This window comes from Ventrimonas faecis, from assembly GCF_040096075.1.
Lineage (GTDB): Bacteria > Bacillota > Clostridia > Lachnospirales > Lachnospiraceae > Brotaphodocola > Brotaphodocola faecis.
The window spans coordinates 1-57671 of record NZ_JBBMFJ010000020.1; the positions used below are offsets into that span (position 1 = coordinate 1).

Annotated in this window: 49 protein-coding genes and 4 tRNA genes (1 of these 53 running past the window's edge); 8 read left to right on the top strand and 45 right to left on the bottom strand. The window is 52.0% G+C overall.

Annotated features, from left to right (window positions below; all coding sequences use genetic code 11):
• Window positions 1–51: 51 nt before the first annotated feature.
• On the bottom strand, window positions 52–2643 hold the full coding sequence (gene clpB, locus WMO41_RS10045; protein WP_349229630.1) for an ATP-dependent chaperone ClpB: 2592 nt from the start codon (window positions 2641–2643) through the stop codon (window positions 52–54).
• Window positions 2644–2903: 260 nt separating this feature from the next.
• Between clpB and bioB the strand changes: the two genes are divergently transcribed.
• Together bioB and WMO41_RS10055 are read left to right on the top strand one after the other, a co-directional pair.
• On the top strand, window positions 2904–3878 hold the full coding sequence (bioB, locus tag WMO41_RS10050; RefSeq protein WP_349229631.1) for a biotin synthase BioB: 975 nt from the start codon (window positions 2904–2906) through the stop codon (window positions 3876–3878).
• Window positions 3879–3895: 17 nt separating this feature from the next.
• On the top strand, window positions 3896–4453 hold the full coding sequence (locus WMO41_RS10055; RefSeq protein ID WP_349229632.1) for a biotin transporter BioY: 558 nt from the start codon (window positions 3896–3898) through the stop codon (window positions 4451–4453).
• Window positions 4454–4529: 76 nt separating this feature from the next.
• Here WMO41_RS10055 and bsh read toward each other — a convergent pair whose 3' ends face one another.
• Window positions 4530–5567 (bottom strand): choloylglycine hydrolase, encoded by a 1038-nt coding sequence (gene bsh, locus WMO41_RS10060; RefSeq protein WP_349229633.1) that lies wholly within the window; start codon window positions 5565–5567, stop codon window positions 4530–4532.
• 255 nt (window positions 5568–5822) lie between these two features.
• Between bsh and hcp the strand changes: the two genes are divergently transcribed.
• The gene (gene hcp / locus WMO41_RS10065) at window positions 5823–7457 is read left to right on the top strand and encodes a hydroxylamine reductase (protein WP_349229634.1); all 1635 of its coding nucleotides are present in this window, start codon (window positions 5823–5825) and stop codon (window positions 7455–7457) included.
• Between the two features lie 12 nt (window positions 7458–7469).
• Here hcp and WMO41_RS10070 read toward each other — a convergent pair whose 3' ends face one another.
• From WMO41_RS10070 to murC, 26 genes are all read right to left on the bottom strand, one after another.
• Entirely contained in the window at window positions 7470–8408 is a 939-nt protein-coding gene (locus tag WMO41_RS10070) for a mechanosensitive ion channel family protein (protein WP_349229635.1), read from the bottom strand.
• Window positions 8409–8414: 6 nt separating this feature from the next.
• Window positions 8415–9908 carry an ATP-binding protein gene (locus WMO41_RS10075; RefSeq protein ID WP_349229684.1) on the bottom strand — a complete coding sequence of 498 codons (1494 nt, stop codon included), beginning with the start codon at window positions 9906–9908 and terminating at the stop codon, window positions 8415–8417.
• Window positions 9909–9937: 29 nt separating this feature from the next.
• Window positions 9938–11341, bottom strand: a complete 1404-nt coding sequence (locus WMO41_RS10080) for a VWA-like domain-containing protein (RefSeq protein ID WP_349229685.1) — start codon at window positions 11339–11341, stop codon at window positions 9938–9940.
• A 19-nt stretch (window positions 11342–11360) separates the two neighbouring features.
• Entirely contained in the window at window positions 11361–12491 is a 1131-nt protein-coding gene (locus WMO41_RS10085; protein ID WP_349229636.1) for a leucine-rich repeat protein, read from the bottom strand.
• A 163-nt stretch (window positions 12492–12654) separates the two neighbouring features.
• Window positions 12655–12727, bottom strand: a tRNA-Gly gene (locus WMO41_RS10090).
• 125 nt (window positions 12728–12852) lie between these two features.
• A tRNA-Phe gene (locus WMO41_RS10095) sits at window positions 12853–12925 on the bottom strand.
• Window positions 12926–12961: 36 nt separating this feature from the next.
• Window positions 12962–13047, bottom strand: a tRNA-Leu gene (locus WMO41_RS10100).
• Between the two features lie 17 nt (window positions 13048–13064).
• Window positions 13065–13146: transfer RNA gene (locus WMO41_RS10105), tRNA-Tyr, on the bottom strand.
• Window positions 13147–13290: 144 nt separating this feature from the next.
• The gene (locus WMO41_RS10110) at window positions 13291–15363 is read right to left on the bottom strand and encodes a glycoside hydrolase family 13 protein (protein WP_349229637.1); all 2073 of its coding nucleotides are present in this window, start codon (window positions 15361–15363) and stop codon (window positions 13291–13293) included.
• 313 nt (window positions 15364–15676) lie between these two features.
• Window positions 15677–17485 (bottom strand): ATP-dependent zinc metalloprotease FtsH, encoded by a 1809-nt coding sequence (gene ftsH / locus WMO41_RS10115; protein ID WP_349229638.1) that lies wholly within the window; start codon window positions 17483–17485, stop codon window positions 15677–15679.
• Window positions 17486–17497: 12 nt separating this feature from the next.
• Window positions 17498–18028: a hypoxanthine phosphoribosyltransferase gene (gene hpt, locus WMO41_RS10120; protein WP_118534080.1), complete on the bottom strand. Its 531-nt coding sequence runs from the start codon at window positions 18026–18028 to the stop codon at window positions 17498–17500.
• Window positions 18018–19475, bottom strand: a complete 1458-nt coding sequence (tilS, locus tag WMO41_RS10125; protein WP_349229639.1) for a tRNA lysidine(34) synthetase TilS — start codon at window positions 19473–19475, stop codon at window positions 18018–18020. Before tilS ends, hpt begins: the two co-directional genes overlap by 11 nt.
• A 175-nt stretch (window positions 19476–19650) precedes the next feature.
• Window positions 19651–21057, bottom strand: a complete 1407-nt coding sequence (locus WMO41_RS10130) for a SpoIIE family protein phosphatase (protein ID WP_349229640.1) — start codon at window positions 21055–21057, stop codon at window positions 19651–19653.
• Between the two features lie 75 nt (window positions 21058–21132).
• Window positions 21133–21459, bottom strand: a complete 327-nt coding sequence (locus WMO41_RS10135; RefSeq protein WP_349229641.1) for a septum formation initiator family protein — start codon at window positions 21457–21459, stop codon at window positions 21133–21135.
• 48 nt (window positions 21460–21507) lie between these two features.
• Window positions 21508–21837, bottom strand: coding sequence for a spore cortex biosynthesis protein YabQ (gene yabQ / locus WMO41_RS10140; RefSeq protein WP_349229642.1), 330 nt, complete (start codon window positions 21835–21837; stop codon window positions 21508–21510).
• Window positions 21837–22121, bottom strand: coding sequence for a sporulation protein YabP (gene yabP, locus WMO41_RS10145; protein ID WP_177291652.1), 285 nt, complete (start codon window positions 22119–22121; stop codon window positions 21837–21839). The genes yabQ and yabP overlap by 1 nt, the downstream gene beginning before the upstream one ends.
• 77 nt (window positions 22122–22198) lie before the next feature.
• Window positions 22199–22438 (bottom strand): RNA-binding S4 domain-containing protein, encoded by a 240-nt coding sequence (locus tag WMO41_RS10150; RefSeq protein WP_118534075.1) that lies wholly within the window; start codon window positions 22436–22438, stop codon window positions 22199–22201.
• A 3-nt stretch (window positions 22439–22441) separates the two neighbouring features.
• Window positions 22442–22717 carry an HU family DNA-binding protein gene (locus WMO41_RS10155; protein ID WP_118534074.1) on the bottom strand — a complete coding sequence of 92 codons (276 nt, stop codon included), beginning with the start codon at window positions 22715–22717 and terminating at the stop codon, window positions 22442–22444.
• Window positions 22718–22800: 83 nt separating this feature from the next.
• Entirely contained in the window at window positions 22801–24693 is a 1893-nt protein-coding gene (locus tag WMO41_RS10160) for an alpha-amylase (RefSeq protein ID WP_349229643.1), read from the bottom strand.
• A 51-nt stretch (window positions 24694–24744) separates the two neighbouring features.
• Entirely contained in the window at window positions 24745–25500 is a 756-nt protein-coding gene (locus WMO41_RS10165; protein WP_349229644.1) for an exodeoxyribonuclease III, read from the bottom strand.
• Window positions 25493–26416, bottom strand: a complete 924-nt coding sequence (locus WMO41_RS10170) for a nucleotidyltransferase family protein (protein ID WP_349229645.1) — start codon at window positions 26414–26416, stop codon at window positions 25493–25495. Before WMO41_RS10170 ends, WMO41_RS10165 begins: the two co-directional genes overlap by 8 nt.
• A 172-nt stretch (window positions 26417–26588) precedes the next feature.
• The gene (lepB, locus tag WMO41_RS10175; RefSeq protein ID WP_349229686.1) at window positions 26589–27104 is read right to left on the bottom strand and encodes a signal peptidase I; all 516 of its coding nucleotides are present in this window, start codon (window positions 27102–27104) and stop codon (window positions 26589–26591) included.
• Between the two features lie 369 nt (window positions 27105–27473).
• Window positions 27474–28646: a ribose-phosphate pyrophosphokinase gene (locus WMO41_RS10180; RefSeq protein WP_349229646.1), complete on the bottom strand. Its 1173-nt coding sequence runs from the start codon at window positions 28644–28646 to the stop codon at window positions 27474–27476.
• Window positions 28647–28790: 144 nt separating this feature from the next.
• Window positions 28791–29783: an ATP-binding protein gene (locus tag WMO41_RS10185; RefSeq protein ID WP_349229647.1), complete on the bottom strand. Its 993-nt coding sequence runs from the start codon at window positions 29781–29783 to the stop codon at window positions 28791–28793.
• Between the two features lie 65 nt (window positions 29784–29848).
• Window positions 29849–30907, bottom strand: coding sequence for a DnaD domain protein (locus WMO41_RS10190; RefSeq protein ID WP_349229648.1), 1059 nt, complete (start codon window positions 30905–30907; stop codon window positions 29849–29851).
• 266 nt (window positions 30908–31173) lie between these two features.
• Window positions 31174–32553 carry a UDP-N-acetylmuramate--L-alanine ligase gene (gene murC, locus WMO41_RS10195; RefSeq protein ID WP_349229649.1) on the bottom strand — a complete coding sequence of 460 codons (1380 nt, stop codon included), beginning with the start codon at window positions 32551–32553 and terminating at the stop codon, window positions 31174–31176.
• Window positions 32554–32736: 183 nt separating this feature from the next.
• Here murC and WMO41_RS10200 point away from each other — a divergent pair, with 183 nt between their 5' ends.
• Window positions 32737–35610, top strand: a complete 2874-nt coding sequence (locus WMO41_RS10200; protein WP_349229650.1) for a transglycosylase domain-containing protein — start codon at window positions 32737–32739, stop codon at window positions 35608–35610.
• On the top strand, window positions 35611–36129 hold the full coding sequence (locus tag WMO41_RS10205) for a hypothetical protein (RefSeq protein ID WP_349229651.1): 519 nt from the start codon (window positions 35611–35613) through the stop codon (window positions 36127–36129).
• A gap of 30 nt (window positions 36130–36159) precedes the next feature.
• Here WMO41_RS10205 and WMO41_RS10210 read toward each other — a convergent pair whose 3' ends face one another.
• The 6 genes from WMO41_RS10210 to WMO41_RS10235 form a co-directional block, all read right to left on the bottom strand.
• A complete protein-coding gene (locus WMO41_RS10210; RefSeq protein WP_177292020.1) occupies window positions 36160–36657 on the bottom strand; it encodes a QueT transporter family protein in 498 nt (165 codons plus the stop codon).
• A gap of 204 nt (window positions 36658–36861) precedes the next feature.
• Window positions 36862–37734 (bottom strand): YitT family protein, encoded by an 873-nt coding sequence (locus WMO41_RS10215; RefSeq protein ID WP_349229652.1) that lies wholly within the window; start codon window positions 37732–37734, stop codon window positions 36862–36864.
• Between the two features lie 147 nt (window positions 37735–37881).
• The gene (locus tag WMO41_RS10220; RefSeq protein WP_349229653.1) at window positions 37882–39057 is read right to left on the bottom strand and encodes a M20 family metallopeptidase; all 1176 of its coding nucleotides are present in this window, start codon (window positions 39055–39057) and stop codon (window positions 37882–37884) included.
• 23 nt (window positions 39058–39080) lie between these two features.
• A complete protein-coding gene (locus WMO41_RS10225) occupies window positions 39081–40478 on the bottom strand; it encodes a YfcC family protein (protein WP_349229654.1) in 1398 nt (465 codons plus the stop codon).
• A 123-nt stretch (window positions 40479–40601) separates the two neighbouring features.
• Window positions 40602–41582 (bottom strand): LysR family transcriptional regulator, encoded by a 981-nt coding sequence (locus WMO41_RS10230; RefSeq protein ID WP_349229655.1) that lies wholly within the window; start codon window positions 41580–41582, stop codon window positions 40602–40604.
• Entirely contained in the window at window positions 41579–42031 is a 453-nt protein-coding gene (locus WMO41_RS10235) for a hypothetical protein (protein WP_349229656.1), read from the bottom strand. The genes WMO41_RS10230 and WMO41_RS10235 overlap by 4 nt, the downstream gene beginning before the upstream one ends.
• Window positions 42032–42473: 442 nt before the next feature.
• On the opposite strand from WMO41_RS10235, the gene WMO41_RS10240 reads away from it, so the two are divergent.
• On the top strand, window positions 42474–42995 hold the full coding sequence (locus WMO41_RS10240) for a DNA-deoxyinosine glycosylase (protein ID WP_349229657.1): 522 nt from the start codon (window positions 42474–42476) through the stop codon (window positions 42993–42995).
• A 40-nt stretch (window positions 42996–43035) separates the two neighbouring features.
• Here WMO41_RS10240 and WMO41_RS10245 read toward each other — a convergent pair whose 3' ends face one another.
• The 9 genes from WMO41_RS10245 to WMO41_RS10285 all read right to left on the bottom strand — a co-directional run bounded on the left by WMO41_RS10245 (window position 43036) and on the right by WMO41_RS10285 (window position 53932).
• The gene (locus WMO41_RS10245) at window positions 43036–43563 is read right to left on the bottom strand and encodes a shikimate kinase (RefSeq protein WP_349229658.1); all 528 of its coding nucleotides are present in this window, start codon (window positions 43561–43563) and stop codon (window positions 43036–43038) included.
• A complete protein-coding gene (locus tag WMO41_RS10250) occupies window positions 43560–44246 on the bottom strand; it encodes a flavin reductase family protein (RefSeq protein WP_349229659.1) in 687 nt (228 codons plus the stop codon). Before WMO41_RS10250 ends, WMO41_RS10245 begins: the two co-directional genes overlap by 4 nt.
• A 10-nt stretch (window positions 44247–44256) precedes the next feature.
• Window positions 44257–45924: a putative manganese-dependent inorganic diphosphatase gene (locus WMO41_RS10255; protein WP_349229660.1), complete on the bottom strand. Its 1668-nt coding sequence runs from the start codon at window positions 45922–45924 to the stop codon at window positions 44257–44259.
• Window positions 45925–46265: 341 nt separating this feature from the next.
• A complete protein-coding gene (locus WMO41_RS10260; RefSeq protein ID WP_349229661.1) occupies window positions 46266–47219 on the bottom strand; it encodes an ROK family glucokinase in 954 nt (317 codons plus the stop codon).
• Window positions 47220–47299: 80 nt separating this feature from the next.
• On the bottom strand, window positions 47300–49288 hold the full coding sequence (gene tkt / locus WMO41_RS10265; RefSeq protein ID WP_349229662.1) for a transketolase: 1989 nt from the start codon (window positions 49286–49288) through the stop codon (window positions 47300–47302).
• A 45-nt stretch (window positions 49289–49333) separates the two neighbouring features.
• Entirely contained in the window at window positions 49334–50602 is a 1269-nt protein-coding gene (locus WMO41_RS10270; RefSeq protein WP_349229663.1) for a DUF5711 family protein, read from the bottom strand.
• A gap of 62 nt (window positions 50603–50664) precedes the next feature.
• Window positions 50665–52008 (bottom strand): LysM peptidoglycan-binding domain-containing protein, encoded by a 1344-nt coding sequence (locus tag WMO41_RS10275; RefSeq protein WP_494338447.1) that lies wholly within the window; start codon window positions 52006–52008, stop codon window positions 50665–50667.
• A gap of 160 nt (window positions 52009–52168) precedes the next feature.
• Window positions 52169–52768, bottom strand: coding sequence for a spore protease YyaC (yyaC, locus tag WMO41_RS10280; RefSeq protein WP_349229665.1), 600 nt, complete (start codon window positions 52766–52768; stop codon window positions 52169–52171).
• A 66-nt stretch (window positions 52769–52834) separates the two neighbouring features.
• On the bottom strand, window positions 52835–53932 hold the full coding sequence (locus WMO41_RS10285; protein WP_349229666.1) for a hypothetical protein: 1098 nt from the start codon (window positions 53930–53932) through the stop codon (window positions 52835–52837).
• Window positions 53933–54276: 344 nt separating this feature from the next.
• Here WMO41_RS10285 and WMO41_RS10290 point away from each other — a divergent pair, with 344 nt between their 5' ends.
• Entirely contained in the window at window positions 54277–54543 is a 267-nt protein-coding gene (locus WMO41_RS10290) for a hypothetical protein (RefSeq protein ID WP_349229667.1), read from the top strand.
• Between the two features lie 123 nt (window positions 54544–54666).
• Here the strand turns inward: WMO41_RS10290 and WMO41_RS10295 are convergent, their stop codons facing one another.
• The gene (locus WMO41_RS10295) at window positions 54667–55572 is read right to left on the bottom strand and encodes a hypothetical protein (RefSeq protein WP_349229668.1); all 906 of its coding nucleotides are present in this window, start codon (window positions 55570–55572) and stop codon (window positions 54667–54669) included.
• 269 nt (window positions 55573–55841) lie between these two features.
• Entirely contained in the window at window positions 55842–56534 is a 693-nt protein-coding gene (locus tag WMO41_RS10300; RefSeq protein WP_349229669.1) for a 5'-methylthioadenosine/adenosylhomocysteine nucleosidase, read from the bottom strand.
• Between the two features lie 290 nt (window positions 56535–56824).
• Between WMO41_RS10300 and murG the strand changes: the two genes are divergently transcribed.
• A protein-coding gene (murG, locus tag WMO41_RS10305; RefSeq protein ID WP_177292583.1) for an undecaprenyldiphospho-muramoylpentapeptide beta-N-acetylglucosaminyltransferase crosses the window boundary here: on the top strand, window positions 56825–57671 show its 5' portion. It continues 236 nt past the right edge of the window; only the first 847 of its 1083 coding nucleotides appear in the window; the start codon lies at window positions 56825–56827; its stop codon lies beyond the right edge, outside the window.

The window sequence follows — 57671 nt, forward strand, 5'->3', positions numbered from 1 at the left end:
CGGGCGGCGCCAGCTGGCGCCGCCCGGCATTTTCTGTGCTGCAATAAATTTTTATTTTACATATGCGATCAGCTTCTCGCCTTTCTCATCGGTATCAATGACGATGGTCTGGCCCTCGCTGATATTACCTTCCAGGATGATCCTTGCTGCCAGAGTCTCCACGTTCTTCTGAAGATATCTTCTCAGCGGACGTGCGCCATAAGCCGGGTCATAACCGTGGTCGGTGACGAAGGTCTTGGCGTTGTCAGTCAGTTCTACCTTCAGCTCGCGGTCCTCCAGACGGCGGTTCACATCGGCTACCATCAGGTCCACAATGTGGCTGATGTTATCCTTTGTTAACGGTTTGAAGAGGATGGTTTCGTCCAGACGGTTCAAGAACTCCGGACGGAAGTGGGCACGCAGATCCTGCATAACCATAGCCTCAGCCTCCGGCTTAATATTGCCGTTCTCATCAATACCATCCAACAGATACTGGGATCCGATGTTGGAGGTCATGATCAGGATGGTGTTCTTGAAATCTACCGTCTTGCCGGTGGAATCGGTGATACGTCCATCATCCAGAACCTGAAGCAGGACGTTGAATACATCCGGATGTGCCTTCTCTACCTCGTCAAAGAGGACAACGGAGTACGGTTTCCGGCGGACTGCCTCAGTCAGCTGACCGCCCTCATCGTAACCGACATATCCCGGAGGTGCTCCGATCAGGCGGGCTACAGAGTGCTTCTCCATATACTCACTCATATCGATACGAACCATGTTGTTTTCATCGTCGAACAGAGCCTCGGCAAGAGCCTTTGCAAGCTCGGTCTTACCAACACCAGTCGGTCCAAGGAACAGGAACGAACCAATCGGCTTGGTCGGATCCTTGATGCCGGCTTTGGAACGAAGGATAGCTTCCGTTACCTTCTCCACACCTTCATCCTGGCCTACCACCCGTTTGTGCAGTACCGTATCCAGATGGAGGATCTTGCTGCGCTCGCTCTCATTTAACTTGCTTACCGGAATGCCGGTCCAGCGGGAAATGATTCTTGCGATCTCATCTTCAGTAACACTCTCATGCACCAGACTCAGATCCTGGCTCTTAACTTTCTCTTCCTCAGCTTCCAGCTGTTTCTGCAGCTGCGGCAGCTTGCCGTACTGCAGCTCTGCGGCCTTATTCAGGTCATACTGCTGCTGGGCAGTGGCGATGTCGCGGTTTACCTGCTCAATCTCCTCACGCAGAGCAGACAGATGAGAAACGGAATTCTTCTCATTCTCCCACTGTGCCTTCTTGCTGGCAAACTCGTCATGGAGTTCAGCCAGGTTCTTCTGCAGGTCAGCCAGACGCTCCTGGCTTAAATGGTCGGTCTCTTTCTTTAAGGCAGTCTCCTCAATTTCCAGCTGCATGATCCTTCTGGACAGTTCATCCAGCTCTGTCGGCATGGAATCCAGTTCCGTCTTAATGAGGGCACAGGCCTCATCCACCAGGTCAATGGCCTTATCCGGCAGGAACCGGTCAGTAATGTAACGGTCAGAAAGCACGGCTGCTGCTACCAGGGCAGAGTCGGTGATCTTGACACCGTGGAATACTTCATAGCGTTCCTTGATGCCACGCAGAATGGAGATGGTATCTTCCACAGTCGGCTGGTCTACCAGAACCGGCTGGAAACGACGTTCCAGAGCAGCATCCTTCTCAATGTATTTGCGGTACTCATCCAATGTGGTGGCACCGATACAGTGCAGCTCACCTCTGGCCAGCATCGGCTTTAACAGGTTGCCCGCATCCATGGAGCCCTCGGTCTTACCGGCACCCACAATGGTATGCAGCTCATCGATGAACAGAATGATCTGTCCTTCGCTCTTTTTGACTTCTTCCAGAACAGCTTTCAACCGCTCCTCAAACTCACCACGGTACTTGGCACCTGCAACCAGCGCACCCATATCCAGGGCGAACAGCTTGCGGTTCTTTAAGCCTTCCGGCACATCGCCGCGGACAATACGCTGAGCCAGTCCCTCAACAACAGCGGTCTTACCAACACCAGGCTCACCGATGAGGACCGGGTTGTTCTTGGTCTTTCTGGACAGAATCTGAATGACGTTACGAATCTCGCTGTCACGGCCGATGACCGGATCCAGCTTCTGATCCTTTGCGCGCTCTACCAGATCATATCCATATTTTTCCAGAGTATCATAGGTAGCTTCCGGATTGTCGCTGACCACTCTCTGGTTGCCGCGCACGGTAGACAGTGCCTGCAGGAAGGTATCCCGGGTAATGCCGTATTGACGGAACAGTTCTTTCATAGTGCGGTCCGCATATTTTAACATGGACAGGAAAATATGCTCAACGGAAACATATTCATCGCCCATGGCTTTGGACTCATCCTCAGCATTGATGAGGACTTTGTTTAAGTCATTGCTGATGTATACCTGGCTGGAGCCGCTCACCTTCGGCAGTCCGGCCAGCTTCTGCTGGGCTTCATTCGTGATCAGCTCTTTGCTGATGCCCATCTTGGTTAACAGTTTTAAAATCAGGCTGTCGTCCAGAGTCAGCAGGCTGTAAAACAGGTGCTCCTGCTCAATCTGCTGGTTGCCATATTCATAGGCAAGCTTCTCACAGTTCTGAACGGCCTCCATGGATTTCTGCGTAAATTTGTTTATATTCATAAGTCACGCCTCCATTCATTCAGTGCAACGTTATCTTTTATCACGTCTGTTATATTACTTCTATAACATTGACTGTACTATATCACATGTTGTTAGCACTGTCAAGAGGTGAGTGCTAATTTTTGTGGAGATTTTGTGAATTATTTGCGTGTTCCAATTGTTAACCAGCTTTTATTTATTAGTTGACAATCAATTCTCATCGTGCTATTTTAGGAAAAGATTTTATTTCAATTCAAGCCACCAGAAAGAGAGGATTTCTTATGAACATCACAACGCCTGACGCTTCCACAGATCCACAGCTTTCCCGGGAAGATGCCCTCGCGGTCTTAAACACTCCGGATGAATCCTTAGAGGAGCTTGTCTCCTTTGCCGAGACCTACCGGAGAAAGTACAAAGGGAACCATGTGAGTATTCACATTCTTACCAACGCCCGCAGCGGCAACTGCTCCCAGGACTGTGCCTACTGCGCCCAGTCCTGCCGCTCCAAAGCGGACATCAACAAATACAAATGGGTAGAGGATGAGAAATTATACGAAGACAATGACTTTGTAAAGGAGCATCATCTCTCCCGCCACTGCATCGGACTCAGCGGAATGAAGTTCACCGATGAAGAAATCGAAATTCTGGCTGAAAAGATCCGCAAAATGAAAGCAGATGGAACTCATCTCTGCTGCTCCATCGGTTTTCTGACCGAGCATCAGGCGAAGGTTTTAAAAGATGCTGGTCTGGACCGTATCAACCATAACTTAAACAGCAGCCGAAATTACTACCCGAATATCTGCTCTACCCACACCTTCGACCAACGTGTCGCAAACATCCGCATGCTGCAGGGACTGGGCTATGAGATCTGCAGCGGCGGCATCATCGGCATGGGCGAATCAAAGGAAGATGTGGTCGATATGCTTCTGGAGCTCCGGGAAATCCAGCCGGAAGCGCTTCCCATCAATTTCCTGCTTCCGATTCCAGGAACCCCGCTGGAGCATGCCGATATGTCAGTTCTTTCCACCGCCTACTGCATGAAGGTGCTCTGCCTTGCCCGGCTACTGGTTCCGAAAGCAGACATCCGCTGTGCCGCTGGCCGGGAAGTTTATTTTAAAGGGGAAGAAAAGATGCTGCTCCGCGTAGTCGACTCCATTTTTGCTTCCGGTTATCTGACCGCAGGCGGCCAGGGCATCAAAGATACCATTCAGACGATTGAAGATGCCGGATTTACCTATGAAATTGAATCCGCTTAATGAAGGGAGATAACACCATGAATTACGAAAATACCAGAGTTTCCAGAAGCATCCAGACTTACGCCATGGTCTCCACCGCGCTCATGACCGCGGTGACCTGTATCCTGGCTCCATTGTCCGTTCCCATCGGTCCGGTCCCGATTTCCTTTACCAACCTTGCCATTTATCTGTCCCTCTATCTGCTGGACTGGAAACGCGGCACGCTCAGCTATTTCCTCTATCTGCTGATCGGCTTCGCAGGCCTTCCGGTCTTCTCCGGCTTTACCGGCGGAGTTGCCAAACTGGCCGGCCCCACCGGCGGTTATATTGTAGGCTTTATCCCAATGGCAATCATTGCCGGTATCGTGATTGACCACTGCCAGAAACGCTGGATCCAGCTTCTTGGCATGATCGTGGGAACCGCCATCTGCTACGCCCTCGGAACTGCCTGGTTCTGTATGCAGGCCGGGTACACGGTATCTGCCGCGCTTGCCGTATGCGTGTTCCCGTTTATTCCTGCTGACCTGATCAAAATGCTGATTGCCATGACCATTGGTCCGGAAATCCGTAAACGGGTGGGATCTGCAATCCAGTAATTCGCGCAAGCCATAACGTGCAGCCATTCCGCTAAAACAGACAGGGCGGGCAGATTGCCCGCCAGGCAAACCCGAACTACCGGTTCTGCCAGCGAATCTGCTCGCCCTGTACCAGCGGGTAACGGAAAAGCTCTGCTCCATCCAGGTTTTCAGCATGCATATCCACTGCTGTGATCTGATGATTTTCATAGGTAGTATAATAGTAGATTCCCTTATCCGCGTTACAGCAGGAAGTATAGATGGTAATCTCGTATTTTTCTCCGCCCACATCGCAGCAGCCTCTCTGCTGCTCTACGGAGTGCAGAATGTGAAAGAACTGGCTCACACTCTCTGCTTCGGAATCTCCCGAAAGGGAATTTCCCCGCACAAAGGCCGCACGGACAAACCGTGACGCAGAGGAAAGATCTCCCGGAAGGCCCATGGCTCCCATGCCGCGGCTGTAAGACGCAAGCTCCAGGCCTGGCGCGAAGGTGTTTTCCGGCTGTTTCGGGGACAGGCTGCGGTAATCATTTAACCGGAACATCTGCTGCGGGAAGGGCGGATTATTGGTGAGGACGCCCGCCGGGTTGTCGTATACGTGAAGCCCGTCTGCCACTGCCTCCACCACAATGGTCTCCTCCCGGTCCGCGATCATCCAGTGAAGCTGGGAAACCGGATACCTTTCATTGAATGGGGTGTTGGTGATGTTGATCCGCGCCAGCAGCGCCCGTACTTCTTTTACAGACGCGCACTGCCCCAGCAGCCAGAGCGGGAGTTCAAACTGCGCTACGTTGTCAATTTCTGATCCTTTCACCATTCCTGCTTCGCGCTCATGTTCCTCTGCCGTTTCTTCTTTCTTTCCCAAAACAGGTTCTCCATACACCGCATTTCCCACAAAATTCAGCCCGGCCATGCCAAGTCCTTTTTCATTGATGGCATCATAATAAAGAGGATAATCATCTGCCACATGGGCCATGCCAATCATGGCGTAATGCTGCTTCCTCTCCCCCAGAAACCGAAACGAAAACGGATAGTTCCGGGGCGTGATGGTGACCTCCTCCCCGTACGGAAATTCATAATCCAGATTTCGTCCGAAATAAAAGTCTTTTGTCTTATACACTGCTGCTGTACACATCGTAATTCCTCCTGACTCTGCTCATGCTTCTGCCCTTCACGGGCATTGTGACCTTCAGGTACACATTTCCCATCACATACCGGCTTCGTAACTGTTCAGTACCCTCACAGTTACCCGGCTTCTATAATTTGCCAGCATTTTAGAGCTATTATAATGCAATTTTGTTGTTTAAACAACATTCATTTCCATCTTTCTGTCGTATACTGCTGCCATACCGTTATTGATAGTTTTAGCCCAGTAAGGAGGATTTTATTTATGAGTCAGAATATGTTTTGTTATCAGTGTCAGGAAGCGGCAGGCTGTACCGGATGTACAAACTCCGGCGTCTGTGGAAAAACACCGGATGTGGCTGCCATGCAGGATCTGCTGGTTTATGTGTCCCGCGGCATTTCCGCTGTCACCACCCATCTGCGCAGCCTGGGCCAGGAGATCAGCGCGGAGATCAACCATCTCATCACCGTAAACCTGTTCACCACCATCACCAACGCCAACTTTGATAAGGAAATGATCGTGGCACGCATCCGCGAGACTCTGGATACCAAAGAACAGCTCTTAAAGCAGTGTCCGGACGTTTCCGCCCTTCCGGCTGCCGCGCTCTGGAACGGCCCGCAAAGCAAGTTTCCGGTAAAAGCTGCCCTCGTAGGGGTTCTCTCTACCGAAAATGAAGACATCCGCAGCCTGCGGGAGATGATCACCTACGGTTTAAAGGGGCTGTCCGCCTACAGCAAACACGCCAATGTCCTGATGCAGGATAACGCAGAGCTGGATGCCTTTTTGCAGCGCGCCCTGGCCGCTACCCTGGATGACTCTCTCACTGTTGAAGATTATGTAAACTTAACTCTGGAGACCGGAAAATATGGCGTGGAGGGCATGGCTCTCTTAGATGCCGCTAACACCGGCGCTTACGGCCACCCGGAGATGACTCGCGTCAACATCGGTGTCGGCACCCGCCCGGGCATCCTGGTTTCCGGCCACGACCTGCGGGATCTGGAAATGCTGTTAAAACAGACCCAGGGCACCGGAGTGGATGTCTACACCCACTCCGAGATGCTTCCGGCCCACTACTACCCGGCCTTTAAGAAGTATCCGAACTTTGTCGGCAACTATGGAAACGCATGGTGGAAACAGAAGGAAGAATTTGAGAGCTTCAACGGACCGATTCTCATGACTACTAACTGCATTGTTCCGCCGAGGGACAGCTACAAAGACCGCCTCTACACCACCGGCGCAGCCGGATATCCGGGCTGTAAGCACATCGCCGGTGAGATTGGCGAAGAGAAAGATTTTTCCGAGATCATTGAACAGGCCAAGCACTGCGCGGCTCCGACGGAGATCGAACAGGGTGAGATCCTGGGCGGCTTTGCCCACAACCAGGTGCTGGCTCTGGCCGACTCCATCGTGAATGCGGTAAAATCCGGCGCCATTAAAAAGTTTGTGGTCATGGCTGGCTGTGACGGCCGCGCAAAATCCAGAAACTACTACACTGACTTTGCAAAGGCTCTGCCGAAAGATGCTGTCATCCTCACCGCAGGCTGCGCAAAGTACAAGTACAACAAGCTGGACCTGGGCGATATCGGCGGCATCCCGAGAGTCCTGGATGCCGGACAGTGCAACGACTCCTACTCCCTGGCCGTCATTGCGCTGAAATTAAAGGAGGTCTTCGGCCTGGATGACATCAACGACCTGCCGATCGTCTACAACATCGCGTGGTACGAGCAGAAGGCCGTCATTGTCCTGCTGGCTCTCTTGTACCTCGGCGTGAAAAATATCCACCTGGGACCGACCCTTCCGGCCTTCTTATCCCCAAATGTAGCGAAGGTACTGGTGGAAAACTTCGGAATTGCGGGAATCGGAACGGTAGAGGATGACTTAAAGCTGTTCTTTGAATAATTTTTCATCTTTTTACTGATTTTTGATATTCACATCAATCTGATTGAACGGAATCTCGATGCCATTTGCGTCAAAGGCCTCCTTGATTCCCTCCAGGACATCCCATCGCACCTGCCAGTAGTTCTCCGTCTTCGTCCAGCCGCGGCCGCCGATCATGACAGCACTGTCGGCCAGTTCGTCCACGTAAACGGTGATGCCACCCTCTGCCAGTACCAGCGGATGCTTCTCGTAAACCTGACGGAGCAGTTCCTTGGCCTTTTTGATGTCAGAACTATAACCGATGCCAACCACCAGATCCACGCGGCGCTTCTCCTGCGCAGTCACATTTACCACCGTACTGTTGGAAATCTGACCATTTGGAATGGTGATTTTCTTGTTATCAACGGTAATAATCGTGGTATATGCCAGGCCGATGCTCTGCACCGTGCCTTCATATCCGCCGCTCACGATATAATCATGAACACCGAACGGACGCAGCAGCATAAGTAAAATGCCGCCCGCCACATTCGCCAGGCTGCCCTGCAAAGACAGGCCGACGGCCAAGCCGGCAGAACCCAGCAGCGCAATGATGGATGCGGACGGAATGCCGATCTTATCTGCCGCAATAAAGATGGCCAGCGCATAAATGCAGGCATCTGCCACGGAAATCAGAAACCGGCTGATGCTCGGATCCATATTCATGTGTGTAAAGGTTTTATGTAAGAATTTCCGCACCGCATGCACAATCCGGTTTCCAATTACCAGGATCAGAATCGCGATAACCAGACGGTAGCCGAAGCTCATAAGCCCCGGCAACCAGCTCTTTAAGGTTTCCAGAATCACGTTTGGTTTTAAATTCTGCAGGTCCTCATGGACCTCCTCTGCCACCGCCTTGGTTTCTTCCAGAACCGTGGACAGATCGGTATCGGTTTCCGATGCCGTCAAAAGCATCAGCTTTGTTAAAAACATCATATTTTATTACCTCTTCAGTAGTTTTTCAATTTCCTGTTCCTCCTGGGAGAACAGCAGGTCGCGGTTGTACTGGTAATACCGCTCACACTCGTAATCCTGCAGGAAATGCACGCTGTAAGCGCCGGTATTTAACTCCGTGACAAACAGCACCAGCTCCTGGCTTCCCGCAAAGGCTGCCTCCATAAAGTCAAAGGCATGCTCCAGTGCTTTCCCTGCCTCATCAAACAGTTCCTCATAACGGTCACTGTCCGCGCCAAAGCGCTCCCTCAGAAATGCAAAACCTTCATCCCAGTCTGTGATGCCGCTCTTTCTAAGCTCCATCAGGTCCTCTTCCAGTTTGGCACTTACCGTACGGTAAGTGCGAAGCTGCGCCCGGGATAAGAGACTGTTTTCCAGAAGGCGGGACCACTCAGCATAGAAGTTCTCCGCAAGGGCAGACAGGGCATCCGCAAGGGCGCTGCCGGAAGCAGCCTGCAGCTTCTTCATCTGCTCCATCCGCAGGCTCATCATTTCTTCCATGCGGATGACATTCCGGAATTTTTCATTCAGACCAGACAACAGCAGGCTTACCACACTGATGCGCTCATCGAAGGATGCCCGCTGCAGCTTATCCACTGCTGCCTCGGAAATATGGCCCTCCAGCACCTGCTCCACCTGATAATCATCCCGGTATTTGTAATACAGTTCCAGATAGTTAGCAAAGTCCTTCGCGATCTTCGGAAACTGGATGTACTCGCCCACCAGTTCCCGGTCCATCTTCCGCTCCTGCTTTTCGTAAATCCAGATAAGCTCAGAGAGATCTTCCCAGCCACGGGGCGTCACAAACCGCTTACCATCCACAGTTGTTTCAATCTGGCAGAAATTCTGCGGACGGACATTTAAATAAGAAAGAATGGACGGATGCACGCCCACGGTCTTCGCGTACTCCTTCCAGACCGGAAGATCCGGCTCCACATCAATCCGGCGGATTCGGTCCATAGTCACGATATCAAATTCCCGCACAGACTTGTTATACTCCGGCGGGTTTCCCGCTGCCACAATGATCCAGCCCTCCGGAATCTTGTGATTGCCAAAGGCCTTGCCCTGCAAAAACTGCAGCATGGTCGGAGCCAGCGTCTCTGACACGCAGTTGATCTCATCGATGAACAGAATGCCCTCCGGCATGCCGCTCTTTTCGATCCGGTCATAGACCGATGCCACGATCTCACTCATGGTATATTCCGTCACGGCATACTCCTTGCCGCCATATATTTTATGTTCAATAAAAGGCAGTCCCACCGCGCTCTGTCTTGTGTGATGAGTGATGGTATAAGCCACCAGGCCGATCTGGCACTCCTGCGCCACCTGCTCCATGATCTGGGTCTTGCCGATTCCGGGCGGTCCGATCAGAAGCATGGGGCGCTGGCGGATGGACGGGATCTCGTAAGCCCCAAACTCATCCTTCGCCAGATATGCGGCTACCGTATCCTTGATTTCCTGTTTTGCACGCTTGATGTTCATACGATTCTTTGTTTCTTCCTTTCCAGTTTTCACTGTCTCTCTATCTCTGCATGTTCTGCCGGGTTCTCCAGCGACTGCTGAAGGGACTGTGCGCCATCCGGCTTTGTGCCAGCTTCTTCCTGCAGCTGCTCTGGCTCAATGATAAGTTTCATTGCCCAGGCCGGAACCGAAATATCCGTATACTGATCCTTCAGAAACACAAAGGCCGTGTCATACACCGGCCGCTTCACCGGGTAAATGCCTTCGCCGTCAGTAAAATACAACAGCCCCTTCAGCCGGTGAAAGGCGCCCTGCCGGATCAGTCCGTTCACATACTCAAATGCCGGACGGAAATCCGTGCCGCCCTGACCGATGATAGTGAAATCCCGCATATAGGCTTCCATCTCTTCCCGGTTCGTAATCAGGCGGTCCTGCTGCACCTGCTCATCGCACTGGATGATGTGGATGTTGGTCTTCTTAAAATAGCTGTCCGACTGGCAGAGCACATCGTAGGTTTCTTCCAGAAACCGCCGCACCAGATCTCCGGAACAGGACATGGAAGTATCAATCACCACCGCAAAATCCTCAATCCGGCTCACTTCTTTGGATTCCAGCGGCTCCACTAACGGCATATTGCCATAAAGAGACAGGCCGTAGGTATAAAAAATATAGTCGAAGGAATCCGGGTCCACCTGCATCTCCTCCCGCAGTACCGAAAACCGCTGCAGAAATCTGCGGTAATCGTAGCGTTCCCGATTCTCCACCTGAACCTGTTCCAGCATACTCCTGTTTTCCTCGTCCTGCTGGTTTCCCATGGTCTCCATCTCGGTCTGCACCTTTTCCCGGTTGTTGCTCCACTGGGTCTGCCGCACCATAGGCGTTTTCGGGGAATCCTCCGGCAGTTCCCAGTAACTGTGGTCATCCACCAGAAACTCTGCCGCCAGGCGTTCCAGCCGCCGCAGTTCCAGATTTTCCTCTTTTAACACGCGGTACACACCCTCAGCGTTTAACACCGTCAGCTTTCCGCGCAGCCGTCCATACCAATCCCGGCGAAACGGTGTCGGCGCCACACGGATACATTTTACATACATATCATCCAGAATGGATTCCACCGCAATGTCGCAGGCCAGATTCCACAGATCCGTCTCCCGCTTTCCGCGAGTATCCATGTGACAGAACAGACAGTGCAGCACCATATGCAGATACGCCCGGTTCACATGCACCCGCCCCCGCTGATACAGGTCGCAGACATAGTCCGGATGATAATAGATCACAAACCCGTCTGTCCCCACACCGCGGCAGTTCGGATCTGCCTCAAAGCCAAGGGAGCTTAAGGAAAGATCCAGATAGCGCATGTTCAGATACAGCTCATTTCTGGAATTCCGGAAGATCCGGGTGCAGAGTTCTACCATATTTAATTCTTCCAGCTGTCTGTGTCTGGTTGGATCGATCATCTCTGTCTGCATTCTCCTTTTATAATTCGAAGCGGCGTTTGCGTTTCGGCCGCTGTGACTCCCCTGGTATTTCCGGATTGCCAGATGCGAACCGGCTTCTGTCCGTACCCTGAACAGCATCCGCAGGCAGTACTGCCTCAGCAGTCTGTGTCCCGCCGATGTTCTGAAGCGCACCTGCAGTCCGAAGGCGGTACCGCCGCTCCATGAGCCAGCTTACCATTTCGGTATCCCCCGCCTCCTGGGCAAGCCCTGTCAGCTCGCCAAGCTGGTCTGCAAGATTCGTGCTGGTCTGCTCCAGCACCTCATCCACCAGCCACGGCAGCTTTCCCGGCTCCAGATTGCTCACCCGGTTTCGCTGCATCCGGTCTGCCTGGATCAACAGCTTTCCGGCTGTTTTCCAGTGTTCCCTCACATACTCCAGGTAATGCTCCCGGTACTTCTCCGACAGTTCCCGCGGATACAGAAGGCGCCCCAGCGCCAGCTCCGTCACCAGTTCTTCCTTCTCCTGCACCTGAACATGTGGGAAAAGTTCATCGTACTCGCGGTACTGAAACACACGTCCCGCAAAACAGTAACGGTATCGGTGTCCGCAGCCGTGAGTCTCAATGCTGACAATGCGCGCCGGAGTATTCTCCACGGAATCCTCATAGTATTCCGGAAAAATCAGACGCGCTTCCATTTCGCCTGCCGCCTGTCCGGAAACCGGCGCTTCTTTTTTCTCTGCCACATGCTCCAAAACCACTGCTGCTTCTTCTGGCGCTGCAGCCGGCATCGGATGAAGCTGCACCCGCAAGGTCTGGCGAAGCTCCGCCAGCATCTCCTTTAAGCAGGAGCGCTCCCCCGGAAACTCTGTAATATCCAGATACTCCGCGGCCGGAACCCCCGCAAACAAACCGGCACCAAGATCTAACACCCGGCTGTAGCAGTAAATCCGTTTCAACTGCTCACACTCATAAAACCCATATGCGCCGATTTTTCTCACATAGGGCGGAAGGTGAATCTCCTCCACCGCACTGTGCGCCAGCACATAGGATCCAAGCTCCGTCACCGGACAGTCCTCAAACTGTTCCGGCACATAAATGACCGCCTCCGGGTCCTCTATCTGATCAATGCGAATCTCATCTTTGATCCTTGTATAAATAAACTTCATGGCTATGCCTCTGTTATATGATTTCCTTAATTATATTAAAAAACTTTCACCCAAAAGTAAAGCCTTGTTTCTTTTTTACATTACTCTTATAATGGAGACATCAGGAAGCTTGAACGCACGAAAAAAGGATATCCATTTCGGATATCCTTTTTCTTGTTTTGAGAGCGCGAGACGGGACTCGAACCCGCGACCCCGACCTTGGCAAGGTCGTACTCCACCAACTGAGCCACTCGCGCATATTTAATTGCTGTCCTTTGGACATTTCATATCTTACCACAAGTCTTTCCAAATTGCAAGCACTTTTTAAAGTTTTTTGAAATTCATGAAAAACCGATGAATAAGAACAATTGTCATATCCAAGTGCCTTGGACCGGAATCGAACCAGTGACACGAGGATTTTCAGTCCTCTGCTCTACCAACTGAGCTACCAAGGCCTGTCTCATCGTAACTGTAAATACCTGAAATCTAAATGCCGCAGGCCGGAATCGAACCGGCACGGGAGATTAGTCCCGCAGGATTTTAAGTCCTGTGCGTCTGCCAGTTCCGCCACTGCGGCATATCCTTTTCAGGAAGTGGATGGAGGTGGATTCGAACCACCGAAAGCACAGCTAACAGATTTACAGTCTGCCCCCTTTGGCCACTCGGGAACCCATCCATACTAGCTTCAACAAGCAAAAATTATATTATCATACGGACTGCCAAAAAGCAAGCAGTTTTTTCCGTGTTTCGAATTTTTATTTTGGAAAGACAAAAGACCTTCGCATGGCATTGCACCCGCGAAGGTCTTTTTTTACATAATTTACACCAGCGCCCCACTCGATAACAGCACACCACTGTGCGCCGGTACATCCAGCGTCAGACAGCCATGGTCCGCATGATAATCAATGCGGCCTGCGTTGTATCCTTTCTCATCAGACAGCATCATCCGGGTAATCACATCCTCATCTGTGATGCCAAGCTCCCACACCGGGACACTGACGCTTCGTCCCTCGCCGCGGTTGTTGATGATGACCGCGCACTTGTTCTCTCCGCTCATGCGGCCGTAGACGATCAGCTGGCGGTCGGCCTGCAGCTGCTTTAAGGAGCCGCGGCGCAGGGCCGGAAGCTTCTTGTGCAGGTCAATGAGGTAGCGGTGATATTCGATCAGTTCAAAGTCCTCGGACCCCCACGGATAAGTCCGGCGGTTGTCCGGATCCGTCCAGCCGCAGACACCGGCTTCATCTCCGTAATACAGAGTCGGCGCGCCCGGCCAGGTCATCTGCACCATAATGGCTTCCCGGAACGTTCCGTAATTGATGCCAAACTCAGCCATCTTTGCCCCGGCACTGGCCAAACGTCCCACAATCTGGTTGGTACGGGTCAGGAAACGGCTATGGTCATGGTTAGAAAGCTGGTTCATGGCCACCAGAACCGACTGGGTCTGCATGCGGCTCATATGGTAATACATGGAGCGGAAGAAGCTCACGCCATCGCCGTAAAGGGCTCCGTTGTATTCGTCACTGTGCTTCTCCATTCCGGTCAGAAACCAGGTTAACGGCTCCATGAATGCGTCGTAGTTCATGACCGTATCCCACTGGTCTCCCGCCAGCCAGCTGCTGGGATCTCCGTAATGCTCCGCCAGAATGATAGCTTCCGGATTGGCTTCCTTTACGTGTTTCCGGAACTCCTGCCAGAATTTGTGGTTATACTCGCTGCTGTGGCCCAAGTCTGCCGCCACATCCAGACGCCAGCCATCTACCCCGTAGGGAGCAGATACCCACTTGCTGGCAATCTTCATAATGTATTCAAAGAGCTTTGGCGAATCCTCGTAATTTAATTTCGGCAGTGTATCGTGGCCCCACCAGCCATCATAGGTGCCGTTATCCGGCCATGCATCCTCATTGTAGAACTTAAAGAAGCTGCGGTACGGGCTGTCCTTGCTCTCGTATGCTCCCGGCTCATAGCTGCCCTGATGGCTGTAGATTTTCTCACGATCCAGCCATTTATTAAAGGAACCGCAGTGATTGAACACACCGTCAATGATCACGCGCATACCGCGCTTATGAACTTCCTCCATAAAACGGGCGAAAAACGCGTCGCTGGCCGCCAGATTCTCCGGGTCGGCACTGCGCACCTGATATTTCGTTGCATGCTCATTGTTGACCGCGTTCGCGGCCACCGGCTCACCGCCGTCTTTGACGATGACGCCATAATGCGGATCAATATGGTCATAGTCCTGGCTGTCGTACTTGTGGTTGGACGGAGACACGAACAGCGGGTTGAAATAGATGACCTCCACGCCCAGATACTGCAGATAATCCAGCTTGTCCCATACGCCCTGCAGATCACCGCCGTAAAAACAGCCTACATCCATAGTAGACGGGTTGGTGCTCCAGTCGGTAACCTGATGCACCAGACGGCCAATGTAGACATACTCGCACTCGGTCACATCGTTGCTCTTGTCTCCGTTGCAGAAACGATCCACATAAATCTGATACATGACCGCGCCCTTCGCCCACTCCGGCGTGTGAAAGCCCGGCGTAATGCGGAACGCGTAGCAGCTCTGAATATCCATGGTGGCACCCAGACGGTTAAAGTAGCAGATCTCGCTGCCCTTCACCACCTGAAAATAGTAACGCTGCGGCTGGCTGTCTGCCTCCATGCTGTATTCGTAATAGTCAAACAGACTGTCGGAAGATACCTTCCGCATCTCTGCCTGTACATTTTTGTCTTCCTCGATATAAAAAACCCGGTCGACATCGTCTTTCGCGGTACGAAAGCGGAGGGCGACCGTTTCGCCTGCGTCCGGTTCCTCCGGGCGGCGGTAATCCTGCGTCTCATCCGTAAACAATGCCTGACGGTTCATTCCATTTTCCTGATGCTCTCCAAACATAACTAACCCCTGCTCCTTCCTGCCCAGATCCGTTTTCTCACAATCTCTCACGAACCTGATGGAATCATATAAATCTATTTTAAATGATTCTCATGTCGATTACAACATATTATTTTTATACAGCGAAAGAGCCAGCGGGGTAGCTGGCTCTTTCAGGAGAAGGTATTTCGTTTCTTATGGGGTGTAGCAAAAACTATATAATGTATTGGGGGGTTTACGTCTATTATAATAGCACGGCCCAACCAATAAGTGTTAACAAACATGAACAAATTTCAAAACTATTTTTGTGCAGTTTGTATAGTTTCTGCTCCTGTTATTTCTGGAACAGTGCCTCAAACTCTTCCTGACCGATTTTTTCTTTCTCGATCAGCAGGGCGGTGCAGCTTTCCAGCACATCCCGGTGCTCCAGGATGATGTTCTTTGCTTTCTCATAGCACTCGTCAATGATGCGTTTTACCTCGGCATCAATGGATGCGGTCACTTCGTCGCTGTACGCGCGCACATGGCCGAAATCACGGCCGATGAAGACCTCGTCATCGTCACTGCCGTAGTCGATCATGCCAACCTTCTCAGACATGCCGTACTGGGTCACCATGGCGCGGGCTACCTTGCTGGCGTGCTTGATATCCTGGGAAGCGCCGGTGGTCACATCACCGAAGATGATCTCCTCCGCAATGCGGCCGCCAAGAGATACCATGATATCCTGCAGCATCTTGCCCTTGGTGTTGAACATCTCGTCCTCACCCGGAAGCGGCATGGTGTAGCCTGCTGCCCCGACACCGGTCGGGATGATAGATACGGTATGAACCGGTCCCACATCCGGAAGCACATGGAACAGAATCGCATGACCGGACTCGTGGTAAGCGGTGATCTTCTTTTCTTTTTCAGAGATGACACGGCTCTTCTTCTCTGCGCCGATGCCAACCTTAACAAATGCGCGGTCAATATCCGACTGGCGGATGTAACTGCGGTTCTCCTTGGCTGCAAGAATGGCCGCCTCGTTCATGAGGTTTTCCAGATCCGCTCCGGTAAAGCCGGAGGTGGTCTTTGCCACGCGGGCCAGATCTACGTCCTCGCCCAGCGGTTTCTCTTTGGAATGCACCTGAAGAATCTCCACGCGGCCTTTTACATCCGGACGTCCTACCGCTACCTTACGGTCAAAACGGCCCGGACGCAGGATAGCCGGATCCAGGATATCCACACGGTTGGTTGCTGCCATAACAATGATGCCCTCATTTACACCGAAGCCATCCATCTCAACCAGAAGCTGGTTTAAGGTCTGCTCACGCTCATCGTGGCCGCCGCCCATACCGGTGCCTCGTCTGCGGGCTACCGCATCGATCTCGTCAATGAAAACGATACACGGTGCTGCCTTCTTGGCATCCTCGAATAAGTCGCGGACACGGGACGCACCCACACCGACAAACATTTCTACGAAATCAGAGCCGGAAATGGAGAAGAACGGCACGCCGGCCTCACCGGCTACTGCCTTGGCAAGCAGGGTCTTACCGGTTCCAGGAGGGCCCACTAAGATCACGCCCTTCGGGATTCTTGCGCCCACACTGGTATACTTCTGGGGATTTCTCAGGAAATCCACCATCTCCTCCAGATCCTCTTTCTCTTCCTGAAGACCTGCTACATTCTTAAAGGTTACGTTGCTGGTGTTGGTCATGCGGGCACGGCTCTTGCCAAAGTTCATCATCTTGGCATTGGTGCCGCCGCCTGCACCGGCTCTCATATTCATGATCATCAGCATCAGGACTACTGCTCCCACGGAGATGGCCACCGGAAGAATAATACTCATCCAGTAACTGGTCTGTGGAACATCGTTCATGCTGTAGTCGATGTCCATGTCCTGAAGCATCTGCTGAGTCTGGTTTACATCGGACACATAGGTCACGTAAACCTCTCCCGCGCGGTTAGAGAGACGCACCTCACCGGTAGGCGTCTGCTCGTTCTGGTAAATGATCAGGGAACCCACATCCCCGCTTTCCAGAACCTGTTTAAACTGCTGATAACTCAGCTCGTTCTGCTTTCTGCCCGGCATAAATGCCAGAGCCAGTACAATCAGGAGCAGCGGAAAAAGCAGCCAGCCGCCCCGAAAACCACTTTGCTGTTTCACTCATCGGCCTCCTTACTGGTCAACCTCAACCACTCCGATGTACGGAAGGTTGCGGTATTTCTGAGCGTAGTCCAAGCCGTAGCCTACTACGAACTCATCCGGAATGGTGAAACAGGTATAATCTACCTTAACCTGCTTCTTCACACGGCGCTCCGGCTTGTCGAGCAGGGTGCACAGGTGAATGCTCTTCGGTCCGCGCTGCTTTAATACCTCGATCAGGTACGCAAGGGTGCGGCCGGAATCGATGATATCTTCCACGATCAGGACTTCCTTGTCTGCCAGGGACTCATCCAGGTCTTTGACAATACGGACTACGCCGCTGGACTTGGTGTCATCTCCATAACTGGAAACAGACATGAAATCCATGGTGACCGGAACGGTGATGCGTTTTGCCAGCTCACAGGTAAAAAATACACCGCCCTTTAAGATACAGATCAGGTGGATCTGCTTTCCCTCGTAATCTTTGCTGATCTGCTCTGCTACTTCACTGATTCGCTTGTTTACGTCTTCTTCCGGCAACAATACTCTGATCTTATCTGCCATAATCTTTTCCTCCGTCGCAGGTTACCTGCAATATGTTTTCTGTGCGTTCTTCTATCTTATAGTATTCGCTGATCCGGTATCCCACCACCCACAGCACATGACTGCCTTCTGCCAGAAGCAGAATCTGATCTCTTGTTTCTTTTGGGATCTTCTCGTCGATCATGTAACGGGTAATGGTCTTGCGACCTCCGGACGGCAGGATCAGGTAATCCCCCGCCCGTCTGGTTCTCACAGACAGCGTACCTTTAATTTTATCATAGTCAAACCATTTCGTATACTGGTTTTTGGGAATTTCCTGGTCTTTTTGACGAGAAAAAACGCTCATATGAAGCTCTGGGGCCCTCTGGTACACGGCGTTCCCGCCGCGGCCGCCAGTTTCACTGTCCAAAACCGGCTTCTCCTCCGTCTTTCTCATAATTTCCAGTGTCTCGTATCCGGTTCGCGCCATAAGCCCGCCCGGCAGATCGAGACGGCTTCCCACCGGTTTGCCCGCCAGTTCCGCAATGGCTGTGAAATGACGGCTGGTGATGTCCTTCCATCCCGGCTGCAGCCGGTCCAGCATATGCCGGATCAGATAGATTTTCAGGATGTCCGGCTGAGCCGCAAACACCGCAAGGGGAATTGCCGCACAATCCGGAGCTTCTTTCGGACCAGGCACCATGGAATTTTCGACCGGTACGCGGGATGCCTCATTGTGTGCCATATCATTGGCCATCTGCCAGATTTTCTCTGCCTGCTGCCGCAGGTACACGTCTGCCTGGCCGATGATCTGTCCGGCCTGGAGAATGTGTTCCTCTGCCTGCTCATTTACTGTCTCTTTTAAAAGCGGAAGCACCTGACTGCGGATACGGTTTCTGGTATAATCCGCAGACTGATTGGTGCTGTCCTCACACCAGTCAATATGCTCCGCCGTTAAATATGATCTTATCTCATCCCGCCCCACACAGAGAAACGGACGAATGCGCCGTCCCTGCAGCGGACGGATTCCGGCAAGCCCGGTCAGACCACTGCCGCGCAGAAGATGATGCAGAATGGTCTCCGCATTATCGTCCCGGTGATGAGCCAGGGCAATTTTCACCTGGCCCCCGCCAGAAAGCTCCTGCTCCCATTTTTCAGCCTCTTCCTCCAGTATCCGATAACGCAGGATCCGCCCGGCTTCCTCCTCTGAAAGACCACGCTCCGCTGCGTATGCCGGAACCTGACAGTGCGCCACAAAAAGCGGTACAGAAAAACGTTCGCAAAGGTTTCGCACAAAAACCTCATCCCGGTCCGCCTCTGCTCCGCGGATGCCATGGTGAACGTGAACCGCGCGAAGCGCAAAATCCAGCCGTTTCATCACCGTCAGTAAACACACGGAATCCGCCCCGCCGGAAAGCGCCACGATCACCGCATCCCCCGGGGCAGCCATGTCCTGTTCCCGGATATAATCTCTCACTTTATTTAACATCTTATCTTTCCTGTATACAATCCTGATTATTCTATCGTAACTGTTCAGTACCCTCACAGTTACATTCTATCAACATTTAAACTATACCCGCAATTTTCGTCCTGCGCAAGCAGTCTTTTTCTCGTTACGGTTCACACGTTGCGCAAAACAATAACGGGGTTTCGGCAAACTCACGCTACCGCTTCCAGATTCCTGCCACCAGTACTGTCATATCATCATTCATGCCTCCGTTCTGGCAAGCAAACCGCAAAATCCGCTCTGCCATGTCCTGCGGCGTCTTCACCGGCATGGACTCCAGATACTCTTTTAAGCTGCGTTCCTTCTCAAGGCCCGGGCAGGCCTCCAGCACGCCGTCCGTCATCATAATGACCCGGTCGTCGTCCCAGAGCTTGCGGGAAAGAAGTACCGGCTCTGCCTGGGAGATCACGCCTGCAGGCAGATTCCCGGCGTCCAGGATCTCTGCCTGACCGTCACTGAGCACAAAGGTGGCCACCGCTCCCATCTTCATGGCCTCCAGCACACCGCTGCAAAGATCCACACAGCACAGATCCAGCGTGGCCGGATGCTGTTCCATCCCGGTTAACAGAAGAATCGTATTCACCATTTTCAGGGCCGAACGGGCGGAAAACCCCGTCTCCAGAAGCTGCTGCAAAAGCTCGATCACCTTCCGGCTCTCCTGGGCCGCCGTTTCCCCGCTCCCCATGCCATCGGAAAGACTCATGATCACCTGACCGGGAAGACTCCCGGAATAGGTATAATTATCCCCGGAAATCCCGCTCCCATTCTTTGACATGCGGGCAACCCCGTACATCATCCGGTATTCTCCCGGTTCCAGAAACCGCACAACCCCGGGCTGCCTTGTGATAAGCGCCCGGGTGTCCGGCGGCGCGTACCAGCCCTTTCCGCCCGCAGCCTGTCCAAACAGCGCAGCCGCCTCCTTTGCCGTCATGCAACGGCTCCCCAGAGCATGCAATGTCACATAGGCCTCCCGGTAACGGTTTTCGTGCTCCAGAAGCAGCATATTGTCTACCGAAATCTGATGAAGACGGAAGATCCGCCGCACTGCATCTTCCTTTTCCTCTGTAATATCCGCGGCCTGCCCCATCTGGCTGGCAAACTCTTCCAGCATCACGGCCAGTTCCCGAAACTGCACCATAACCGTATCCCGGCTCTCCAGAAAACGGTTTTTCCACTCCAGATTCATGGTTGCCCGCCCCAGATTCCGGTTGAGCTGTGCCAGATACGCCTCTTTATTCCGGCAGGTTTCCAGGAACAGCCGGGGCATGTCCTCATATTCCACCCTACCCTTCTGCTCAAAGGACCGGAGCAGATAATACAGATAGTAACTGCCATCCTTGTCCGCGTCGCTGTACAGGTTGCACCGGCTGCACTGCCCGCACACTACGGCCGCTGCCGTCTGCATAGCTGCCAGAGCATCCTCCCTGGTCAGTCCCCGTTCCTCCTCCATCCGGTCATTGCACGCCCGGGCCAGGACTCCCAGCGACCGGGCCATCTCACTTAGTCTCTCTGCCGTATATATATTCACATCAGCCATATCCCGGCGCCGTTTTCGCTTCCACACAAAAAATCCCCTCCTGAACCACAATATATGCGGCAGGAAAGGATCCTATGTCTGTTACTTTCAGTCTCGTCTGTTCTAGTTGTCTTTTGGTCTTGGTTTGAGCAAAATTTCGTCTGGTTTGACCAGTCCCAGCTTCTGCTTGGCCACTTCCTCTATGTACTGCTTGGTCTGTACATAGACTCTGCGTTCTTCCAGTTCCGTGGCCCGTTTCTGTTCGTTTTCCACCTGACGGGTCAGCGATTCTTCTTTGGCCTGATACTCCACGAGCTTCTTCTCCATGGAGGTATTCTTAACATTCACGACCACCGCCAGACTTAAAACCACTACGGTAATTCCGATAATGGCCAGTCGGTTGCCCAGGCCCTCTCTGCGTTTTTTGCGCCCCGTTCCCCGCGTTTTCATATTTCTCACCAGCTTTTTGTTATCCTGACTTTCTAATTCGATGTTATGTTACCTGTGTAATTTCATTCTAATGCATCGAAGAACCATTTTCAAGAGCTTTCGCAAATTTCTGCTGATGATCCTGTCATAAAAAAGCATGGATACAAAAATACATCCGATAATATAAAAACGCAGTGCCCCGTCATTCTCCCGGTACAAAAACAGGAAGGTGAAAAAACCGGCCCAGATCCAGTAGCAGAAATCCTCCAGTCCCAGCGCCAGACTCCTGTGAGGCACCAGAAACCGGAACAGCCGGATGAGATCGTACACCATCATAAGAACCGCGCCCACGGAAATACTCTGGAGCAGAAGCCGCGCCTCCCGGCATACCGCAGCCATCAGCCAAAGAGCCGGGCCAGAATGGACTGTCCGGCCTTCCGGTATGCCTCGTTGGAAGAGTAGGCCAGGCTGTCTATCTGCCCTTCTACCTCCATCTCTCCCTTTTCCACCGTGAGCCGGCTGACATGGAGATCTTTTCCCTTGATGGTCAGAAGACCCATGTCCGTATCCATCACCACCTGGTTTTCGTCAAAGGATACCACTTCCCGCACCCCTGTCAGGCTTGCCGCATTGCGGTTCTCCAGCCTGCAGGCATGGGCGCGGATTCCGGATCTTTCTTCCACAAAAAAACCTCCCCGCCTGAACTCATGGTTCAGTATATGGGAAGGTTTTACTGTTTATGAAAGTAATGATGTAAGAATCAGAGGTAGCGGTAGAGTTCTTTTGCATCGTCCTTGCGGACGGTTTCCTGCACATCAAGAACCTCCACTTTCACGGAAGAAGTACCAAACTGAATCTCAATGATGTCCCCGGCCTTCACGTTCACCGAAGCTTTGGCGGGGCGGTCATTGACCAGGACCCTTCCGGCATCGCAGGCTTCATTCGCGACAGTTCTTCGCTTAATTAAACGGGATACTTTCAGATATTTATCTAGTCTCATAAATTAAGCGTTTACAAGATCCTTTAATGCCTTACCAGCTTTGAACTTCGGGGTCTTGGAAGCCTCGATAGTCATGGTCTCGCCGGTTCTCGGGTTGCGGCCCTCTCTTGCTGCTCTCTCAGATACCTCGAAAGTACCGAAACCTACTAACTGGATTTTATCGCCTGCCTTCAGAGCCTCTGCAACTACATCGGTAAATGCCTTTACTGCTGCCTCTGCGTCCTTCTTGGAAAGACCTGCCTGCTCAGCTACTGCTGCTACTAATTCTGTCTTGTTCATTATTAATTCCTCCTAAATGCGATAACGGCCGGAAAGGTCGTTTTGTCGTAATTCATTTTGCCCTTTCATTTATATCTGTTTTGCTATGCTTTGTCAAGGTTTTTCGCCTTTTTCTTTCCCTTAAACACCAGAACAGAGCGGGGCGGTACCATGCAGTTCTTCTGGTTTAAAACCCGTCGTTCCTGGCCTTCTTCGTAAAAGCCTCCCGCCGCGCTGTCACTGGTATCAAAGGACAGCGTCCACTCCAGATCCTTCGGCAGATTCGGAAGCGCAAAACCATGTGGCTCCCAGTGCATATTGAAGATCACAAAGAAAAAGTCATCGTTCTGTCCGTCCGGCTTCTTCGCGTAAGTTCCACAGTAAAGAATTCCGATCTGGCGGCGGAAATTCTCAAACTCCGGCTGCCATGCGTTGACGCCGTGGTAGGAAATATCCGGATGGCCACAGGCCAGATAATCCATGACCCGCGGTTCCTGCTCCATATGGAACACCGGATGTGCCTTGCGGAACGCGATCACATGCTTCACAAAGTTAAGAAGTTCCTGATCCCATTTGTTGAAATTCCAGTTCAGCCAGGAGGTCTCATTGTCCTGACAGTAGGCATTGTTATTTCCGTTCTGAGAGTTTCCAAACTCATCTCCCGCCAATAAAACCGGCGTTCCCTGACTCAAAAAGAGCATGAGCATGGCGTTGCGCAGCTGTCTTGCCCGCAGCTCCAGAATCTTCTTCTTGCGGACCGGGCCTTCCACGCCACAGTTCCAGGAATAATTGTAGTCACTTCCGTCCCGGTTATTTTCCCCGTTGGCCTCATTGTGCTTCTGGTCATAGGAAACCATGTCCATCATGGTAAAGCCATTGGTGCCTGCCATGAAGTTTAACACACCTGTCTCCGCGGGATTGCGGCGGTTGCGGTAGATCAGGCTGCTCATCTGCTCCTCATCGCCCTTTAAGGCGCGGCGCATATCGATGAGAAAGCCGTCATTATATTCTCCAAGATGTTTTTTCTCCCCGGCAGATGGTTTCGGCGCATCCCAGGAGATCGCCCAGAGCTTGGTATCCGCCAGATACGGATCCTTTGCCAGCAGATCTGTCGGCGCATAGCCCGTCAGATGTATGCCATCCACATGGTACTCCCGTACCCAGAACCGCACCGTCTCCAGAACAAACTCCGGCACTTCCTTTCCGGAAAAATAAAGCTCCGGCACCACTTCCAGTCCTGCCCGGTGCAGCTCCCGCACCATATATTTAAATTCCGTCACCGGACTCATGCCCGGGTCCGCGTAGGATGCCTTTGGCGCAAACATTCCGGCCTTCGTGTAGCCCCAGTAATTCAGGCGTCCGGTCGGCTCACTGCTTCCGTAAGGATTGCCCTCCACGTTCTCCGGCATCATGACCTCCTGAAATTCTACCGCCGGTAAAAGTTCCAGCGTGGTAATTCCCAGCTCTTTCAGGTAAGGGATCTTGTCCACGACACCCCGGAAGGTTCCACGGTGCTCCGTGCCGGAGGAGACATGCTTTGTCAGGCCCCGCACATGGGCCCGGTAGACGATGCAGTCCTCATAGGGGATGTGCAGCGGCCTGTCGCCCTGCCAGTCAAACTCCGGCTCCGAAACCGGCGACAGTAAAAGCCGTTTTGCCTGGCTTAACCTTCCCCAGCGTTCCCGCCCGGCAAAGGAACGGCCATACGGATCTGAAAACCGCTTTCCATCCGCCTCAAACGCATAGTAAAGCGCATCAAATGTTCCGTTTACCGTCATAGACCAGACATGTCCGGTCCTTGCTTCCTCCGGGAACGGAAGGCTCCGGATTTCCCGAAATCTTGCTTCTTTTCCGTTTTTGCCTTCCTGTTTCTCAAATAAAAGCAGGCTGCAAGCCTTCGCTGCAGCCACTACTGATACATGGATCCCCCCGTCTGTCTGTGTGAGACCCATGGGGTACACTTTGCTGTCATTCCTATCAATCTGATACTGTTCCAATTCTGCCCGCCTTTCCCGTTACGGCCTGTATTTCGTCCGCAGCGTGTTCTATTATTTCAGGCACAGTTCCACCGGACAGTGATCGGAGCCGAACACCTCTGTATGGATCTTTGCCGACTCCAGCCGGTCTTTTAAGCTGTCGGATACGCAGAAATAGTCGATCCGCCACCCCGCGTTTTTCTCCCGGGCCTTAAACCGGTAGGACCACCAGGAATAAATGCCCTCCTGTTCCGGATAAAAATAGCGCCAGGTATCGGTAAAACCAGCCGCCAGAAGCTCCGTGAACTTTCCGCGCTCCTGGTCCGTGAAACCGGCATTGTTCCGGTTTGTCTTCGGATTCTTCAGGTCAATTTCCTGGTGTGCCACATTCAGATCACCGCAGAAAATAACCGGTTTCTTTTCATCCAGACCCTTCAGATATGCGCGCCACGCATTCTCCCACTTCATGCGATAATCGAGTCTTGCCAGCTCGTTCTGGGAATTTGGCGTATAGCACGTAATTACATAATATGCAGGAAACTCCGCAGTTATGACTCTTCCTTCATGATCGTGTTCTTCCACACCGATTCCGTAGGTCACAGAAATCGGTTCTTCTTTTGTAAAAAGCGCGGTCCCTGAATAGCCTTTTTTCTCCGCGTAGTTCCAATACTGATGATACCCCGGAAGATCCAGGTCAATCTGCCCCGCCTGCAGCTTGGTTTCCTGCAGACAGAATACATCCGCGTCTGCCTCATAGAAGAAGTCCAGGAAATTCTTTCCCACACAGGCCCGCAATCCGTTCACATTCCAGGAAATCAGTTTAGTCATATAACTTCTCCTTATAAACACCATCGGCGATCAGCTTCTGAATGGAAGCAACCACTGCGTCCTTGTCTTCTTTATAGGTCACGCCAAACCATTTATCCCGGGTCTCCAGCACCTTCACTCTCGCCTTTCCGGCTTTAATCTGCTGGTCAATGATCTTCGGAAGCAGGTACTCTGCCTTGATATCGCCCTCTTTGATGCCATCGAGGAATTTCGGGAACCCTTCCTCCAGCTCATCCAGAAATTTGGGTGGAAGGCCCCACATATTCATGGAAACATACTGTTTTGCGTCCACAATAACCGGGTTGCCCTGCTCATCATTCGCGAAAATGCCATTGCCCCGGCGCTCAATGTCATATGTCTCCGTTACATCCTTTAAGGTGCCATCCGGGTTCACATCGCAGACACCACGGGTTACAGTACCGTTCTCACTTAAGGTATTCTCCAGAATGAAACCGCCCATGCACATGTCGTACAGATCTCCATCGGCATCCATCTCATTCACCATATAATCATGGATCTTGAAAAAGCCCTCTCTGCCATAATAATCATCCGCGTTGATGACCAGAAACGGCTCATGCACCAGCCCTTTCACGGTAAGAACTGCCTGACCGGTTCCCCAGGGTTTCTTTCTTCCTTCGGTTACATGATAGCCCTCGGGCAGCGCGTCCAGCTCCTGGAACGCGTACTCCACATGGGCAATCTTCTCAATACGGTTTCCAATGATCTCCCGGAAGTCCTGCTCCAGATCTTTACGGATAATGAAGATAATCTTGTTGAATCCGGCCGCCAGCGCGTCATGAATGGAATAATCCATGATAATCTCACCGCCAGGGCCTACCGGCGCCAGCTGCTTGATGCCACCGCCAAACCGGCTTCCGATTCCGGCCGCCATAATGACTAATGTTGTATCTTTCATTTTCGTTCCCTCTCCAAATATCAAACGTATTCCAGTACCCTCATCCGGCACCAGACCATAATGTATCTAAAATATAACACACTTCGCGGCAAATATCAATTTTGTTGTAACACAACGGGACCGGAAAATCCGTCATGGAGGATTTTCCGGTCCCTGTCTTTTCGCAATATTTTTATTTCAGGATTCCCGGTTTCGGGAAGTAGCGGAACAATACCTTTGCAATGATCTTCTCACGCTTTACATAGGTATTCTCCCAGCGGCGGGCATCCATGGAGTAGTTCCGGTTGTCACCCATCATGAAATAGCTGTTCTCCGGCACTTCAAAATGCATGGGCTCCTCCGGAATCATAGGTTCGCGGATATACGGCTCATCCAGCGGCTCGTCTGAGCCGTTGATGTAGACTTTGCCGTCCACAATGTCCACGGTCTCACCCGGCAGTCCGATGATACGCTTTACATAATAAATCTTTTCATTGTCCGGGAAGCGGAAGATGGCAATATCGCCGCGTTTTGGATCTTCAAAGCGGTAGGAAAGCCTGGAACCGATCACGCGGTCTCCCGTCATGATGGTGTTTTCCATGGAACCGCTCGGCACCTCGCTGTTGGCAATGATAAACGTATTCAGTACAAAAGCAATGAGTGCTGCAGACACAACAATCTTGACCCACTCAAAGATTTCTTTTCCCAGACCGCCTGACTTTTTTTCTTTTTCGTCAGAGTCTTCTTTTCGTGCGTTTTTCTTTTTGCGCTCTGACGATTCGATGTGCGGTACTTCGATTTCTTTTTCCGTGTTTCCGGTCTTTACCGCCTCTCTGTGCAGCTCGTGCGCGATCTTTCTCGCCTCTTCCTCAGCAGTCTGCAATTCTTCGGCAGAGAAGGTTTCCTGCTCCTGTCCGGAGTCCGCGGCAGCGCTGCCTGTCTCTGGCACAGTCTGTCCGTTTTCACCGGCATTCAGGTTCTCCGGTGCGCCTTCCCATGTCTGTCCGGCGCGCATGCCGTCAAGTCCGCCCAGAAGCGGATCTTTATTTGTTCTGTCTTCACTCATGAAATAACCACCTTATTTATTGCGGTACTTGTCCAGGAGCTTGTTGATGCGCTTGGTCGGGCTTAACAGCTCACTTAAGGAATCATCGTGATTTAAGTTGTCGATGATCAGGGCAATGTACTTACTCATATCTACGTCAATGTAGTACGGTCTGGATAACAGCTCCGGAGTCTGGTATACCACGTTGGTGGTCAGGATCCGGTCGATCAGGCCGTTCTCATAATACTCATCAAATTTAGCCAGTCCGTTGGTGAACAGGCCGAAGGTTGCGCAGATAAATACCTTTCTTGCTTTTCTGCGCTTTAACTCTTTTGCGACATCCAGCATGCTCTCGCCGGAGGAGATCATATCATCCACAATGATAACGTCCTTGCCCTCTACGCTGGAGCCTAAGAACTCGTGAGCCACGATCGGGTTGCGGCCGTTTACGATCTTGGTATAATCGCGGCGCTTGTAGAACATACCCATATCCAGGCCCAGGACGTTTGCGAAGTAAACAGCACGGCCCATACCGCCCTCATCCGGGCTGATGACCATCATGTGGTCACTGTCGATCTGAAGCTCCGTCTCGTTCTTTAACAGGTACTTGATGAACTGGTAGATCGGCTGTACGGTCTCAAAGCCCTTTAACGGGATTGCGTTCTGTACACGCGGGTCGTGAGCGTCGAAGGTAATGATATTCTCCACGCCCATGTTGGTCAGCTCCTGCAGTGCCAGGGCGCAGTCTAAGGACTCACGGCCGGAACGCTTGTGCTGACGGCTCTCATAGAGGAAAGGCATGATGACATTGATACGACGCGCCTTGCCGGCTGCTGCCGCAATAACACGCTTTAAGTCCTGGAAATGGTCATCCGGAGACATGTGGTTGGTCATGCCGCACAGAGAGTAGGTCAGATTATAGTTACACACATCTACCATGATGTAAAGATCATCACCACGAATGGAAGACTCAATGGTTCCCTTGCCTTCACCGGAACCGAAACGCGGGGTCTTGGCCTCAATAATGTAAGAATCTCTCTGATAGCCTGCAAACGCGATGGTGGATTTGTGCTCACTCTCACGTTCCTTTCTCCACTCGACCAGCCAGTCGTTTACCTTTGCCCCCAGGGTTGCGCAGCTCTTTAACGGGATCAGTCCTAATGGTCCTACCGGAATGGTCTCAATGGTCTTCTCTTCGTAAATCATCTTTTCCTCCATGCAATGTGTATTATTTATCTTTGTTTTATGATATGGCAGAATCTGAAGGATGCCGCCGCATCGTTTCTTTTATATCATTATGCCTCAGTTAAGTCAAGCCAATCCCCGCTTTTATAAGGGATGATATGTTTTTCACAATCTTGTGGCCCGTTTCTTCATGCGGATATCCGCGCCGTAAAGGGGGATGACACGGTAATTGCTCATGATGCGGGATGTGACACGGTCCGAATAGGTATCCTTTAACATGCCCATGGACAGATTCGTGGAAATGATGGTTCCCTTCTTCCTGCCGATGCGCTCGTTGATGCAGTAGAAAAGCTGGGAGGAAACAAAGGAGTTGTTCAGCTCCGTTCCCAGGTCATCGATGATGAGCATGTCACAGTCCAGAATGTAGCGGTAGCTCTCCTCCACATCCTCCTCGCTGTCCCGTCCGAATTTGTATTTGGAAAAAATTTCAAACAGCTCGTTGGAGGACAGATAAATGACCGAAATGCAACGGTCAATGAGTTCTTTGGCAATGCAGTTGGTAAGAAAAGTCTTTCCCACACCAGTGCCGCCGGTAAAGAGAATGCTGTTTCCCTTGTCCGGATACTGCTGCGCAAACTCCCGGCACTGCCGCACCACAACCTCCATGTAGGCCCGCTCTGTCATGCCAAGCTGGGGAACTTTCTCGGTATCATCGTAAAAATCAAAGCGGAGGTGGTCGAAATTCTCTTCTTTTAAAACTGCCTCAATATTGGACTGGGCATAAAGAATATTCAGGCGCTGCCGCTCAAAGCAGTGGCACCGTTTTCCATTCGCGTAGCCGGTATCCTGGCAGTCCGGACAGTCATAGCGAAGCTCCATATAGTCAGCCGGATATCCGGCCGCTTTTAAGAGGGTCAGCTTCTGCTCCTTTAAATCCGCCAGATCTTCCTTTAAGTGTTCCCGGGCCTTTGTGTCTCCGCCCAGTACCCGTCTGGCGCAGTCCGCTGCCCGGCTGCTGATCTGGCGGTCCAGCTCCTGAATCTGTGGTATTTTTTTGTATACTTCCTGCGTCCGTGCCTCCATGGCACGGCGCTGCAGGCGCTGCCGTTCTTCATACCCGCGCATCACCGCGTTGTACTGGGAATTGCTCAGTGCCATAACTTACTCTCCTTCTTCATGGTCTGTCCTCTGACTGCGGCATGTTCCGCTGCCCGGGCTGCCCGCTACTGTTCTCCGATCCAGTCCTTCACCTGATTCAGCACCATAGAATCATAGTCGGTGTTTCTCTGCTCAAAATTCAGGAACTGGTTGTTCGCCTGACGGCTGTTTTTCTGGTTTTTCTGATTCTTCTGGCCTTTGTACTTTTCATCCAGCACCGAAATGTCGTTCAGGCTGTGGACTCCCGCCTTTCTCCATTCGGAAAGGATCCGGTCCGCATAGCGGAAGCTGGGATTGTGGGTAGCCTCCATGGTACGGTTGCAGGCCTCTAACACCACCTCTTTGGTAAAGCCGTACTCTCCGAACCAGCGCTCAATCATCTCCCTCTCTGTCTCAGCCGGGTTTCTTCCGGTCAGGCCAAAAGCCCGCATGACGGAAAAGGAGTTTTTGGTGAAGCCGCTGGCGTAAGCCTTGGCCTGTTCCACCGTGGCAAAACCCTTTTCATGCCAGCTGATGGCAACTGTCTCTATATAACGGATGCTGGTGTGGCCGCCCTGCACGCAGTGCTCCACCACGTATTCCAGAAGCTCTGCCGACATATGCAGGCCATCATAAAGATAGGCGAACACCTCCAGCTCCCGCTGGGTGAAGATCTTGTTCAAATAGCGCTGGGCTATGTAAAGAAGTTCTGAAAACTCCCCGTCTCCCTGCAGGCGGTTTACCTGATCCTGGCTGTATACCGGCCGCGCGCCTTTTGTCTCTGCTGCCAAAGCTGCGGCCGCTGCCTGCTCTGTAGCTGCTGTCTGCTTTGGAAGTGTTCCCTGCTTTGCCGCTGCGTCCTGCTTCATCGGACCGGTGCCCGTCCCTGCTGCAGACTGCTGTGTCAGAAGACCGTCTGTGCTTAAGACTCCCAGCTTCTCCCAGTAAAGGATTGCCCGGCGGATATCCGCCTCCGTATGGTTCAGGCCATCCGCTATTCTTTCAAGACTCACGGGCTCATCTTTATGGCGGAGCAGATACAGATACACCTTCACATACTCCCCGCTGGCTTCCGCCAGGTAACGGTCAATAAATTCGTTGGAAACCAGGATTGCGTCCACCTGGAAATGATATGTAAAACTCATAAAAATCTCACCTTTCCTGTCTGCTAACAGTGTACCACATCCAATTTCAAAAAGAAATAGGCGAGTTTATCCACAGAATTCATTGTGGATAATGTGGATAATGTGGATATAAACATTTTTCCTGTCCGCCAAAAGCACTCGAAACGTGTCGAATTGTAGATAAAACCGTGGGTTTTTAAATTTTTAGATTTCTTCTTATGTAAATTAAAAAATCCACATAGTCCCTTTACATAAAAAGTGGAAAACTATGTGGATAATGTGGATAACTATTTATTTAAGAGCTTTTCCCCAACTTTTACAATGTCTCCGGCCCCCATAGTTATCAACAGATCACCGGTGGAACAATTTTTTAAAAGAAATGCTTCAATTTCCTCAAAGGTTGGGAAATAATGGACTTCCGTGCCCAGTTTTTCAATGCGGGAAGCAATATCCGCGGAGCTGATACCCAGGGTATCGGTCTCTCTGGCCGCGTAGATGTCGGCAAGAACAACTGCGTCCGCTGCGGAAAGGGCCTCGGCAAACTCATCCAGGAATGCTTTGGTGCGGGTGTAGGTATGCGGCTGGAACACACACCACAGTTTCTTATGTGGATAATTGTGTGCTGCCTTTAAGGTAGCCGCAATCTCCTGTGGATGATGCGCGTAGTCGTCAATGATGGTGATGCCGTTTAACTCACCCTTTTTCTCGAACCGGCGGTCGGTTCCGGTAAAGTGCAGCAGCCCGTCCGCAATGGCTGCATCCGGAATACCCAGTGCCTTCGCAGCGGCAATGGCTGCCAGAGCATTGTATACATTGTGCTCACCCGGTACGCCAAGGGTAATGGTTCCGGCTGCCTTTCCCCGCTCCATCAGGGTAAAGGTCGGGCGGGCGAAGGCGTCATATGTAATATCCGCGGCGCTGTAATCGCTCTCTGCGCTGTGTCCGAAGGTAACCACCTTACAAGGCAGGCCGCCGCTGATCTCCTCATAATTCTTAATATCCCGGTTGATGATCAGAAGTCCTTTTTCATCCAGCTTCTCCGCAAACAGGCGGAAGGAATGGCGGATATCGTCCAGATCCTTGAAAAAGTCCAGATGGTCTGCTTCTATATTTAAAATGATCTCCATGGTCGGGAAGAAGGAAAGGAAGCTGTTGGTGTACTCACAGGCCTCGGTTACAAACAGCTCCGGTCCGCCCACACGAATGTTACCGCCAATGGAATGCAGGATTCCGCCCACAGAGATGGTCGGATCTTTCTCGGCTGCCAGAAGAATCTCGGTTACCATGGAAGTCGTGGTGGTCTTGCCGTGAGTTCCGGAAATAGCAATGGCCTCTCCATAGTTTTTCATGATCTGGCCCAAAAGCTCTGCGCGGGTCATCATCGGAATGCCGCGGCGCACGACCTCGGCGTACTCCGGGTTATCCGCATGAACTGCTGCGGTGTACACCACCAGTTCAATCTCATCGGTAATATTGGCTGCTGCCTGGCCATACATCACCTTTGCGCCGGCTGCTGCCAGGTGGTCGGTCAGTTCGCTCTCATGGGCGTCTGAACCACTGACGCGAAAACCTTCCCGCAGCAGAATCTCTGCCAGGCCGCTCATGCTGATACCGCCGATTCCGATAAAATGAATAGCAATGGGTTTCTTAAAATCTATCTGATACATACTGGTTTCCATCCTTTTTTTATTGTTCATATTCTTCTTATATAATATGCTGCTTCATATTCTTTTCCTTTTTACTTCCTTTTGCCGGAAAAGTCAATGTTTTTCTAGTCTTTCCGCACAAATTGTAATATAATTGGAAGGAAAAAAGGAACGAAAGGAGTCTGTTTACAGAGGTAACATACTATGAAATCTAATCCTACACCACATTCGCTTATGCATGCCTTTTCCGGCTTTTTTGTCAGCCTGTTCGGAATCCTTGGATGGCTGTTTCAGTCCATCCTGCATCTTCTGACCTGCGGACTGATTTTGTGCGGCCTCATCGGCCTGCTCATCTACGCAAAAGTACGTCCGGAGCTGGACCACTGCCGGGAAGTTGCCTACGATAAACTGGCACAGATGCAGCGCCAGGACTTCAGTATGCTGTCCGACACAGAAATATACGATAAGAACGACCAGCTGATTGGCCTGATCAATGCCGGACATTACGAATATGTCCCCATTAACCAGATCAGCATGAATCTGCAGAATGCTTACATTGCCCAGGAGGACCGGCGTTTCAAATCCCACACCGGCGTTGACTGGATCGCCACCTTCCGTGCGGGTCTTGCCCTCGTCAAAAACCGCGGCGAGATCACCCAGGGCGGCAGCACCATCACCCAGCAGGTGGTAAAGAATACCTACCTGACCCAGGAACAGAGCTTTACCCGAAAAATCGTGGAAATCCTGCTGGCGCCGGAAATTGAGAAAAAGTATTCCAAGGCAGATATCATGGAATTTTACTGCAACACCAATTTCTACGGCAACCACTGCTATGGCGTGGAAGCTGCCAGCCGCTACTACTTCGGCAAAGATGCCAGCGACTTAGAGCCTTACGAGGCCGCTGTGTTGGTCGGCATCAGCAACAGCCCCACCGCCTACAACCCCGTCCGCAACCCGGAAGCCTCTTTAAAGAAACGAAACGATGTGCTGCACAGCATGCTTGAGGTTGGTTATCTCACAGAAGATGCTTACCAGAATGCCATCAGCCAGCCCTTAAGCATCGTTCAGGAGGAAGGCGAGGGAAGTGATGAGAACTACATGAGCAGCTATGCCATCCACTGCGCTGCACTGGCGCTCATGAAGCTGGACAATTTCCAGTTCCAGTACATCTTCAAAGATAAATCCGATTACGATACTTATATGGAAAACTATCAGGCCACCTACACAGAGAAGGCCGACGACATCCGCGCTGGCGGCTACCGCATCTACACGACTCTGGACCAGGATCTGCAGAACACATTGCAGACCCAGCTTGATGAAGTTCTGTCCCCATACACAGAACTTCAGGATAACGGAAAATACGCCCTGCAGGGTGCCGGTGTGATCGTGGACAATATGACTAACAGCGTCGTAGCTGTGGTTGGCGGCCGCGGCGTGGACGATGTCTACAACCGTGCTTACTTAAGCGCGAGACAGCCGGGAAGTACCATCAAGCCTCTGATCGACTATGGCCCTGCTTTTGATACCGGCGAATACTATCCGGCCCGCCTGGTCAACGACCACAAGTGGGAGGACGGCCCATCCAACAGCGGCGGCTCCTACTATGGCAATGTGTCTGTCCGCGAGGCCTTAAACCGCAGTTTAAACACCGTGGCCTGGCAGATTCTCACCGACATTGGCATAGACTACGGCTTAAACTATCTGGGCGAGATGGAGTTCCAGAAGCTCACCTACATTGATAATGGCGTGCCGTCCTTAAGTATCGGTGGTTTCACCAACGGCGTCCGGGTTGTGGATATGGCAAAGGGCTACAGCACCCTGGCAAACGGCGGTGTATACAACGACCAGACCTGTATCCGCAAGATCGATCATGAACATAACGGCGAGCTGACCAAAAACTTAAAAGCCCATTCCCAGGTGGTCTATCAGCAGGATTCCGCCTATATGCTGACGGATGTTTTAAAGGGAACACTCAACGAATCCTACGGAACCGGCTATGGCCTGGCTCTGGAAAGCGGAATGCCGGCAGCCGGAAAGACTGGTACCACCAACAGCAGCAAGGACACCTGGTTCTGTGGCTATACCCGCTACTACACCACTGCGGTCTGGGTTGGCTACGACACTCCGCGGTCTATGCCGGGCATCTACGGAAAAACCTACGCCGGAAAGATCTGGAAGCAGGTCATGGACCAGATTCACGAAGGCAAAGAGCTTCTGGACTGGGAACAGCCAGCCACCGTGGAAATGACCACCGACTCCAAAAGCGGCATCACAGACCTGTTCAGCGCAACCCTGCATGAACGCGCCGAGCAGAGCCTTCATGATAAAGAGCAGCGCAAACTGGAAGAAGATCTGGAAGCAGCGGTAACCGCCTTTGAGGACAAGACCATTGAGACCGTAGAGGACACCTACTGGGTAAAAGAACAGTACCAGAGCATCATCTCCAAACTGAACCTGATGGACGGCAGCGACAAGCGCACCGAGCTTCTGGAACGCATGACAAAACGCAATGAGGAATTTGCCCCGATCATCAGTGAGATGCAGGATACCATCGCACTGTATGAGGCACAGAAGGCAAAGGAAAAAGCTGAGGCCCAGAAAAAGGCTGAGGAAGACGCCATCACAGCCAGAAAGAATCAGGAAATCCAGACCCGCAAGAATACCTTCTTAAGTGCCCTGCGGGATGTGGAAAATCTGGAATATCAGTCCGAGGACGCAGAGGACCTGGTACAGAATGCCATCAGCAAGCTTTCTCTGGTTGAGACCTACGAGGAAGCTGCTTCCTACAAAGACCGTCTCCAGAAAGCCATCGACCGCATTGCCACCCTGCCGACCGAAAGCGAATGGCAGGCTGCAAAACAGGCAGAGGAAGAAGCCAAAGCGGAATCCCAGGCGGCCGACCAGCAGCAGATTGTTCTGGAACAGCAATCCTTACGAAGCTACTTAAATCAGGCAAAACGAAGCTGGAACACCTGGACTTCCCAACCGGCCGCAGCACCGGCAGCCGGTCCGGGAGCTGCCCCCGGTTCCGCTTCACAGCCCGCGCTCTCAGCACCAACAACAGGAGGGAACAACTAAATGAAGGATCATCTTTCTGAATCAGAACCTATTGCTCCAGAAAACCTGACCGGCCCGCAGGCGCCGGATACAGAGGAAGTTCCGGTGGACACCGCAAAGATCCAGGCAGCACTGGAAAAACGCGCAGATCAGGAAACTGCAGTTCTTCCCCGCCTGACTCTGCCGGATACACAGGAATCCGGCAAACCGGCACAATCCGCGAGCACGCCGTTGGCAGCTCTTCGATCCGCACAGCAAAAAAAGCGCCGCACCAGCCGCTCCTTTTGTGAGCGCTGGTGGACGCCTTCCGTCCGCTCCTGGTTTTTCACCTTCATGTGCATGAATATGCCCATTGTCGGCTGGTTTTACCTTTTTCATGAAGCCAGGCATGAAGAAGACCCGGCACGAAAAGAATTCGCCCGGGCCTACCTCTTTTACAAACTCGTATTTTTCATTGCAGGAGCCGTAGTCCTGCTGATCCTCATCTGGATCGGACTTGGACTGTTAGACCAGCTCCTGGCTTACATGGAAATGCTGTAGAAAATAACAATTTGCTGTAACATAATATTTTTACTGTGCGAATACCGCTCTGTGGCTCCGCTCCAGTGCCAGAAGCAGGATATTGCCCAGCACGCCGATGGCCAGAATCTCTCCGATTCCTACTGTCACCATAGCATATGGGATCAGGTCTGTGGAGCCGTACGCATAGCGCAGCACCCAGGGAACGATGATGGTATTGGCAAGGATCGGCGGAACACATACCAGCCATTTGTTCTTCTTCCCAAGATAGTAAGAACCAACTGCCCCGATCAGGGTTGCCAGACTGCCGAATACCACATCAAGCGGCGCTGCTCCGCAGAGCAGATTGGCAAGGAAGCATCCAATGGTCACACCTGGTACCGCGCTCGGCAAAAAGTACGGAAGCACGCAGAGTGCCTCGGAAATCCGGAACTGGACCGGACCGAAAGCGATCGGTGCTACGATCATGGTCAGAGCCACATAGAGAGCCGCAATCGCTGCGCCCTGGGTAATACGGCCAGTTTTAGAGTAGTTACGCTGTTTGTTCATATTCAGTTCTCCTTTAGTTTTGTTTTACGAGTGGAAGGTCACGAACACTCGGCACATTTTAAGGCGGTGACCGCCTTGAAAGCCCTGTACGACCTTGTTTTTGTGGGCTTTGCAACGGGTAAGAGTATAACACAGGGAATACAGGAACGCAAGGCCATGTTTCTGTCTTCTATGCATTTTTTATTTCTGCCGCATTTTCCATTTCTACAACTTCCGGTAATCCCCGATAAAGCCCTCTCCATAGGTTTCTTTGGTCGGTGACACGATCACAAATGCCCTTGGGTCATGCCGGTCAATGATCTCCTTTACCACATGAAACTGCTTGCGGTCCACGGCACAGGTCAGGGTCAGTCCCTCTTTCCCGCTGTAGCCGCCAATACTTTTATAAAACGTGGTGCCGCGGTCCATGGTCTCCATAATTTCCCTTGCGATCTCCTCATTCTTCTCTGAGTGAATGGTGATCAGGCTTCCCTTATTCATACCATAGAGCAGCGTATCCACTGCCTGGGTCGTGCAGACAATGGAAATGATGCCATACAGCGCTGCCTCGATCTCGCCAAACACCAGAATCGAAGTTCCCACAATCACAAAGTCCACCAGCATGATGGCGTAACCGGTCTGCATATAGGGACAGAGCTTCTGCAGAAGCCTTGCCAGGATATCCCCGCCTCCGGTAGTGGAGTTCCGCATAAAGATCAGCGCCATGCCGACCCCCACAAAGATTCCGCCAAAGCCGCAGGAAATCAGCCGGTCTCCCTCGTACTGCCAGATTCCGGCCGCGGACACCAGATCCTGGATCACACTCATCCAGACAACTGTCCGGACAGTTTTGAGGGTCATGGCACGGTCTAACAGGCACCAGGACGCCAGCAGCAGCGGGATGTTAATAACCAGGCTCACCGCACCAATAGGCAGCGCAAACAGGTGGTTGATCATCAGTGCAATGCCGGAAACCCCGCCCGGCGCAATGCGGCTCGGCTCAATAAAGCACCAGACGCCCACTGCCTGCAAAAACGCCCCGGCAAAATCAAACAGGGCATCGGTCCCCAGTTCCTTCCATTTTTTCTTCGTGTTCATGATAATCTTCCTTTCTGCGCCGCAGGCTTTCCCCAAAAAAAGAGGACCGACATTCGCGTCAGCCCTCTTTCTTTTTGCGTCAGCTGCACGAATATAGTCTCTTTCACTATAATCCATGCAGCTGCATTTCTTTTCCTGATTGTAATGTTACTGGTTTTTCTTTTTGTTCTCAGCAAATTCTGCCTTGATCTGGTCTAACAGTCCTTCTGTTGTAAGCAGATCGTAGCAGGCTCCGGCAATGGTCTTTGCGCCGTAGATCACGCAGTTGTGCGCGCTCTCGCTCTTGCCTGCGTCCACAAACTCCTGAGAATGGGATGCGGTTCCCTCCGGAACAAAGGCCACACGGATGCAGGAACCCGGAATCTCGTACATAACGTTGCCGAAATCCGTGGAACCAGTCTTCTCCCGGGGCGGTGCCAGCTGCGGTGCTCCCACAAGCTCGGCATTGTCCATCAGAAGCTTGTTTAATCCCAGAACCGGAATCTTGTTGTAGAAGAAGGTTCCGTCCTCAATCTCGTAGGTTACGCCCGCGATCAGCGCTGCGCCCTTGATGATATCCTGGAAGCGCACACTGACCTCCTCCAGTTCCTTTCTGGAGAAGGAACGCAGGGAGAACTCGCCCTTTGCGGTAGCAGGAACTACGTTGGACGGGCCCGGAAGCTCTGTCATGCAGTAATGCATGCGCACGTCATCCGGCACATGCTCCCGCAAAAACTCAACACCCTGGAATGCCACAAGCATGGCATCGAAAGCGCTGCGGCCCTTCTCCGGTGCCAGTGCCGCGTGGGCGCGGTGGCCGTGGAAGGTTACCTCATAGCTCTTCTGAGCCAGGCACTTGATATCAGTACAGGTATTCGGACCGCCGTGCATCATGAAAGCCACATCCAGCTCCTTAAAGCAGCCATTCTGGATCATCTGCACCTTGCTGCCGAAGGTCTCCTCGGCCGGAGTTCCGTATACCACAATCTGGAACGGCTTGTCTGTTTCCAGATTCTTCAGGGCAATTGCAGCTCCAAGGCATCCCGGCCCCTGCATATGATGGCCGCAGCCATGTCCCAGGTTGCGGAGCGCATCGTACTCGCAGAGAATACCAAGAACCGGGCCGCCTTCGCCGTGACTGTAGGTGGCGCGGAACGCGGTCTTGAAACCGCCCACGCCCATCTCTACTTCAAAACCATTCTTTTTCAGGTAATCCGTTAACAGGCCGCTGGCAAATACCTCTTCGCCCTCGTACTCCGGATTGTCAAAAATCTGATCCGCCATGGAGCACAGCACGTCACGCTGCGCGTCAATGGCCTGGAACAGGGAATTTTTATCACTCATGTTTTACTCCTTTTCGAACATCTTTACATTGGTCCGTAATTGATCAGCTGCGCAATGACAAGCATCACCGTTCCGACAACCAGCCAGATGGCAAACATCTTCCACATGAAACGCATCCAGCGGTCATACGGGATGTTGCAGGCACTGATGATACCCATCAGCGCGGTAGAGGTCGGCAGAATGTAGTTACAGAAGCCGTCACCAAAGTTGAATGCCAGAACTGCAGTCTGTCTGGTCACGCCGATCAGATCGGAAAGCGGAACCAGGATCGGCATAACGGCTGCTGCCTGTCCGGAACCGGAAGTCAGGAACACGTTGATGATGGTGTTGGCAATCAGCATAGCCGGTGCCTGAAGCAGGGTCGGCACACTGCCAAGTCCGCCAGCCAGGCTATGTACAACGGTGTCGATGATCTTACCATCGGACATGATGGCGCTGATGGACTGTGCCAGACCAATGATGATCATAGCGGACATCATCTTCTTGCAGCCTTCCAGGAAGTTCTTGCAGATGGTATCAGAATCAAATCCGGAAATGATGCCAACCACGATAGCCAGCCAGATGAACATGGCTGCCATCTCCGGCATATCCCAGCCAAACTTGATGCTTCCGTAGATGACTACACCCAGGGAAACAACCAGGGCAATGATGTTTAATACCTTGCGGGTATCGATGGTACCGAAATCTTTCAGACCACCGCCTGCGCGAAGCTCACTGTTCTGATCCAGGTCATACATCGGGCTCTTGGTCGGGTCCTTTTTGATCTTTAACGCATAGCGAACCAGGAAGATATTGGTGATTACATAGTAAACTGCGAAGCATACCCAGCGATATCCAATACCGGAGTACAGCGGAAGCTCTGCGATTTTCTGCGCAACGACCGTGGTACTCGGGTTTAAGGTACCAGTGGAGAATCCAATCGCGCCGCCAAGCAGAATGATAGCAGCACCAGTGATGGAATCAAGTCCGATGGCCAGTGCCAGCATCACCATAACCGGAGCAAAGGCGATGAACATGTTTACCGCCTGGGTGGTGCAGATCAGGCCAAACATCAGGGTCAGGATCGGAATGAACACATACAGGTTGTTGGAGAATTTCTTTGCCAGCTTTGCGATCACTGCCTGCAGCGCGCCGGACTGGGTCAGCATGTGGAACGCGCCGCCGGAGAATAAGATAACCAGCATGATATCCACACGTTTGATAAACGCTTTTACAATGTACATTGGGATCAGCAGCGGATTCACCGGAGTTCTCGCAATGTAGTTAAACTGGGTCGGATCAATAACCTTAATGCCATCCGCATTCTCCACGCGGACATACTCGCCGGCCGGAATGATCCAGGTTAAGAGTACAGCCGCAATGATGATCGAAAATACGATCATAAAGCTGTGCGGTACACGAAACTTTTTCTTGGTACTCATACCAAAAGCCACCTCCTGTTAAACTTTATTTTTTTAAAGTATAACAGTAATGGTGGCTTTTTACCATTTGGTTTTTCTTAAAACCGTTTTAAATTTTTTGAATTGTTTGTCATATTAGCGCAATTATTGTCCGTTTTCTGTATCGGTTGTATCTTTGTATTTCCCCACCGCTTCCATGCCATACCGGCTTTGAATGGTCTTGACCAGAATATCCAGGAAATCCCGTTCACAGTCAGAAATCACATGGCCTTTCCGACGGATCAGCTCCAGGCTTGAGCGGTAAGCGTCATGATCCACAAAGAAATAACGCACATGCTCAAACTTCTGCATATCATGGATATATCCAAGGCGGTTAAATCCAATCCCAAGTCCAATATTCACCATGCTCATGATCACGTCAAAATGACTAATCTCGATCAGACGCCCGGGGCGGATACGGGCCTGCTGAAAGATGCGGTTCGCTGTCATACGCATGCTCTGGCCTGCCATCGGAATAATAAATGTTTCCCGGTCCAGGTATCGCACATCCAGGTGCGGATATGGTTCATTTCCCACCTGACAGGCATGCGCAATGGCCGGATGATGCTCCGGAAGAGCCAGAAGAACCCGTTCTCTGGCAATTTCCGTGCGGACCACATCCGGAATCTCCTCTGAACACACGGAAATTATGTAATCTACGGAGCCTTCCTGAAACATCTTCATCAGTTCTGCCTGATTTCCGTCCCGAAAGATCACTTCCACATCCGGATACTTTTCCATGAAACGCTGCAATACCTCTGGCACAATGGAAATGGCACGGCGCTGCTGGATTCCCACGCGGATAGCCGGATGGCTCCTGTGCAGTTCATTCTCCACCAGCCTGTCGAATTCTGCCTTCAGCTCCAGCATTTTCTCGGCCCGCACCACATATTCTTCTCCGATGGATGTCAGTACAAAGGCCTTGCCTCTTCCCATACGCTCAAACAGACGTACTCCCAGATATTTTTCCAGATTGCTGATGTAAACACTCAGCGCCGAGGGAGAAATGAAAAGCTCCTCCGCCGCCCGGGAAAGGCTCTGGCAGCGCGCCAGCGCGCATACATACTGCTGTTCCTTTAAGTTCATGTCGGTTCACCTTCTGTCATCTCTTCCAGCTGCAGGCACAGCTGTACTCCTTGCTCCGCGTCACTTCGTTTTCCCGCGCCAGTCTCAATCAGGCCAAACCGGTCAAAGAGCGGATAAATATAAGAGACTCCGCGGATATCGCCCAGCGCTTTCGGCCGTTTCACATAGGGCTTTTCTCCCTCTGCCAGGCCTTCTTTCATCTTCAGCACATTCCGGAATGCCATCCGAATGGAGCTCCAGGTGATGGACTTGCTGTTCTCCCGCCGGTCGACCCAGAGTTCCTTTGTCAGGCCGCCGTGCTTTCCTTCCTTTAATGTGTAGGAATACGGAAGCCCGGACATGGTGCGAAGCGGTTCTCCCTGAAACGCCACGATACACGCCCAGAGATGTTCCTCTGATAAATCGGTCAGAAGATCGGCCACTGCCTTCTGTTTCTCATCCTGTTCCATAGCACCATGCCCCTTTTTCCTGTCAGTTTGTTCCAATTCATGCAATGCACGAACTGCCATTCACTTTCATAACATATGAAATTAGGTAACTGTTCAGTAGGTCTGCGCATTCACTGCGCTGACCGTATGAAAACATGGGCTTGCAGGCAAAAATCCCATTGCCGAAGGCAATTTTCAATGGATTTTTGCCCGTAACTGTGAGGGTACTGAACAGTTATGAAATTAGTATAGCACAAGACGCAGCATAACAAAAGAGGCTACGTTACCGTTTGCGCAACGCGGGAACAGCATTGAGGCTGCATAGCCTCAAGCCCGCGATATTGACTTTCTCCTGAAAAAAGCATACAGTTAACGTAACTGTTCCGTGCCTTCACAGTCACGGGTTCACTACTGTTTACAGGCGGGAATTGTCCGAATGATTTCCCGCAGAAAGAGGTTTTCCATGAATACCAGTTTCCATCCGCTTCCACCAGGCTACACCCATGTTCAGCATACTTTTGAGCCGGTCTTTGATGAACACTCCCGCATCCTGATCCTCGGAAGCTTTCCTTCCGTGAAGTCCCGGGAGAACCAGTTCTACTACGGACACCCGCAGAACCGCTTCTGGAAGCTCATGGCACTGCTTTTAAATGTACCGGTTCCCCAGTCCATAGACGAAAAAAAGACCATGCTTCTCACACATGGTCTTGCTCTCTGGGATGTCATTGCATCCTGTGATATCAAAGGATCCAGCGACAGCAGTATCAAAAATGCGGTTCCCGCGGACATCAGCCGGATTTTGAAAGCAGCCGATATCCAAACGATCATCGCCAACGGTGGTACGGCATTCCGGCTTTACGGACGCTACTGTGAACCGGTCACCGGACGTCCGGCCGTGCTCTGCCCGTCCACCAGTCCCGCCAACGCGGCCTTCTCGCTGGAGCGGCTGATGGAATGCTGGAAACCCGTCATGAACCTAGTGTAGTACCGCTGTCACAGGCCGCGTACTTGCTCCCGGCAATGTTCTACCGGGACAGTTCGCTGTCCTCCATCCGCTGTTCCATAATCTTACGGAGTTCGTCCACGCAGGCACCCAGCGTCTTTCCGGTCTCATCAATGGTCACATCCGCATACTTTTCATAAAGCGGCACGCGCTCATTGTAAAGATCTAACAGGGTCATGCCATCCTTTAAGGCCACACCACGGTCTTTCAAGTCACCCAGGCGCTGCTTTACATCTTCATAGCTCAGCTTTAAGTACACCACGGTGCTGATCTCATGCAGGTGTTCCATGGCCTTCGGTCCGTAGATCACGCTGCCACCCGGAGCAATCACGGAACGCTCCGTCTCCAGCTCTGCATTGATGTCTTCTTCAACCTTCAAAAAGCCGTCCGTCCCGCGCTCCGCGATGATCTCTTTTAAGAGCTGTCCAGTCTTCTCCTGGATCACGATGTCCACATCTACAAATGAATAGCCAAGGCGTTTTGCCAGCAGAACGCCAATGGTGCTCTTGCCGGATGCCGGCATGCCTACCAGGGTAATGTTTGATTTCATTTCGCTTTCCTCCGTGTGTGCTTCGCTGCTTCTGAACGTTTGCTGTTGTCTTTCCGGTTTTCTCTGCTGTTCTTTTTCCCGCTCACCTTTCCGGCAGTTTTTCCGCGAACAGTCTTTTTGTCATCTTTCCGTACTGAGTATCCGAATGTGCCGATCTTCTCTCCCAGTTCAAAATAGGTTCCGTGGGAGTAGCTTACCAGCTTCGCGTCATTTAAATGGAAGGTTCCCTTCTCATCCATGTAGCGGTCATCCACGGTGACACCCAGAATCTCCGCAATAAACATATCGTGACTTCCAAGCTCCACCACCTGTTTTACCTTGCACTCCAGGTTTAACGGACTCTCCGCAATGCCCGGCGCGCTGATGTGCTGAGATGGAAGCGGTGTCAGCTTCATCTCTTTGAATTTATCGGTGTCGCGGCCGGATTTCACGCCGCAGTAATCGGTGGCAAACACCAGATCCTTCGTCACCAGATTCACCACAAACTCTCCGGTCTCTTTGATGATGTCGTAAGAATAGCGCTCCTTCCGCACGGAAATGGAGAGCATAGCCGGGGCAGAGCAGACGGTTCCGGCCCAGGCTACCGTTATAATGTTTGGCTTTTCGCCCGGCCGTGTGCAGCTTACCATCACGGCCGGAACCGGGTACAGCATGTTGCCGCCCCGCCAGCTCTGTTTTCCCATAATTTTCTCCTTATGCCTCGCAGGCAATCATGATGGACGGGATCAGCTGTTTCTTTCTGGATACCACGCCCGGAAGCTCTACCACGTTAGCCTCATCGTCTGCACCGGCTTCTTCCATATGGAATGCGGTACGGATGAGTTCCTCTGCGCCCTCGCCCTCGCAGAGCAGGGAGGTGGACTCGGTCAGGATATTGGTCAGCATAAAGAAGATCATATCCACGCCGTGCTCCTCATGCGGCTTCTTTAAGAAGGGAAGCAGGCGCTCTTTTAACTCTACCAGCTCGTCTGCGTTCAGGGAGCTGATCTGGCCTACGCCGTAGCTGGTCTTGCCGGAGTTGAACAGCTTGAAATCCTGATAGAAGATCTCGTCATTGCTCTTGCCGCGCAGGTTGCTTCCTGCGGAGAACATGTCTGCTGCGTAGCGGTCCATGTCAATCTCAGCAATCTTTGCAAGCTCGGTAGCTGCCATTTTATCAATCGGAGTGCAGGTCGGGGAACGGAATAACAGGGTATCGGAGATGATCGCGCTGCAGAGCATGCCTGCGGTGGCCTTGTCAATCTCCACATTGTTCTCATGGTACATCTGGTAAACGATGGTTGCGGTGCAGCCCACCGGCTGGTTGCGGAAGAATACCGGAGAGATGGTCTCAACAGTACCCAGCTTATGATGGTCGATGATCTCCTGGATGTCCGCGTTCTCCAGACCGTCTACCGCCTGGTTTTTCTCGTTATGGTCTACCAGGATGATCTGCTTTCCCTTGGCACCCAGTAAGTTTCTGCGGGAGATCATGCCCAGGTATTTGCCGTCCTTGTCCAGAACCGGGAAGTCACGGTGACGTTTGCTTGCCATAACCTCTTTCACATCATCGATGCAGTCGCTGTCCTCAAAGGTGATCAGGTCCTCGGTCTTCATGAAATGGCCAATCGGCATACTCTGGTTGATGAGACGTGCTGCGGTGTAAGCATCGTACGGAGTAGTCATAACGGTGCAGCCATGCTCCTGAGCCAGCTTGCGGATGGTCATGGAAACGGCCGCGCCCTCGCAGACGATGATGCAGTCTGCCTCCATCTCGATGGCGCACAGCTGGGACTCGTAACGGTTTCCCAGGATAACCAGGTCATGCTCGGAAATGTAGTACTCCATCATGTCCGGGTTTGCTGCTGCAATCAGAACCTTACCCTGATCAAAGTAATCATTCTCATCGCCCACAACCATAGCGCCCTCCAGGGTCTCCAGAATGTTCTTGTACTGGGTGTGCGCTTTGGAAAGAATGCTGCTGTCTAACACGTTCATGTAGGATTTGGTGATATCACCGACGGTGATCAGGCCTTCCAGCACACCCTTCGCGCTGACTGCCGGCAGGGTTACAACATGGGCATCCTGCATCAGGTTCCATGCTTTCTTTAAGGAAATGTTGCGGTCCACACCCTTGGTCGCGCGGATTTCAATATCCTTCACCTGGGTCTTTACGCTCTCTACCAGCTGCGGAGCCTCTACGCTGAAGTAGTTCAGTACATACTGGGTCTCCTCGTTGACATGACCGGCACGGCCTGCCACATACTCTTTTCCGGTGATTTTGGATTTTAATGCTGCGTAGCAGATTGCGGAACAGATGGAATCGGTATCCGGATTCTTATGACCGATTACGATGGTCCGTCTTCTTCTCTCTTCTGACATAATGTCCTCCTCTTGTTGGTATTTATTAGAATCTCTTTTTGCTATTTTCACAAAGAATCGTTTCCACGCGAAATATAATTATAGATTTTGCACTATGTTTTACAGTTTGTTCATTCGTTGTTCATAATTTATTCACAACTTTCCCCTATACTAAAAACATCTTAAGAAAACGGTTGTAACTTGATGAAACAGTCAAATTGCACATAGATTTTTCATAATTGCCCCGGTTGGACGAAAGTCCACCGGGGTCTCCTCATTTTATATGATTTTACGCGGTTTTGCAATAGTTTACCCGGAGCAATCACGCTCCGGGTATTTCTTTTTTCAATACATTTGCTATTCTACCCAAGTACCAGGCGGGCTGCCCCGTAGATTCCCGCGTCATTTCCCAGCTTCGCAAGTCCAATGATACCCTTGTTCTGGGAAATCGGAGAGTAATGCTGATAGTATTTGTCAATGATATCGATCAGGAACTGGCCTGCCTTGGAAACGCCGCCGCCAATGACAAACATCTCCGGATCCACGGTCATGGCAATACCTGCCAGCGCCATGCCCAGATAACGGCCCACGGTCTCCACAACGGAGAGAGCCAGCTCATCTCCGGCCTTCGCTGCATCCAGAACATCCTTCGCGGTTACATCATCCCCATACTGGCGAAGGACGGACGGAGTCTCTTCTCCGGCCATGCGGCGTCTTGCCTCTCTGGCAATGCCGGTGGCGCTGGCAATCTGCTCCACGCAGCCCACTCCGCCGCAGTTACAGTGTTCCCACTCTTCATCGCGGATATGAATATGGCCGATTTCTCCGCCCAGTCCGTGTTTTCCGGCAATGATCTTCTCATCAATGATAATGCCGCCGCCCACGCCGGTTCCCAGGGTTACCATGACAATATCGGTAAAGCCCATGCCGCCGCCGCGCCACATCTCGCCCAGGGCTGCCACATTGGCATCGTTTCCGCTCTTAACCGGAATGTTGTCCAGCATGGCGCTCAGTTCTTTCTGCGGGTTCACATCCCGCCAGCCCAGGTTTACGCAGACCTCCACATAACCGTCCGGCAGAACCGGCCCCGGAATTCCCATGCCTGCTCCAAGGATATCTGACAGATGGATCTCTTTTTCCGTGAGGACTTCCCGGATGGATGCTGCCACATCCTCTAATATATAGCGGCCGCCCTCTTCTTTTCTGGTCGGAACCTCCCATTTAAACAGCAGGGTGCCATCCGTTTCAAATAAACCGATCTTGACTGAAGTTCCCCCCACGTCAATTCCAATGCATTTTTTTTCGCTTTCGTGCATATCTTGCTCCTTCCCAAAACCCACATCGCCCGGCAGTTTTCTGCCGGGCGGTACGGACTACATGTTCATTTTATCATATCTTACAGGCTGCGTGCTACCTCAGCAACGTGCTCTGCAGTAAATCCAAAGTGCTCAAAGAGCTGTGCTGCCGGACCGCTTGCACCGAAACCAGTCATGGTCACACATGCGCCGTCCAGGCCAACATATTTGCCCCAGCCAAAGTCGCTCAGTGCTTCTACCGCAACACGTTTGCGAACAGCTTTCGGAAGTACGGACTCCTTGTATTCTGCGGACTGCTCCTCGAACAGATCCATACACGGCATGGATACGACGCGTACCTTTCTGCCCTCTGCTGCCAGAATCTCTTTTGCCTTTACAGATAACTCTACCTCGGAACCGGAAGCAATGAGGATCAGATCCGGGGTTCCCTCGCAGTCATCGATGACATAGCCGCCCTTTAACGTATCCTTGCAGCTGCCCGGCATCGGAGCCAGGTTCTGTCTGGAAAGTACCAGTGCGGTCGGGGTGGTCTTGGAGGTTACTGCGCTGTACCATGCAGCTGCGGTCTCGGTTGCGTCACACGGACGGAATACATGGAAGTTCGGCATTGCGCGGAACATAGCCAGCTGCTCGATTGGCTCATGGGTCGGGCCATCCTCACCTACGCCAATGCTGTCGTGGGTGAATACGAAGGTTAACGGCAGTTTCATTAAAGCAGACAGACGTGCCATCGGCTTGGTGTAATCACTGAATACGAAGAAGGTGGATACGTAGGTACGCAGGCCGCCGTGCAGCATCATACCATTTCCGATTGCGGTCATAGCCAGCTCCCGGACGCCAAAGTGCATGTTTCTGCCAGCGTAATCTGCCTTGGAGAAATCTGCCTCATCATTCATATGAGTCTTGTTGGACGGAGCCAGGTCAGCAGAACCGCCGATCAGGTTCGGCATGCGGTCTTTTAACTTGTTGATGACCTTGCCGGACAGGTTACGGGTTGCCTCAGCCTTCTCGCTGTTTGCCCAGAAGGACTCATCCTCCATGAGTACTTTTGCCAGCTCGTCGGTGCCGCCGTAGTACTGGTTCCAGAGTGCTTCCATCTCCGGGTACTCCTGGCAGTATGCAGCGAACATCACGTTCCATGCTGCCTCAACCTCTGCCTTCTCCTCTGCAGCCTTTGCGTAGTGGTCATAAACCTCCTGCGGTACATAGAACGGCTCCTTAGACGGCCAGCCCAGGAAGTCCTTCATAGCCTCAATGTTCTCCTCACCTAAAGGCTCGCCATGCGCGCTTGCCTTGCCCTGTTTAGCCGGGCAGCCGTAACCGATCTGGGTATGGATGGTGATGAAGGACGGGCGGGTGGTATCTGCCTTTGCCTCCTCGATGGCTTTGCCGATTTCCTCTAAGTTGTTGCCATCTGCAACGTCCAGAGTCTGGAAGCCAAATGCAGCCATGCGCTCCTGTACATTCTCGGTGAATGCGATATCGGTGCTTCCCTCGATGGAGATGCGGTTGGAATCATATAATACGATGAGCTTGGAGAGGCCCAGGGTTCCTGCCAGGGAGAATGCCTCGGAGGAAATGCCTTCCATCATACAGCCGTCGCCGCCCAGTACATAGGTGTAATGGTCAACGACCGGATAGTTTTCTTTGTTGAAGATGGCTGCCAGATGTGCCTCTGCTGCTGCCATGCCGACTGCCATGCCCATGCCGGCACCTAACGGTCCGGTGGTAGCCTCAACACCAACGGTGTGGCCATACTCCGGATGGCCTGCGGTCTTGGAGCCTAACTGACGGAAATTCATCAGATCTTCCTTGGACAGATCGCCATATCCGAATAAATGGAGCAGGGAGTATAACAGCATGGAGCCATGACCGCCGGATAAGATAAAGCGGTCGCGGTTTGCCCACTGCGGATCTGCCGGATTGTGGTTCATGTGGTTCATCCAGAGCTCATATGCTGCCGGAGCACTGCCTAACGGGAGACCCGGATGACCGGATTTAGCTTTCTGGATCGCGTCTGCGGATAATACGCGGATCGCGTTCACAGACATGGTATCGATAGTGTTCATTGGTGAGACCTCCTGGTATGATATAATTTTGTATTGCATATGTGGTTAATGCAGCTTCAGCTCCCGCATCTGCTGCGGACCGGTTACCACCAGTGTTCCCGGGAACCGCCCTTTTCTGATCCTCGAAACAGGGAAGTCGAAGGTTGCGTCAAACTTTTCTGTTCCACTCATATTATAAATCCTGCAGGAATCTTCATTGTACAGGATGATCAGATCTCCATCAAAATCCGCATGGGTATATTCGAAATTGAATTCCTTGCTCAGCACATGGGTTCCGTCCTTTTTGTAGACCTCCAGACGGCTTCCGTACTCTCCGTTGGTGTTGCGGACAATGGCTGCCGCGTATTCGTCGGAATAAAATACGCTGTCAATGCGCTCCTCTATGGTTCTCTGTTCCAGAAGCTCCGGTGATGCCAGATTTCTGGAAGAGAAAAAAGTCAGAGCCTTGCCGGAAAACGCGCAGGAATACGGATCACCCATATATGTTACCCGGGGTACCATATCACCCTGGAATTCATCGTCAAAACCACCTACCAGACGGTTCGGAACGTTCTTTCCGATCTCCGAAAAATCGTAGAATACCACACGGTTTTTCAGCTCGCTGCCCTGCAGATACACAAAGGAACACATGAGCTGGGTTCCGTCATCCGACAGCGCAATATCCAGCGGATAACCGTCTCCTGACATATTGGTTTTTACGGTGATATCCAGAGATGTACCGTCTTTCTTGAAAAACGTGATGTAGCTGGATGTGGAATCCTCCAGCACGGCTGCCGTAACACCGGTACCGGACACTGCCACCTTGCTGATGGGCAGTACCGTTGTAGCCTGTCCCTGTGTGCCGTCTGTGTTGCATATGTAAATGCTGTTCCCCTGCATGTCCGCAATGGCGGCATAATCCCCTTTTACGGAAATTACCGGAGAATTCATTTCGTAACTTTCCGTCCAGACCGTGCGTCCGCGGTTGTCCAGATAGGACGCGCCATCCTTGGTATATTTTAAAACATTCGTTCCAAAACTCTCATAGCCCACGAGGCTTCCCTCGTTTAAGTCCACCTGCCATGCCGTATCATAACCGGAATAGCGGTAATTGCGCTGATAAAAAATCCAGGCCGCCGCGCCGCCTCCGATCAGAAGCAGCACCAGAATCACCAGGGCCCACCTGTGACGTAAAACCCGGTTGTGGGCCTTGCGCACCACAGCTTCACTGTCTTCTTCCGGATCAGCGTTCCATGCGGGCTGCTGCGGCCGGACGATCTGTCTGCGCAGCTTATCTTTCTTGCTTTCTCTGCTCATGGAGCCGAAATCACTCATCTCTTTTGTCTCCTAGCCTTTCCGTTACCTCTCGCAGTGAAGGATATATGTTTCAGTATACATCATTTCGCAGGAAGATACAACTCCTGCCCCACGGAAATATGATTCTCATCCGCCAGTCCGTTCCATGCGCAGATCTGTGGAATCTGAGCCATACTGTGATACCGTTCCATGCAGATTCCATACAGGGTTTCCCCCTCCTGAACCACATATTTTACAGCATCGGACGGAATCTGCACCACTGCTGCCGCAGGAGCCGCATCCGCGGAGGCGCCTGCGTTTCCGCCGTGGGGTGCGCTGATTTCGGAAGCAGCTGTTTCCGCATGTTTGCTCCCGGCTGCGGCTGCACTGCCTGTTCCGTTTCCAGCCTGGCTGGCTGCCACACCGGCTCCTGCGCTGCCCGTCCCACTGGCTCCGACTGCACTGCCTGTTCCACTTCCGTCCACACCAGCGCCGGCTTCGCTTCCCGCAGTGCTGTTTCCAGCCGCATCCGCGCCATCTCCACTCTCCTGATCAATCACGATGTCCGCCAGCGTCGGGTAAACCTCTCCCGGCACAGACTCCACCTCCAGTTCGCCATCTCCACTCTGCCCGGCAAAGGAACGCAGCCCGCTGCTCTTAACAGCCGATGGCATCACCGAAGCGATCACCGCCTCCATATCCTTCATTTTCCGGTAATTCCCAAACATGACCAGGCCTCCGGCCAGGACCAAAACCGCCAGCACACTGCAGGTTCCGCCCAGAAGTCCGATGGTAGAACGGGCATGTCCCACACTCTGGCGCCGCTCCTCCATCCGGTCGCGGAAATCCTGGATTACCATATCCCTGGTTCCGCTCTCCACGCGCCTTGCGTCCTTTCTGGAGACCATATAATCCTGCATCATCTGGTTCCGCTCATAATAGATACTGTACCCCCGGAGTTTGTAAAATCCATCCTCCGAAGCCGTGTAAATGGCTTCTTCCCCTTCCAGCCCGGAATTTAAGTACATCAGCTGGTTTTTCCCGGAAAAATACTGTCCATGCTGTTTCCAGTAATCCAGCGGACTTAACGCGCAGCCCGGAGCTCCGCACAGAAACCAGCCCTGCACACTCCGGTGGGGGAACATCTGCTCCATGACCTGATATGCTTTTTTCCAGGCTTCCTCCGTAAATTCCACCTTTTCCCCTTCCCGGGTCACCTGCTCCATCTCCAGCGCCCCGTCAATAAACAGATACGGAACGCCGTCCTCCGTGCGGATTTCCCCCAGCAGAAGGCCGACCCGCAGATCCTGTCCGCCGGCCGGATACAGTCTTTTCAGATATGTATTAACATAATCCTCAATATAAAGCTTTACCACCTGATCCCGCTCCCCGACCTGCCGGATATTTTTCGGCAGTTTCGGATACGGATTATAAAGTTCACCCATAATCTCACCCCGCAGCATGATGTTTGTAACCGCAGACAAAGCGTATTTTGTGCCTGTTTGCGCAATGCGTAAGCAGGAATCATTTTGTGCCTGTCCGCGGCCCGTTTGCTGCATCATACCACGAAGTGCCCGTATAATTTGTCAGTTTGCGTCATGGAATCTATAAAACTCTTCGACAAAAATTGTGGGTTTCCGGAACCAGCGCCTGCCGCACGCTGTCGCAGATATAATCAGCCATCCGCATCACCACGGAAAGACGCACGCTCTGCAGCATCAGCGGATCGCAGCTTCCGCAGCCCCCTACAATCCCGGTGATAAAGATGTCGCCCACCGCCTGCAGTTCCTTGCAGACTCCAAGGCCTGGCCGGAGCGCGCCTTTTCCCAGGGTAATGCAGCCCACATGCTCGCTCCTGCCCACCGATGCATCCACCGCCACGATCACATGGTCCGGATAACAGCGCCGCACCATAAAAATAGCCTGTTCCAGATTCATGGCGTGAACCGGGCAGTCCAGGGTTCCCACCACCTGGACCCTCCCGTTTTTCCGCTGCAGATCCCGCAGCTTATGGCCGATCAGCGGCCCCAGGCTGTCCCCGGTGGAACGGTCCGTTCCAATACAAAAGAGCAGGATCCCCTTTCGATTCTCCCTGCACATAATCTCGCCGATCATCTGCCGGAGCATGCCGGCACACAGCCCGGTGTCTTCCTGCTCTCCGGAATCAAAATAGTAAATGTCCTGCTCTCTGATTCGTTTTTTCATGATTTCATCCCGCCTGCGCCGTTTTGTTACTCCTATTATAGGCAGGCCGGACAACTTTTATTCGTATCAGTGTTTCCGCTCATCCTCCTGATAAACACCGATGGCTTCGCTGATATTGGATGCCCGTCCCTGCTGCAGAATATTGCTTAAATCCTGCAGTTTGAACGGATCCAGAAATTCTTTGCCCAGATGACTTCCATACTGGTCCGTGAGTGTAAGGCGGCGTGCCTTCACTTCTGCCGTGGTGAGCTGAAGCTGACGTTTTACGTCCTCATATTCACGCTCCAGTTCCGCGATTTTTTCCCGGTGTCCGTGCTCGATTTCATCCTGTAAAATGTTTTTTGTCACACTTTCAAAGGTGTTCAGTGCGTCTTTCTTCTTTGCAGCCACTTCGTTGAGTTCCTGAGTCAGCCGCGCAATCTCATCATCGTATTTTTCCAGATCGTACTGGGACTCATTGCGGTCCTTACGAATGGTACCGGTAATGACTTTGATTTTTTTGTCATTAGAGTGCATCTGATCCAGGATCTGGCGTCCCTCTTTTAAACACTCTGCGTACTGGAGCTTGGTATGATTGCCGATCCACATATAAATGCCGCCCACGATCAGGATATCCGCCACATAAACAAGAGCCAGATACCAGGTTTTATGCTGGGGCAGAAGCATATAAATTCCAAACGGAAGTGCCAGGAAAAACAGCGCGATAAAAATCAGGAGACTGAAAAACTCCTTTGCCCAGCGCGGCATATAAAGGCTGTAATACAGACGGCTTCTGCACCAGGACGGCGCATGATATTCCCGGAACTTTGCCTTCATGCGGGCAAGCAGCTCCTTGTTGTACTCATGAAGCTCGGAAGTCTCCTCCGCAATGCGCTCCTTCATGCCCTGATTCTTGGCCTTTTCCCGCTTTGCCCGGGCTTTTTTTAACTGATCCTGTGCTTTATTGATTTCCGCGTCATAGCTGGAATTGATATCGTCTCTTCGTTTTTTTACCGTAGAACCAACGGCATCTGCCATCTGCTTCTTCTCTGTATCCAGAGCTTTTTTCAAACGGCTTTCGTCCTGTTTTAACTGATCCTCCCGATCTGCGGCTAATGACAGTTCCTCAACAGATTCTCTTGCTGCTGCCAGATAGTCCAGGCATTCCTCTATGGTCTGCGCCATATCCGTTTCCTCCTTCGCAAGCTTTGCAAAACAAAGCCCCGTCCCCGGAATTTTGTTTTCCGCGAAAGCTTTCTCTTCGAAATATACTGTTTACAGTTTACTACATTCTGATTCGAACTACAAGCGAATGTAACAGGATCCGACAATCTGCTGCTGGTCACACGTTGTGCAAGCAGTAACGACAATCTGCGGTCCACCGCTTTACAGAATCCGAATAATCACGTATACTCGTTACTGTTCATACGGAATTTTCAGCTTGGAAAATTCCTGCCTGTAAACTGCAACTAACAATTCCGAATGTTTATGAAAAGGACATCCGGTTGTAATCCGAAAGGAGAAACGATATGTTCCGTATGTGGGGAAAAATCTGGAAGGACAACCACCTGATCAAAGATACTGTGATCTGCCAGACTGATTACAGCATGTCCCGCACCAATATGGTATTCCAGTCACTGGATGATATCTGTTATGAATTTGATCTTGGGAAACCAATCTGGCTTTCCTCCAATATCAATGACTTTAAACGCCACGCCAAAACGCGTTTTACAAAGGACAGCTTTATTGAACAGATTGATTTTGATTATCTGGAGATTGAAGTGATTGAAGAATAAAAAGGCAAAAAGGGAGACGCCTCCGTCAATTGGAAACGCCTCCCCTTTTTTGTCAGATGGATTCACGTCTGCTGTCCATATGTTATGTAAACAGCAGCAATTTCATCAGATCTCAATATTTTCTCAGGCCAGATACTGTTTCAGAATATCTCCGATCAGCTCTACCTCCTCCGGTTTTAAATCCCGGATCCAGTTTTCATCGCCGCCGCGGTTTTTCTCCCGGCTGGCTGCCATCTGCTCCAGTCCCCGCTTAATAAAGTCCGCATCCCGGATACTTTCCTTTTCCGGAGTCTCCGGAGCCGGAGCCGCGGCTTTTACCGACGAGGAAGCACGCCCTCCGTTTCTGCGGTTCTCTCTGCGACCGCCGGACACAGGCTGGGCCGTCCGTGCGTTCTGTTCTTCGTCCTCTTCCGGCTCCACCCGGCCCATGCGTCCGGCACGGTCCACCAGACGGCTCACATTGCGCAGCGCTCCCCGGTCCCCCATGCCCTCTGTGCGTCCGTTTTCCATAGAAAGATTGCGCGCCATTTTCGGTCCTACCACGTTGTCAATCTGATCCTGCAGGCTGATCAGAAGCTGCTCCTTTAAATCACCCGCAATTCCGCCGTCAAACAGCATGGTCAGCATGGCCATGAGCACCGCTCCGCCGCCATAGAGGACTACATAATAGGTATCCAGACGATACCAGTAAGAAAAAAATGCTGCTGCTCCGCCAAGCAGCAGGCAGAGCCACGTCCACCGGGCGCCCATGCCGCTCCAGGCAGAAAGCCTGATTCCCATGGTCCGGAATTCATACAGCTGATGCTCCAGCCAGGCACCGCTGTCTACCAGTCCCTGATTCACACGATATGTATTCTCCGCTCTCTGCCGGAGTTCCTTCAGACTTTTGTTTCTGGTCAGTGAAAGGTCTTTGCTTTCCTTCAGCAATCTTTTGTAGGCATGCCGGGTAACCATCCGTGACAGAATCCCCAGTACGCAAAGTGCTGCCAGCGCATAGAGCGCGCGGCCTGTTTCCAGTAATTGCAGCATAAAAACAGCTCCCCTTTCTTTTCCTTTTTGCAGCTGCTCCTGATACCTCTGGCGTTTCAGGATCCGTTCCGCCAGAAGCCGCAGCTGCTATAGTGTCTCGACAGGTATCATTATAACTGCCCGGTCACCGTTTGAAAAGTTCAGGGAGCTCAGAATCGTTCGTCAAATTCTGCTAAAAAACGCGCATTACCTTGAGGTTCAGCCACAACATGATACCACTTTCAGGTCTCCGCACTCGAATCACCTGTTCCATATGCCAACCAGGCTGATTAATATGCCAGGATCAGCGCGCGGGTCAGATTCGTGCTGTGGATGATGGCCTGACGTTCAAACTCCGGATAATCCATGGAGGCGCTGTCATCGGCCTTGTCGGAGATGGCGCGCACGATCAGAAATGGGATCTTATTTAAGTAAGCCGCCTGGGCAATGGCCGCGCCCTCCATCTCGGTGCAGGAACCGTTAAAGGTCTCGCTCAGCCACTCTTTCTTTTTCTTATCACAGATGAACTGGTCTCCGGTCAGGACTCTGCCCTCATAAACGCTGATATCCGGGTTTACCTCCTCGCAGCACTTCTTTGCAAGACCGCGCAGGCGCTCATCCGCCTCAAAGGTCAGAGTGCCCAGCTGCGGGATCTCGCCTAACGGGTAACCAAAGTTAGTAGCGTCCACATCGTGCTGAATCGCATCGGTGGAAAGTACCAGATCACCGATGTTGATCTCAGCCTTCAGAGAACCCGCGATGCCGGTATTGACCACGCCGTCCACACCAAAACGGTCTGCCAGGATCTGCACACACAGTGCTGCGCTGACCTTGCCGATTCCAGACTGAACCACAACGACCTCTTTCTCGCCGATGGTTCCCTTATAAAACTCCATGCCAGCCACAGTTACAACCTCCGGCTGCTTCATTTCCTGCTTTAACTGCTCTACTTCCGCCTTCATGGCGCCGATGATTCCTAACATATATGATTTCCTCTGCTTTCTGTTTGCTATTTCTGGTTCTTGTTTCAGGAGCCGTCTTTTCCCTGCAAGCGATGCAATGTCCTGCTCCCTGCAGTTTTTACTGCCTTTCTCTATCAGTCTAACAAATCTTTCATGGAAAGGCAACGACATTGTATCGCGCCACATTGCCATGCCGGCCGAACTGATTGTCCATGGTGATTCGGGGTTGACATTTTTCCCCCGGCGGTTACTATAGTAATACAGATATTTTTACAAGCATGTTTTTTATATCCAACCGGAGGTATTTCTATATGAAGAAAATCGTTTTAACCGGCGGCGGTACTGCCGGACACGTTACACCGAATCTGGCCCTGCTGCCGTCTTTGCAGGAGCGCGGCTACGAGATCCACTACATCGGATCCTACAACGGCATTGAGAAAAAACTGATTGAGGGAGCCGGAATTCCGTATGATGGCATCTCATCCGGCAAGCTGCGCCGTTACTTTGACATCAAAAACTTTTCCGATCCGTTCCGCGTCATCAAAGGATATGCCGAGGCGCGCTCTCTCTTAAAGAAATACCGTCCGGATGTAGTATTCTCCAAAGGCGGTTTTGTGTCCGTTCCGGTGGTTCTGGCCGCAAAACATTTCAAAATTCCGACCATTATCCACGAGTCTGATATGACCCCGGGCCTGGCCAACAAGATCTGTATCCCATCCGCTGCCAAGGTATGCTGCAACTTCCCGGAGACCTTACAGTATCTGCCGGAAGACAAAGCCGTCCTCACCGGATCCCCAATCCGCCGCGAGCTGCTGCAGGGCGACCGTCTGACCGGCCTCAACTTCACCGGTCTTTCCGCCGCCAAACCGATCATCATGGTCATTGGTGGAAGCCTGGGTGCCGTAGCCATAAACAACGCAGTCCGTGAACTGCTGCCCAAGCTTCTGCAAAAATATCAGGTAATACATATCTGCGGGAAAGGCCATCTGGATGAAGGCCTCATCGGCCGCCCGGGATATGTACAGTACGAATACGTAGACGCTCCGCTGCGCCACCTGTTTGCCGCAGCCGACATCATCCTGTCCCGCGCAGGCGCAAACTCCATCTGCGAAATTCTGGCTCTGAGAAAGCCAAACATCTTAATTCCGCTCTCCGCAG

Bases quoted from the DNA above. Each gene is read 5' to 3' on its own strand.
- clpB (WP_349229630.1), bottom strand. From the start codon at position 2,643: ATGAATATAAACAAATTTACGCAGAAATCCATGGAGGCCGTTCAGAAC.
- bioB (WP_349229631.1), top strand. From the start codon at position 2,904: ATGAACATCACAACGCCTGACGCTTCCACAGATCCACAGCTTTCCCGG.
- WMO41_RS10055 (WP_349229632.1), top strand. From the start codon at position 3,896: ATGAATTACGAAAATACCAGAGTTTCCAGAAGCATCCAGACTTACGCC.
- bsh (WP_349229633.1), bottom strand. From the start codon at position 5,567: ATGTGTACAGCAGCAGTGTATAAGACAAAAGACTTTTATTTCGGACGA.
- hcp (WP_349229634.1), top strand. From the start codon at position 5,823: ATGAGTCAGAATATGTTTTGTTATCAGTGTCAGGAAGCGGCAGGCTGT.
- WMO41_RS10070 (WP_349229635.1), bottom strand. From the start codon at position 8,408: ATGATGTTTTTAACAAAGCTGATGCTTTTGACGGCATCGGAAACCGAT.
- WMO41_RS10075 (WP_349229684.1), bottom strand. From the start codon at position 9,908: ATGAACATCAAGCGTGCAAAACAGGAAATCAAGGATACGGTAGCCGCA.
- WMO41_RS10080 (WP_349229685.1), bottom strand. From the start codon at position 11,341: ATGATCGATCCAACCAGACACAGACAGCTGGAAGAATTAAATATGGTA.
- WMO41_RS10085 (WP_349229636.1), bottom strand. From the start codon at position 12,491: ATGAAGTTTATTTATACAAGGATCAAAGATGAGATTCGCATTGATCAG.
- WMO41_RS10110 (WP_349229637.1), bottom strand. From the start codon at position 15,363: ATGTTTGGAGAGCATCAGGAAAATGGAATGAACCGTCAGGCATTGTTT.
- hpt (WP_118534080.1), bottom strand. From the start codon at position 18,028: ATGGCAGATAAGATCAGAGTATTGTTGCCGGAAGAAGACGTAAACAAG.
- tilS (WP_349229639.1), bottom strand. From the start codon at position 19,475: ATGTTAAATAAAGTGAGAGATTATATCCGGGAACAGGACATGGCTGCC.
- WMO41_RS10135 (WP_349229641.1), bottom strand. From the start codon at position 21,459: ATGAAAACGCGGGGAACGGGGCGCAAAAAACGCAGAGAGGGCCTGGGC.
- yabQ (WP_349229642.1), bottom strand. From the start codon at position 21,837: ATGGCTGCGGTATGCCGGGAGGCGCGGCTTCTGCTCCAGAGTATTTCC.
- WMO41_RS10150 (WP_118534075.1), bottom strand. From the start codon at position 22,438: ATGAGACTAGATAAATATCTGAAAGTATCCCGTTTAATTAAGCGAAGA.
- WMO41_RS10155 (WP_118534074.1), bottom strand. From the start codon at position 22,717: ATGAACAAGACAGAATTAGTAGCAGCAGTAGCTGAGCAGGCAGGTCTT.
- WMO41_RS10165 (WP_349229644.1), bottom strand. From the start codon at position 25,500: ATGACTAAACTGATTTCCTGGAATGTGAACGGATTGCGGGCCTGTGTG.
- WMO41_RS10170 (WP_349229645.1), bottom strand. From the start codon at position 26,416: ATGAAAGATACAACATTAGTCATTATGGCGGCCGGAATCGGAAGCCGG.
- WMO41_RS10180 (WP_349229646.1), bottom strand. From the start codon at position 28,646: ATGATTTACGAAGAGAAGACCATTGAGACCATTCCGGTAGGACCATTA.
- WMO41_RS10185 (WP_349229647.1), bottom strand. From the start codon at position 29,783: ATGGCACTGAGCAATTCCCAGTACAACGCGGTGATGCGCGGGTATGAA.
- WMO41_RS10190 (WP_349229648.1), bottom strand. From the start codon at position 30,907: ATGAGTTTTACATATCATTTCCAGGTGGACGCAATCCTGGTTTCCAAC.
- murC (WP_349229649.1), bottom strand. From the start codon at position 32,553: ATGTATCAGATAGATTTTAAGAAACCCATTGCTATTCATTTTATCGGA.
- WMO41_RS10200 (WP_349229650.1), top strand. From the start codon at position 32,737: ATGAAATCTAATCCTACACCACATTCGCTTATGCATGCCTTTTCCGGC.
- WMO41_RS10205 (WP_349229651.1), top strand. From the start codon at position 35,611: ATGAAGGATCATCTTTCTGAATCAGAACCTATTGCTCCAGAAAACCTG.
- WMO41_RS10210 (WP_177292020.1), bottom strand. From the start codon at position 36,657: ATGAACAAACAGCGTAACTACTCTAAAACTGGCCGTATTACCCAGGGC.
- WMO41_RS10215 (WP_349229652.1), bottom strand. From the start codon at position 37,734: ATGAACACGAAGAAAAAATGGAAGGAACTGGGGACCGATGCCCTGTTT.
- WMO41_RS10220 (WP_349229653.1), bottom strand. From the start codon at position 39,057: ATGAGTGATAAAAATTCCCTGTTCCAGGCCATTGACGCGCAGCGTGAC.
- WMO41_RS10225 (WP_349229654.1), bottom strand. From the start codon at position 40,478: ATGAGTACCAAGAAAAAGTTTCGTGTACCGCACAGCTTTATGATCGTA.
- WMO41_RS10230 (WP_349229655.1), bottom strand. From the start codon at position 41,582: ATGAACTTAAAGGAACAGCAGTATGTATGCGCGCTGGCGCGCTGCCAG.
- WMO41_RS10235 (WP_349229656.1), bottom strand. From the start codon at position 42,031: ATGGAACAGGATGAGAAACAGAAGGCAGTGGCCGATCTTCTGACCGAT.
- WMO41_RS10240 (WP_349229657.1), top strand. From the start codon at position 42,474: ATGAATACCAGTTTCCATCCGCTTCCACCAGGCTACACCCATGTTCAG.
- WMO41_RS10245 (WP_349229658.1), bottom strand. From the start codon at position 43,563: ATGAAATCAAACATTACCCTGGTAGGCATGCCGGCATCCGGCAAGAGC.
- WMO41_RS10250 (WP_349229659.1), bottom strand. From the start codon at position 44,246: ATGGGAAAACAGAGCTGGCGGGGCGGCAACATGCTGTACCCGGTTCCG.
- WMO41_RS10255 (WP_349229660.1), bottom strand. From the start codon at position 45,924: ATGTCAGAAGAGAGAAGAAGACGGACCATCGTAATCGGTCATAAGAAT.
- WMO41_RS10260 (WP_349229661.1), bottom strand. From the start codon at position 47,219: ATGCACGAAAGCGAAAAAAAATGCATTGGAATTGACGTGGGGGGAACT.
- tkt (WP_349229662.1), bottom strand. From the start codon at position 49,288: ATGAACACTATCGATACCATGTCTGTGAACGCGATCCGCGTATTATCC.
- WMO41_RS10270 (WP_349229663.1), bottom strand. From the start codon at position 50,602: ATGAGTGATTTCGGCTCCATGAGCAGAGAAAGCAAGAAAGATAAGCTG.
- WMO41_RS10275 (WP_494338447.1), bottom strand. From the start codon at position 52,008: ATGGGTGAACTTTATAATCCGTATCCGAAACTGCCGAAAAATATCCGG.
- yyaC (WP_349229665.1), bottom strand. From the start codon at position 52,768: ATGAAAAAACGAATCAGAGAGCAGGACATTTACTATTTTGATTCCGGA.
- WMO41_RS10285 (WP_349229666.1), bottom strand. From the start codon at position 53,932: ATGGCGCAGACCATAGAGGAATGCCTGGACTATCTGGCAGCAGCAAGA.
- WMO41_RS10290 (WP_349229667.1), top strand. From the start codon at position 54,277: ATGTTCCGTATGTGGGGAAAAATCTGGAAGGACAACCACCTGATCAAA.
- WMO41_RS10295 (WP_349229668.1), bottom strand. From the start codon at position 55,572: ATGCTGCAATTACTGGAAACAGGCCGCGCGCTCTATGCGCTGGCAGCA.
- WMO41_RS10300 (WP_349229669.1), bottom strand. From the start codon at position 56,534: ATGTTAGGAATCATCGGCGCCATGAAGGCGGAAGTAGAGCAGTTAAAG.